General features: G+C 31.6%; 58 protein-coding genes, 1 tRNA gene and 2 pseudogenes (2 of these 61 running past the window's edge). 58 read left to right on the top strand and 3 right to left on the bottom strand.

Annotated features, from left to right (window positions below):
- From rsmH to CPG45_RS00960, 38 genes are all read left to right on the top strand, one after another.
- Positions 1 to 757, top strand: partial view of a 16S rRNA (cytosine(1402)-N(4))-methyltransferase RsmH gene (gene rsmH / locus CPG45_RS01145; protein WP_096230248.1) — the 3' portion only. The gene continues 185 nt to the left of window position 1, outside the view; the window shows 757 of its 942 coding nt (coding positions 186–942); the start codon falls outside the window, past its left edge; the stop codon is at positions 755 to 757.
- Between the two features lie 14 nt (positions 758 to 771).
- Positions 772 to 1,203 carry a septum formation initiator family protein gene (locus tag CPG45_RS01140; protein WP_096230247.1) on the top strand — a complete coding sequence of 144 codons (432 nt, stop codon included), beginning with the start codon at positions 772 to 774 and terminating at the stop codon, positions 1,201 to 1,203.
- The gene (locus CPG45_RS01135; RefSeq protein WP_502695812.1) at positions 1,182 to 3,290 is read left to right on the top strand and encodes a stage V sporulation protein D; all 2,109 of its coding nucleotides are present in this window, start codon (positions 1,182 to 1,184) and stop codon (positions 3,288 to 3,290) included. Before CPG45_RS01140 ends, CPG45_RS01135 begins: the two co-directional genes overlap by 22 nt.
- 87 nt (positions 3,291 to 3,377) lie before the next feature.
- Entirely contained in the window at positions 3,378 to 4,832 is a 1,455-nt protein-coding gene (locus CPG45_RS01130; RefSeq protein ID WP_096230245.1) for a UDP-N-acetylmuramoyl-L-alanyl-D-glutamate--2,6-diaminopimelate ligase, read from the top strand.
- Positions 4,829 to 6,202 carry a UDP-N-acetylmuramoyl-tripeptide--D-alanyl-D-alanine ligase gene (locus CPG45_RS01125; RefSeq protein WP_172856449.1) on the top strand — a complete coding sequence of 458 codons (1,374 nt, stop codon included), beginning with the start codon at positions 4,829 to 4,831 and terminating at the stop codon, positions 6,200 to 6,202. Before CPG45_RS01130 ends, CPG45_RS01125 begins: the two co-directional genes overlap by 4 nt.
- On the top strand, positions 6,202 to 7,152 hold the full coding sequence (mraY, locus tag CPG45_RS01120) for a phospho-N-acetylmuramoyl-pentapeptide-transferase (RefSeq protein ID WP_096230244.1): 951 nt from the start codon (positions 6,202 to 6,204) through the stop codon (positions 7,150 to 7,152). The genes CPG45_RS01125 and mraY overlap by 1 nt, the downstream gene beginning before the upstream one ends.
- 27 nt (positions 7,153 to 7,179) lie before the next feature.
- Positions 7,180 to 8,544, top strand: a complete 1,365-nt coding sequence (gene murD, locus CPG45_RS01115) for a UDP-N-acetylmuramoyl-L-alanine--D-glutamate ligase (protein WP_096230243.1) — start codon at positions 7,180 to 7,182, stop codon at positions 8,542 to 8,544.
- 6 nt (positions 8,545 to 8,550) lie between these two features.
- Complete coding sequence (spoVE, locus tag CPG45_RS01110; RefSeq protein ID WP_096230242.1) at positions 8,551 to 9,657, top strand: stage V sporulation protein E; 1,107 nt, start codon at positions 8,551 to 8,553, stop codon at positions 9,655 to 9,657.
- A gap of 5 nt (positions 9,658 to 9,662) precedes the next feature.
- Positions 9,663 to 10,757 carry an undecaprenyldiphospho-muramoylpentapeptide beta-N-acetylglucosaminyltransferase gene (gene murG, locus CPG45_RS01105; protein WP_096230241.1) on the top strand — a complete coding sequence of 365 codons (1,095 nt, stop codon included), beginning with the start codon at positions 9,663 to 9,665 and terminating at the stop codon, positions 10,755 to 10,757.
- Positions 10,758 to 10,828: 71 nt separating this feature from the next.
- Positions 10,829 to 12,079 (top strand): UDP-N-acetylglucosamine 1-carboxyvinyltransferase, encoded by a 1,251-nt coding sequence (murA, locus tag CPG45_RS01100; protein WP_096230240.1) that lies wholly within the window; start codon positions 10,829 to 10,831, stop codon positions 12,077 to 12,079.
- Positions 12,080 to 12,137: 58 nt separating this feature from the next.
- Entirely contained in the window at positions 12,138 to 12,857 is a 720-nt protein-coding gene (locus CPG45_RS01095; protein ID WP_096230239.1) for a cell division protein FtsQ/DivIB, read from the top strand.
- A 17-nt stretch (positions 12,858 to 12,874) separates the two neighbouring features.
- The gene (locus CPG45_RS01090; RefSeq protein ID WP_096230238.1) at positions 12,875 to 13,597 is read left to right on the top strand and encodes a DUF881 domain-containing protein; all 723 of its coding nucleotides are present in this window, start codon (positions 12,875 to 12,877) and stop codon (positions 13,595 to 13,597) included.
- The gene (locus CPG45_RS01085; RefSeq protein ID WP_096230237.1) at positions 13,597 to 13,944 is read left to right on the top strand and encodes a small basic family protein; all 348 of its coding nucleotides are present in this window, start codon (positions 13,597 to 13,599) and stop codon (positions 13,942 to 13,944) included. Before CPG45_RS01090 ends, CPG45_RS01085 begins: the two co-directional genes overlap by 1 nt.
- Before the next feature lie 22 nt (positions 13,945 to 13,966).
- A complete protein-coding gene (ftsA, locus tag CPG45_RS01080) occupies positions 13,967 to 15,199 on the top strand; it encodes a cell division protein FtsA (protein WP_096230236.1) in 1,233 nt (410 codons plus the stop codon).
- A gap of 12 nt (positions 15,200 to 15,211) precedes the next feature.
- Positions 15,212 to 16,303 carry a cell division protein FtsZ gene (gene ftsZ, locus CPG45_RS01075; protein WP_096230235.1) on the top strand — a complete coding sequence of 364 codons (1,092 nt, stop codon included), beginning with the start codon at positions 15,212 to 15,214 and terminating at the stop codon, positions 16,301 to 16,303.
- A gap of 233 nt (positions 16,304 to 16,536) precedes the next feature.
- Entirely contained in the window at positions 16,537 to 17,394 is an 858-nt protein-coding gene (gene spoIIGA, locus CPG45_RS01070; protein ID WP_231968916.1) for a sigma-E processing peptidase SpoIIGA, read from the top strand.
- Between the two features lie 14 nt (positions 17,395 to 17,408).
- Entirely contained in the window at positions 17,409 to 18,134 is a 726-nt protein-coding gene (gene sigE / locus CPG45_RS01065; RefSeq protein ID WP_096230234.1) for an RNA polymerase sporulation sigma factor SigE, read from the top strand.
- A gap of 65 nt (positions 18,135 to 18,199) precedes the next feature.
- On the top strand, positions 18,200 to 18,970 hold the full coding sequence (gene sigG, locus CPG45_RS01060) for an RNA polymerase sporulation sigma factor SigG (protein ID WP_096230233.1): 771 nt from the start codon (positions 18,200 to 18,202) through the stop codon (positions 18,968 to 18,970).
- Positions 18,971 to 19,184: 214 nt separating this feature from the next.
- Entirely contained in the window at positions 19,185 to 19,436 is a 252-nt protein-coding gene (locus CPG45_RS01055) for a YlmC/YmxH family sporulation protein (protein WP_096230232.1), read from the top strand.
- A gap of 57 nt (positions 19,437 to 19,493) precedes the next feature.
- The gene (nrdR, locus tag CPG45_RS01050) at positions 19,494 to 19,958 is read left to right on the top strand and encodes a transcriptional regulator NrdR (protein ID WP_096230231.1); all 465 of its coding nucleotides are present in this window, start codon (positions 19,494 to 19,496) and stop codon (positions 19,956 to 19,958) included.
- A 44-nt stretch (positions 19,959 to 20,002) separates the two neighbouring features.
- A complete protein-coding gene (locus CPG45_RS01045; RefSeq protein ID WP_096230230.1) occupies positions 20,003 to 20,710 on the top strand; it encodes a response regulator in 708 nt (235 codons plus the stop codon).
- A complete protein-coding gene (gene pnpS / locus CPG45_RS01040; protein WP_096230229.1) occupies positions 20,703 to 22,058 on the top strand; it encodes a two-component system histidine kinase PnpS in 1,356 nt (451 codons plus the stop codon). The genes CPG45_RS01045 and pnpS overlap by 8 nt, the downstream gene beginning before the upstream one ends.
- A 107-nt stretch (positions 22,059 to 22,165) precedes the next feature.
- Complete coding sequence (locus CPG45_RS01035) at positions 22,166 to 23,083, top strand: phosphate ABC transporter substrate-binding protein (RefSeq protein WP_096230228.1); 918 nt, start codon at positions 22,166 to 22,168, stop codon at positions 23,081 to 23,083.
- Between the two features lie 70 nt (positions 23,084 to 23,153).
- A complete protein-coding gene (locus CPG45_RS01030; RefSeq protein ID WP_096230227.1) occupies positions 23,154 to 24,833 on the top strand; it encodes a methyl-accepting chemotaxis protein in 1,680 nt (559 codons plus the stop codon).
- 117 nt (positions 24,834 to 24,950) lie between these two features.
- On the top strand, positions 24,951 to 25,856 hold the full coding sequence (gene pstC, locus CPG45_RS01025; protein WP_096230226.1) for a phosphate ABC transporter permease subunit PstC: 906 nt from the start codon (positions 24,951 to 24,953) through the stop codon (positions 25,854 to 25,856).
- Positions 25,853 to 26,740 carry a phosphate ABC transporter permease PstA gene (gene pstA, locus CPG45_RS01020; protein WP_096230225.1) on the top strand — a complete coding sequence of 296 codons (888 nt, stop codon included), beginning with the start codon at positions 25,853 to 25,855 and terminating at the stop codon, positions 26,738 to 26,740. The genes pstC and pstA overlap by 4 nt, the downstream gene beginning before the upstream one ends.
- Before the next feature lie 42 nt (positions 26,741 to 26,782).
- On the top strand, positions 26,783 to 27,532 hold the full coding sequence (gene pstB / locus CPG45_RS01015) for a phosphate ABC transporter ATP-binding protein PstB (protein WP_096230224.1): 750 nt from the start codon (positions 26,783 to 26,785) through the stop codon (positions 27,530 to 27,532).
- Positions 27,533 to 27,544: 12 nt separating this feature from the next.
- The gene (gene phoU / locus CPG45_RS01010; protein WP_096230223.1) at positions 27,545 to 28,201 is read left to right on the top strand and encodes a phosphate signaling complex protein PhoU; all 657 of its coding nucleotides are present in this window, start codon (positions 27,545 to 27,547) and stop codon (positions 28,199 to 28,201) included.
- A 90-nt stretch (positions 28,202 to 28,291) separates the two neighbouring features.
- A complete protein-coding gene (locus CPG45_RS01005) occupies positions 28,292 to 29,008 on the top strand; it encodes a DUF1614 domain-containing protein (RefSeq protein WP_096230222.1) in 717 nt (238 codons plus the stop codon).
- Positions 28,986 to 30,119 (top strand): stage II sporulation protein P, encoded by a 1,134-nt coding sequence (gene spoIIP / locus CPG45_RS01000; RefSeq protein ID WP_172856447.1) that lies wholly within the window; start codon positions 28,986 to 28,988, stop codon positions 30,117 to 30,119. The genes CPG45_RS01005 and spoIIP overlap by 23 nt, the downstream gene beginning before the upstream one ends.
- A gap of 85 nt (positions 30,120 to 30,204) precedes the next feature.
- Positions 30,205 to 30,672, top strand: a complete 468-nt coding sequence (locus CPG45_RS00995; protein WP_096230221.1) for a DUF3189 family protein — start codon at positions 30,205 to 30,207, stop codon at positions 30,670 to 30,672.
- A 79-nt stretch (positions 30,673 to 30,751) separates the two neighbouring features.
- Positions 30,752 to 31,216, top strand: a complete 465-nt coding sequence (locus CPG45_RS00990) for a DUF3189 family protein (protein WP_096230220.1) — start codon at positions 30,752 to 30,754, stop codon at positions 31,214 to 31,216.
- Between the two features lie 51 nt (positions 31,217 to 31,267).
- Complete coding sequence (locus CPG45_RS00985; protein WP_096230219.1) at positions 31,268 to 32,572, top strand: DUF512 domain-containing protein; 1,305 nt, start codon at positions 31,268 to 31,270, stop codon at positions 32,570 to 32,572.
- Positions 32,573 to 32,576: 4 nt separating this feature from the next.
- The gene (gene der, locus CPG45_RS00980; protein WP_096230218.1) at positions 32,577 to 33,896 is read left to right on the top strand and encodes a ribosome biogenesis GTPase Der; all 1,320 of its coding nucleotides are present in this window, start codon (positions 32,577 to 32,579) and stop codon (positions 33,894 to 33,896) included.
- 16 nt (positions 33,897 to 33,912) lie between these two features.
- Positions 33,913 to 34,509 carry a glycerol-3-phosphate 1-O-acyltransferase PlsY gene (plsY, locus tag CPG45_RS00975; RefSeq protein WP_502695811.1) on the top strand — a complete coding sequence of 199 codons (597 nt, stop codon included), beginning with the start codon at positions 33,913 to 33,915 and terminating at the stop codon, positions 34,507 to 34,509.
- A gap of 14 nt (positions 34,510 to 34,523) precedes the next feature.
- Positions 34,524 to 35,516: an NAD(P)H-dependent glycerol-3-phosphate dehydrogenase gene (locus tag CPG45_RS00970; RefSeq protein ID WP_096230216.1), complete on the top strand. Its 993-nt coding sequence runs from the start codon at positions 34,524 to 34,526 to the stop codon at positions 35,514 to 35,516.
- Positions 35,517 to 35,622: 106 nt separating this feature from the next.
- The gene (gene spoIVA, locus CPG45_RS00965) at positions 35,623 to 37,101 is read left to right on the top strand and encodes a stage IV sporulation protein A (RefSeq protein ID WP_096230215.1); all 1,479 of its coding nucleotides are present in this window, start codon (positions 35,623 to 35,625) and stop codon (positions 37,099 to 37,101) included.
- 49 nt (positions 37,102 to 37,150) lie between these two features.
- Positions 37,151 to 37,226: transfer RNA gene (locus tag CPG45_RS00960), tRNA-Pro, on the top strand.
- A 422-nt stretch (positions 37,227 to 37,648) separates the two neighbouring features.
- On the opposite strand, the gene CPG45_RS00955 is transcribed toward CPG45_RS00960, so the two are convergent.
- Entirely contained in the window at positions 37,649 to 39,133 is a 1,485-nt protein-coding gene (locus tag CPG45_RS00955; protein WP_096230214.1) for an ISLre2 family transposase, read from the bottom strand.
- Positions 39,134 to 39,270: 137 nt separating this feature from the next.
- Between CPG45_RS00955 and tnpA (CPG45_RS00950) the strand changes: the two are divergent.
- The 10 genes and pseudogenes from tnpA (CPG45_RS00950) to CPG45_RS00910 form a co-directional block, all read left to right on the top strand.
- A pseudogene (gene tnpA / locus CPG45_RS00950) lies at positions 39,271 to 39,615 on the top strand (IS200/IS605 family transposase); the annotation flags it as partial.
- Positions 39,616 to 39,906: 291 nt separating this feature from the next.
- Positions 39,907 to 40,464: an ECF-type riboflavin transporter substrate-binding protein gene (locus CPG45_RS00945; protein WP_096230213.1), complete on the top strand. Its 558-nt coding sequence runs from the start codon at positions 39,907 to 39,909 to the stop codon at positions 40,462 to 40,464.
- A gap of 38 nt (positions 40,465 to 40,502) precedes the next feature.
- The gene (locus CPG45_RS18410) at positions 40,503 to 41,474 is read left to right on the top strand and encodes an ATP-binding cassette domain-containing protein (protein ID WP_197702826.1); all 972 of its coding nucleotides are present in this window, start codon (positions 40,503 to 40,505) and stop codon (positions 41,472 to 41,474) included.
- Between the two features lie 32 nt (positions 41,475 to 41,506).
- Positions 41,507 to 42,235 (top strand): energy-coupling factor ABC transporter ATP-binding protein, encoded by a 729-nt coding sequence (locus CPG45_RS18405; RefSeq protein WP_197702825.1) that lies wholly within the window; start codon positions 41,507 to 41,509, stop codon positions 42,233 to 42,235.
- Positions 42,225 to 43,058, top strand: coding sequence for an energy-coupling factor transporter transmembrane component T family protein (locus tag CPG45_RS00935; RefSeq protein ID WP_096230212.1), 834 nt, complete (start codon positions 42,225 to 42,227; stop codon positions 43,056 to 43,058). The genes CPG45_RS18405 and CPG45_RS00935 overlap by 11 nt, the downstream gene beginning before the upstream one ends.
- A 33-nt stretch (positions 43,059 to 43,091) precedes the next feature.
- On the top strand, positions 43,092 to 43,934 hold the full coding sequence (locus CPG45_RS00930) for an SAM hydrolase/SAM-dependent halogenase family protein (RefSeq protein ID WP_096230211.1): 843 nt from the start codon (positions 43,092 to 43,094) through the stop codon (positions 43,932 to 43,934).
- Positions 43,935 to 44,249: 315 nt separating this feature from the next.
- Positions 44,250 to 44,665: pseudogene (tnpA, locus tag CPG45_RS00925) on the top strand (IS200/IS605 family transposase).
- A gap of 623 nt (positions 44,666 to 45,288) precedes the next feature.
- On the top strand, positions 45,289 to 45,606 hold the full coding sequence (locus CPG45_RS00920; RefSeq protein WP_096230210.1) for a PadR family transcriptional regulator: 318 nt from the start codon (positions 45,289 to 45,291) through the stop codon (positions 45,604 to 45,606).
- A gap of 5 nt (positions 45,607 to 45,611) precedes the next feature.
- The gene (locus tag CPG45_RS00915) at positions 45,612 to 46,199 is read left to right on the top strand and encodes a DUF2812 domain-containing protein (RefSeq protein ID WP_096230209.1); all 588 of its coding nucleotides are present in this window, start codon (positions 45,612 to 45,614) and stop codon (positions 46,197 to 46,199) included.
- 2 nt (positions 46,200 to 46,201) lie between these two features.
- Entirely contained in the window at positions 46,202 to 46,633 is a 432-nt protein-coding gene (locus CPG45_RS00910) for a hypothetical protein (protein WP_096230208.1), read from the top strand.
- A 591-nt stretch (positions 46,634 to 47,224) separates the two neighbouring features.
- On the opposite strand, the gene CPG45_RS00905 is transcribed toward CPG45_RS00910, so the two are convergent.
- Positions 47,225 to 48,937, bottom strand: coding sequence for an IS1634 family transposase (locus CPG45_RS00905; RefSeq protein WP_096230207.1), 1,713 nt, complete (start codon positions 48,935 to 48,937; stop codon positions 47,225 to 47,227).
- Positions 48,938 to 49,065: 128 nt separating this feature from the next.
- Entirely contained in the window at positions 49,066 to 50,139 is a 1,074-nt protein-coding gene (locus CPG45_RS00900; protein ID WP_502695810.1) for an amidase domain-containing protein, read from the bottom strand.
- Between the two features lie 399 nt (positions 50,140 to 50,538).
- On the opposite strand from CPG45_RS00900, the gene CPG45_RS18060 reads away from it, so the two are divergent.
- From CPG45_RS18060 to modA, 10 genes are all read left to right on the top strand, one after another.
- Entirely contained in the window at positions 50,539 to 50,739 is a 201-nt protein-coding gene (locus CPG45_RS18060) for a putative holin-like toxin (RefSeq protein WP_096230205.1), read from the top strand.
- A 94-nt stretch (positions 50,740 to 50,833) separates the two neighbouring features.
- Entirely contained in the window at positions 50,834 to 51,514 is a 681-nt protein-coding gene (locus tag CPG45_RS00890; RefSeq protein ID WP_096230204.1) for a response regulator transcription factor, read from the top strand.
- Between the two features lie 126 nt (positions 51,515 to 51,640).
- Positions 51,641 to 52,786: an amidase domain-containing protein gene (locus CPG45_RS00885; protein WP_096230203.1), complete on the top strand. Its 1,146-nt coding sequence runs from the start codon at positions 51,641 to 51,643 to the stop codon at positions 52,784 to 52,786.
- Positions 52,787 to 52,895: 109 nt separating this feature from the next.
- Positions 52,896 to 53,387 (top strand): hypothetical protein, encoded by a 492-nt coding sequence (locus CPG45_RS00880; RefSeq protein ID WP_096230202.1) that lies wholly within the window; start codon positions 52,896 to 52,898, stop codon positions 53,385 to 53,387.
- Positions 53,388 to 53,397: 10 nt separating this feature from the next.
- Positions 53,398 to 55,071, top strand: a complete 1,674-nt coding sequence (locus CPG45_RS00875) for a HAMP domain-containing sensor histidine kinase (RefSeq protein ID WP_096230201.1) — start codon at positions 53,398 to 53,400, stop codon at positions 55,069 to 55,071.
- A gap of 113 nt (positions 55,072 to 55,184) precedes the next feature.
- Complete coding sequence (locus tag CPG45_RS18400; protein ID WP_502695796.1) at positions 55,185 to 55,862, top strand: transposase; 678 nt, start codon at positions 55,185 to 55,187, stop codon at positions 55,860 to 55,862.
- Entirely contained in the window at positions 55,859 to 56,263 is a 405-nt protein-coding gene (locus tag CPG45_RS18395; protein ID WP_502695809.1) for a transposase, read from the top strand. The genes CPG45_RS18400 and CPG45_RS18395 overlap by 4 nt, the downstream gene beginning before the upstream one ends.
- 243 nt (positions 56,264 to 56,506) lie before the next feature.
- On the top strand, positions 56,507 to 56,836 hold the full coding sequence (locus CPG45_RS17250; protein WP_231968915.1) for a radical SAM protein: 330 nt from the start codon (positions 56,507 to 56,509) through the stop codon (positions 56,834 to 56,836).
- A gap of 21 nt (positions 56,837 to 56,857) precedes the next feature.
- Positions 56,858 to 56,995, top strand: a complete 138-nt coding sequence (locus CPG45_RS17245; protein WP_231968913.1) for a hypothetical protein — start codon at positions 56,858 to 56,860, stop codon at positions 56,993 to 56,995.
- 113 nt (positions 56,996 to 57,108) lie between these two features.
- A protein-coding gene (gene modA, locus CPG45_RS00855) for a molybdate ABC transporter substrate-binding protein (protein ID WP_096230200.1) crosses the window boundary here: on the top strand, positions 57,109 to 57,671 show its 5' portion. 226 nt of this gene lie beyond the right edge of the window; only the first 563 of its 789 coding nucleotides appear in the window; the start codon lies at positions 57,109 to 57,111; its stop codon lies beyond the right edge, outside the window.

Below are 57,671 nucleotides of genomic sequence, written 5' to 3'. Positions count from 1 at the left end.
AGAAAAACTTAAGGAATTTAACAATGTTGTATACGTACATGATAATTACAAAAATATTAAAGATATTTTAAAGAAGTTTAATATTGCCAATGTCGATGGTATCTTACTTGACCTCGGCGTTTCGTCATATCAGCTTGACAAAGCAAAACGTGGTTTTTCTTATATGCATGATGCCCCACTTGATATGAGAATGGATAAGGAAAGTCAGCTTACTGCAGATTATATTGTTAATAAATATTCTGAAGATGATATAGCAAGAATATTAAATGATTATGGTGAGGAAAAATGGGCTAAAAGAATTGCAAAGTTTATAGTTGATGAAAGGGAAAAAAGTCCTATAAAAACAACATTTCAACTTGTTGACATAATTAAAAATGCAATACCTGCTTCAGCAAGAAGGAAAGGACCACATCCTGCTAAACGAACATTTCAGGCTATAAGAATTGAAGTGAATGACGAGTTAAAGGGACTTGATAATGCAATATCTGACATGATAGACGTGTTAAAACCTGAGGGCAGAATTGCAATAATTACATTTCATTCCTTAGAGGATAGGATTGTCAAGAATACATACAGGAAACTCGAAAATCCATGTACATGTCCACCACAAATGCCATGTACATGTGGTAAGAAGCCGGTAATAAAAATTATTACAAAAAGACCCATTACACCTGAAAAAAATGAAATTGAGATAAATCCAAGAGCAAGAAGTGCTAAGTTAAGAATAGCTGAAAAACTACATAGTTCTAAAGTATAAGGAGGAAGAATAAATTGGTATTGGAGAATAACAATTATGGTTATGATTATAAACCATATTATGAAGAAGAAAAATCTAAAAAACCAAAAAGAAACAAAAAGTTAAAAAATCTCATGCTAATTTTTTTTATAGGTTCTCTAAGTATTACCTTATTGTTTAGATATGCATTAATATATCAAAAGTCTGTTGCTTTAAGCAAGATGGAGTCAAAAGTCAGTGAAATTGAAAATCAAAACCAGCAGTTAAAAGTTAAAATTGCATCACTATCAGATTTACAGAAGATTGAAGATGTAGCGAAAAATAAATTGGGTATGGTTGAACCTGAAAAGGGACAAATTGTTTATATCAATGTAGGTAAAACTAATAAAACTATGGTAAATAAAACAAATGATAATGGTAAAAATAAAAACTTTTTTGCGAGGATATTAGGACTGCTGGTGAGATAGGAGGGATTTATATATCACCAAGCATTTCAACTAAAAAAAGGATATTGTTTTTATTGTTTTTTACCATAATCATAATTTTAGTACTTATAATAAGACTATTCTGGATTCAGATAGTAAAAAGTGAGGCATATCAAAAATTAGCTATTCCACAATGGACACTTGATGTTACTGTGTCGCCCAAAAGAGGCTTAATATTAGACAGAAATGGAAAAGCACTTGCCGAAAGCGCCAGCTCAAATAAAATTAGTATAATTCCAAAAGAATTGAAGTCTAATCAAAGAGATGAAGTTGTAACAAAACTTGCAGAAATACTGAAATTAAAGAAAGAAGACATATTAAAAAAGCTAAATAATAATAGTGTTCAAGAGGTTTTGATAGCAAGAAGAGTAGATGATGATACGGCAAATGAGATTAGGAAATTAAATATTTCAAGCATAATAGTTTCCGGTGATACAAAAAGATATTATCCTGAAAAAAATTTAGCCTCCCATATACTTGGTTTCACGGGTGTAGATAATCAAGGACTTGATGGTGTTGAGTCAGTATTTGACAGTTATTTAAGGGGTATTCCCGGAAGGATATCATCTCCAGTTGATGCTATTGGTAGGAAAATGAGTGATGGGGCTGAAGAATATGTTGCTCCTATTGATGGTTATAACGTAGTATTGACGATTGATTCTAATATACAGCATTTTACAGAAAAAGCACTTGATGAAGGCTATGCTCATACTAGGCCAACTAAAGGTGCAGTAGCATTGGTAATGAATCCTAAGACAGGTGAAATATTGGCAATGGCTTCAAGGCCAGATTATGATCCGAATAATCCATTTGCAGGTCCAAATGATCAATGGTTTAAATATTGGAGGAATAAAGCTATATCTGATTCGTATGAGCCTGGATCTGTTTTTAAGACAGTAACTGCTTCAACAGCATTAGAAGAAGGTGTTGTAAGTCCGAATGATCATTTTTATGATCCAGGATATATTATGGTTGCAGGACAAAGGATTAATTGTTGGGCAACACACGGCAGTGAAACTTTTGTACAAGGCGTACAAAATTCTTGCAATGTAGTTTTTGCAACTGTTTCGCAGAGACTTGGTGTTGATAAATTATATAAATATATTCATGCTTTTGGGTTTGGCGAAAGAACGGGTATAATTTTACCAGGTGAAGCATCAGGACTTGTAATGAAAGAAAAAAATGTTGGACCTGTTGAACTTGCTACAAATGCATTTGGCCAGGGTATAGCTGTTACACCATTACAAATGGTAAGGGCTGTTTCTGCAATTGCAAATGGCGGAAAGTTGATGGAACCGCGTATAGTAAAATCTATTGTTGACGCAAATGGAAATACAGTTAAAGAATTCAAACCTAAGGTTATAAGGCAGGTTATATCTGAAAAGACATCAGCAACAATGAGAGAGATACTACGAAGCGTTGTTGCCGAAGGAACAGGAAAAGCTGGATATATTGAAGGATACGATGTAGGTGGCAAGACGGGTACAACGGAAAAATATACACCGGGTAAATATGTAGCATCATATATAGGATTTGTACCAACTGATGATCCTCAGGTAATTGTATTAGTAGTAATTGATGAACCAAATGCAGAAACACATTTTGGAAGTGCATTAGCTGGGCCTGTTGTAAAAAGTATATTATATGATACATTGACATATTTAGATATTAAACCTAAGGGAATAGAAATGAAATCACAAGTTAAAGTACCAAATGTGAGAAATATGAATCTTATGGATGCACAAAATACCTTATTAAATGAGAAACTGCAATTTGCGATAGAAGGTATGGGAAATACTGTAGTGGACCAAATGCCAAAACCGGGCGCAATGGTGGAAGAAAACACTACGGTTGTATTATATCTTAATGAATATAATAATATCCAAGAAGTAAAAGTACCTGACCTAAAAGGAAAGACTATTACTGAAGCGACAGAACTACTAAATTCATTGGGACTAAAGATTAAAATTAATGGTACTGGTGTTGCTGCAAGCCAGAAACCAGAAAAGGGTGAACAAGTTGGTAAAGGTACAACTGTCGAAGTTGATTTTAGGCCACTGGAAAATTAATTCAAGCACAATATGCAGTTTTTTATATATGCAAACTGCATTATTGTGCTATACTATTAATGTATATAATGAAATAGGAGGCCTATTATGAGACTTGCAGATGTGATGAAAGATATAGACTACAATATTGTAAAAGGTGATATAAATGTTGAAATAAAAGGAATATGCTATGATTCGAGAAACAGTAAAGATGGCTCCATGTTTGTAGCAATTAAAGGATTTAAAGTAGATGGTACAAATTTTATAAATGATGCTATAAAACTTGGAGCTAATGTAATAGTCTTAGATCAAGATATTACTGTCAGTGATGATGTAACGGTTGTTAAAGTCAATGATAGTAGGAAAGCTTTAGCTAAAATAGCTGCTAACTATTATGGAAACCCATCTAAACAACTCTTTTTGATAGGGGTAACTGGCACAAATGGAAAGACATCTGTTACATATATGATAAAATCTATACTGGAGAGTCAAAACAATAAAGTGGGATTGATCGGAACAATTCATAATATGATTGGCGATAAGGTTTTTCAATCAGAACATACTACACCAGAATCACTTGATTTACAAAGGTACTTAAGGCTTATGGTAGATGAAGGTGTTAAATACGTAGTTATGGAGGTTTCTTCACACTCTTTAGCGTTAGACAGAGTTGATGAGTGTGACTTTGATATAGCTGTCTTTACAAATTTAACACAAGACCATTTGGATTTTCATAAGACGATGGAGAATTATGCGAATGCCAAAGCCAAGCTTTTTAGGATGGCAAAGACAGCATGTATAATAAATATTGATGATGATTATTCATCATTAATGATTGAGAACTCAAACGCGAAAGTTGTTACATATGGTATCAAAGACTATGCTTACATTATTGCAAAAGATATAAAGAATAGCTTAAAAGGTGCCAAATATAAAGTGCAAATAGAGGACAAAAGGGAAGATATAGTGCTCAAGATACCAGGTTTATTCAGTGTATATAATTCATTAGCTGCTATATCCGTAGCATTTATCCTTGGAATTCCTCTTCAATCGGTTAAAATGTCATTGAGCAAGATACAAGTAAAAGGAAGATTTGAAGTTCTTGACATAGATAAACCATATTATGTTGTTATTGATTATGCGCATACACCAGATGGCATTGAAAATTTAATGAAAGTTTTCGATGAGTATGAAGTAGGTAAGAAAATACTGTTATTTGGCTGCGGTGGTGATAGAGATAAGGGCAAAAGACCTATCATGGGTGAAATTGCAGGAGAGTATGCGGATTATGCTATTATTACATCAGATAATCCGCGAACGGAAGATCCAATGACAATAATAAATGAAATTGAAGAGGGAATTAAAAAGACAAATTGTCCATATACAATTATAGAAAATAGAAAAGAGGCTATAAGATACGCACTTTCTATTGCTAAGGAAAATGATGTTGTAATATTGGCCGGCAAGGGACACGAAACATATCAAATATTGAAAGATAAGGTAATTCATTTTGATGAAAGGGAAATAGTAAGAGATATATTAAATGGAGATGGAAAGAATTGATAGATTTAAAAATAGAAGAAATAATTAAAGCCGTAAATGGTGAATTATTATCTGGAGATTTAAACACAACAATAAATGGAATAAGTACTGATTCTAGGACAATAAAAGAAGGTGAACTTTTCATACCATTAAAGGGTGAAAAATTTAATGGGGAGGAATTTTTAGAAAAAGCACTTCAAAAGGGATCTGCTGCTTTAACTGAGTCAGTTGAAAATAAAGGCAAATATGATAAACCAATAATACTCGTAAGAGATACAAAAGATTCTTTACATAAATTAGCAACATTTTATAGAAAAAAGTTTAAGATTCCGTTTATAGCTATAACAGGAAGCAGTGGGAAGACTACTACAAAGGATATGATATACGCTGTTTTATCAAAGAAGTATAATGTGCTAAAAACGGAAGGTAATTATAATAATGAAATAGGGTTACCATTGACAATATTTAGACTTAAAAAAGAGCATAGTATAGCAGTTGTTGAGATGGGAATGAGCGGATTTGGCGAAATAAGGAAACTAAAAAATATAGCGATGCCTGATATTGCTGTCTATACTAATATAGGTGTAGCACATATAGAAAAATTAGGATCAAGGGAGAATATATTGAAAGCTAAATCTGAACTTGTCGAAGACTTTAAATGTGGAAATACAATAGTTCTAAACGCTGATGATGATATGCTAATAAAGCTATTAAATAAAAATGGTGTTGAATATTACACATATGGAATAAATAATGGAGATTACAAGGCATATGGCATAGTAAGCATGGAAAATGGTGTTAAATATAAAGCCTTAATTGATAATGATGAAATGGACATTGAACTTTGCATTCCGGGTCGGCATAATGTATATAATTCATTAGCGGCTATTTGTATAGGAATTAAATTTGGTGTCAATAAAGAAGATATAGAGGAGGCATTAAGAGATTTTAGACCAGGAGCAATGAGGCTTAATATCACTGATGTTAAAAATATTAAGATCATTAACGATGCATATAATGCAAACCCCGGGTCAATGAGAGCGGCTATTTCGGTGTTAAAATATTTTAATAATAGAAGAAAAATAGCTGTACTTGGTAACATGCTTGAGCTTGGCGAATATTCTAATATTGGCCATGAGGAAATAGGAGAATATGTAAAAGAGTCAAATATTGACATTCTAATTACCATTGGCGATCTTGCGAGAAAAATAGCTGAAGGTGCACTTAAAAAGGGAATGTCATCTATTAATGTATTTGTATGTAATGATAACAAGGAAGCAATAGATAAATTAAAAAATATTATGAAGAAAAATGATGTATATCTTATAAAAGGTTCAAGGGGTATGAAGATGGAAGAGATCGTTAAATTTTTACAGGAGAGTGCTATTTAATGATGCAAAAGATGATATTTGCTACAATAGTATCATTTCTAGTATGTATTTTATTAGGACCATTGATAATTCCATGGCTTAAAAAACTAAAATTAGGTCAAAATGTTAGGAATGATGGCCCCAAAACACATCTAAAAAAAGCTGGGACTCCGACAATGGGCGGTATTATATTTATTTTATCACTGATTATAACAGATATGATATTTTCAAAATGGGATAAATATATGGCATTAGTCCTTTTCATTACTATCGGGTATGGACTTATTGGCTTTTTGGATGACTTTTTAAAAGTCTATTATAAGAGGTCATTGGGACTTACGGCAAGACAAAAGCTATTGGGTCAATTTATCCTCGCAATAATATTAGCATATTTTGCAAAAAATTTTATTGGAACAGAAGTAATTATCCCATTTATTAAAAGAGAAATAAATATAGGATATTATTATATTCCTTTTATAATGTTTGTTGTTGTCGGTACTGTCAATAGTGTCAATCTAACTGATGGTCTTGACGGTCTTGCAACAGGGGTTTCTTTCATGGTTACTGCGTTTTTTGCATTAATAGCATTATTTATGTTCAATACATCATTGACAATTTTCGGTGCTGCACTGACTGGAGCACTTTTGGGATTTTTAAAATTTAATAGGTATCCTGCTGAAGTTTTTATGGGTGATACGGGATCACTTGCAATTGGAGGCGCTATAGCGGCATTAGCAACACTTACTAAACTACCGGTTATATTACCGCTTGTAGGTATAATATATGTAGCTGAAGCATTGTCTGTGATTATTCAGGTTATTTCATTTAAACTCACAGGGAAAAGGGTTTTTAAGATGAGCCCGTTGCATCACCATTTTGAACTTTCTGGGTGGCCCGAGACAAAGGTAGTAACAGTATTTTGGTTAGTAACATTTGCAGCAGTTTTTATATCATTTTATGGTATAAGCTAACTTGAAATTATATTAGGAGGATTAATAATGGATTTAAAAGGGAAAAAGATAATAGTAGCGGGTCTTGGATTAAGCGGAAAAGCATTATGCAAGGTTTTGACGGAATTTGGTGCATTTGTATACGCATATGATTCAAAATCCGAAAATGAACTTAGGGATATATTAAATGAACTTAAAGATTATAACATAAATTATTATTTTAAAGAAGTATCTGATGAATTGCTAAAAGATGCTGAATTAGCGATAGTAAGCCCAGGTATACCAGTTGATTCTGATATTGTCACAGAATCTATAAATAGAGGTATAGAAGTTATAGGTGAGGTTGAATTTGCATATAGGATATCAAAAGCACCTATTTACGCGATAACTGGTACAAATGGAAAAACGACGACAACATCTCTATTAGAAGAGATATTTAAAAATGCTGGTAAGACTACTTATGCTGCAGGCAATATCGGATACCCTTTGGTTGAGGCGGCATTAAGAGCTGGAACTGAAGATTATATTGTTGCGGAGATAAGCAGTTTTCAATTAGAGACAATAAAGGAATTTAAGCCCAAAATAAGTGCTATTATAAATATAACACCGGATCATTTGAACAGGCATAAAACACTTAGCAATTATATAAATATTAAAGGACGAATATTTAAAAATCAAGATTCACATGATTATACTGTACTTAATTATGATGATAAAAATATAGCTTCGTTGTTTAAAATTGCCAAATGTAATGTATTTCCATTTAGCAGGACTAGGGTTTTAGAGCATGGTGCATATTGTGCGAATGGTAAGATTGTTATAAGTTTCAAAGGAAATAAATATCCAGTAATTAATACAGATGATATTTATATACCTGGAGGGCATAATGTTGAAAATGCAATTGTCGCATCTTCAATGGCCTTTCTCGCAGGTGTTGATATTTCAATTATTGAAAACACATTAAAAACATTTAAAGGCGTAGAACACAGAATAGAATATGTGACAAATATAAATGGTGTTAAATATTATAATGATTCTAAAGGTACAAACCCTGATGCGGCAATTAAAGCAATTGAAGCTATGAAAGGACCTATAGTTCTAATTGCAGGTGGTTATGATAAAGGTGTAAGCTTTGATGAATTTACTAAGTACTTTAATGGCCACGTTCGTAAATTATTGCTTCTTGGTGCGACAAAAGAGAAGATATATGAATCAGCTATTAAAAATGGCTTTTCAAAAGATGACATAATAAGGGTCAATAATTTAGAAGAAGCAGTTGATGAAGCATATGAGATAGCAAAACCCGGTGATAACGTACTTTTGTCACCTGCATGTGCAAGCTGGGATATGTTTAACAATTTTGAGGAAAGAGGTAAACTCTTTAAAGATAAAGTAAATTCTTTAAGGGGGTAGTACATAGTGAATAGGAAATATCCCGTTGATTACAATATATTAATTTCTGTTTTAATCTTAGCTTCAATAGGTGTGATAATGGTATTTAGTGCAAGTTCTGCAAATGCTTATTATGAATACCATGATTCATTCTATTTTTTGAAAAGGCAGCTAATATGGGTGATACTAGGTTTTCTTGCTATGACTTTCATGATGAATTTTGATTATACTAAGTTAAAAAAATTAACTGGTTTTTTGCTAATTTTATCGATAGTGCTTCTTATAGTTGTTTTATTACCAGGTATTGGCAGTACAAGATATAATGCTACTAGATGGATTGAAATAGGTGGACTCACAATACAGCCATCCGAGTTTGCAAAATACACTATCATACTCTTTTTTGCAAAATATTTTGACAAGAATCCGGACTATGCTAAAAGCTTCAAAAAGGGTGTCTTACCTGTATTAACTCTTGCAGGGATTTTCTTTGTACTAATAATGAAACAGCCAAATTTTAGTACAGCTGGTACGATATTTATAATATCTATAATATTATTATTTGTAGCAGGTGCAAGATTATCCTTTATGATGACATTATTTGGACTTGGAGGTTCGGCTGCATTAATTATAATATCAACCGTTAAATACATAAGACAGAGAGTATTTACATTTTTAAACCCATGGGAAGACATAAGGCAGCATGGTTATCAGATTGTTCAATCATTGTATGCACTTGGTTCGGGTGGTTTATTTGGAGTAGGTCTCGGACGAAGTAGACAAAAATTTATGTATTTGCCTATGCCGCAGAATGATTTTATTTTTTCTATAATCGGCGAGGAACTTGGATTAATAGGTACTGCTACTATTTTACTATTATTTCTATATTTAATAATTAGAGGCTTGAGGGTAGCTGCAAAAGCACCGGATGTATTTGGATGTTTGACTGCTACAGGAATTATAGGACTTATTGGTGTACAGACACTTATAAATGTTGCTGTTGTAACATCATCTATGCCTGCTACAGGTGTTCCATTACCATTTATTAGTTATGGTGGAACATCTACAATTATAATGATGGCAGCAATGGGGATATTATTAAATATTTCACGCTACGCAAACATGGACAGGAGTTGATTTAATTGAAATACTTAATGACAGGTGGTGGTACGGGTGGACATATATATCCTGCTATCGCAATAGCAAATGAAATAAGAAGAAACGAGAATGATGCAGATATATTATTTGTAGGTACAGAAAAAGGCTTAGAAAAGGAGCTTGTACCTAAATCAGGTTATGTGCTTAGGACTATAAGAGTAAAGGGGTTTAAGAGAAAAATATCTTTGGATACAATAAAAACCGTAAAAATAGCCTTTGATGGTTTGTTTGATGCAAGGAGAATAATAAACGAATTTAAACCAGATATAGTCATAGGAACTGGAGGATATGTATGTGGGCCCGTAGTAATGATGGCAGTTTTAAAACATATCCCTACATTAATACATGAACAAAATGCCTTTCCGGGTATAACAAATAGAATTCTCTCAAGATTTGTAAATATAGTTGCAACTGCATTTGAAGATTCTAAAAAATATTTTCATAATAAAGATAAAGTGTATGTTACGGGTAATCCCGTGAGATTAGAAATTTTAAATGTCAATAAAGATCAAGCTTTAAAAAAACTCGGATTAGTTCAAGACAAAAAGGTGATTGTATCTGTTGGTGGGAGTAGGGGAGCTGCCAAGATTAATGAATGTATGGTAGATTTACTTAAATACATAAATGACGATGTACAAATATTAATAATTACGGGAAAAAATCAATATGATACTGTAATAAAAATGATGAAAGATTACGATATAGGAATAAAGGATAATATTAAGATAATTCCATATTGTTATAATATGGAGGATATTTATGCTGTTGCTGATATTATGATATGCAGATCAGGCGCTATAACGCTTGCAGAATTAACGGCAACCAAAACTGCATCGATCTTAATACCGTCACCAAATGTAACACATAATCATCAGGAATACAATGCAAGGGTATTGGAGAAAAACGGGGCGGCGTTAATAATACTTGAAAAAGATTTAAGTGGGAAAATTTTATATGATAAAATTAATTCAATATTAAAAAACCCCGTTTTGCTTGAAAAGATGAAAGTAAGCGCTAAAAAAATGTCTAAGGTTAATGCGGCAAATGATATATATAAACTCATAAATAAGCTTAAATGACTATATGTAACCTCCTGTTTTTATATTGCATAATATAAAGTGTACAGCTTAACAGGAGGTGATAGAATGGGATGAAATATAGAATTAATGGAGGAAATAAGTTAAATGGAGAAATACGGATAGGCGGTGCTAAAAATTCTGTATTGCCAATACTTGCAGCTACATTATTAAACAAAGGAACAAGTGTTTTACATGATTGCCCAAAATTAAAGGATGTATTTTCTATGATTGAAATCTTAAAGCACTTAGGCTGTGCTGTAGAGTTTAGTGGTTCTGACATAATTGTTGATTCTAGTGGTGTTATAGATTACCACATACCTGATAAGCTTATGAGGACAATGAGATCATCGATATTTTTAATGGGTGCGCTTGTATCTAGGAACAATATAGCGCAGATAAGCTTTCCAGGTGGATGTGATATAGGGCATAGACCAATAGATTTACACCTTAAAAGTCTTAGAAAACTTGGCATAAATATAAAAGAGTCGTTTGGCTATATACACTGTAAATGTACTAAAATAAAAGGATGTGAAATACACCTTGATATTCCAAGCGTTGGAGCAACAGAAAATATCATGCTAGCAGTATCTATGGCAGATGGAACAACTATTATAGGTAATGCTGCAAAAGAACCGGAAATAGAGGACCTTCAAAATTTTTTAAATTCAATGGGTGCTCAAATAACAGGTGCCGGTACAAATACAATAATAATAAAAGGTGTTAAAGAACTTCATGATACAGAATATACAATAATACCAGATAGGATTGTTGCTGGAACATATCTCATAGCATCAGCAATTACAAAAGGAGATGTGGTTCTCACAAATGTTGTAAAAAAACATATTGAATCACTTATTTCAAAGATGAGTGAAAGTGGATTTAAAATAGTTACTGGAAATGATTTTATTAGAATAGAACCATGCGTAAGGCCAAGGGCAGTTGATATGATAATAACTTTACCATATCCAGGCTTCCCGACAGATTTACAAGCTCAGATGGTATCGCTTCTTTCTACAGCTGATGGTACCTCAATAGTAACAGAGACCATATTTGATAATAGATTTAAGTATACTGAGGAACTTGTTCGTATGGGAGCGGATATAAAAGTAGATGGACGCATTGCGGTTATAAAAGGTGTAGAAAATTTGACAGGTACATCGGTTGTAGCAAGAGACTTAAGAGGAGGTGCTGCACTAGTTTTGGCGGGTCTTGGTGCAATTGGAACTACAATAGTTGAGGATATTGAACATATTGATAGGGGATATGATAAATTTGATGAGAACCTAAAAAATCTTGGGGCAGATATCGAAAGAATTATGTAAAACAGCGTAGGCTGTTTTACATTTGAGTATAATTTGTACAAGCAGTGAGGTGATAAAAATGCCTGAAGAAAAAACGGTTAATATGAAAAAGAGATTTGGAGTAGCAATTTTTATAATATTACTGTTATCATTTATATTATATTTAATATTATTTCAGTTGCCTATATTTAAATTAGAAAATATAGATGTTGTTGGTAATAAATATCTGACATCTAGTGATATCGTCAGTTTGTCAGGTCTTACTAAAGGTATTAGTATATTTAAAGTAAATAAGTCTAATGTAGTAAATCTTATAAAAAAGAATCCATATATAAAGGAAGTAAATGTTAGCGTTGTGTATCCTTCTAAAGTTGTAGTTAAAATCGATGAGAGGAAAATTGTGGCACAGATATATAACAATAATAAATATATATTTGTCGATACTGAAGGTGTAGCAGTGGATACAGGAGGGTACAATAAAAATCTGCCTATTATAAATGGTTTAAATTTAACAAAATATGAGATAGGTAAAAAAATCAATGAAATATATGAAAATAATGACATGGCAAAACTTTTAATGTTAATATATAATAAAAATATGTATAAAAGTATTGTTGTAAATAAGGAAAATATAATACTAGAAACCAAAACTGGAATTAACATTGTATTAGATAATGTTGATAACCTTGATTATTCTCTTAAGTTCTCAGAACTTATATTAAAAGATTTAGAAAAGAAAGGATATTATAGTGGTAAAGTACAAATTGAAAGAAATGGCAATCCGATTTATACACCATAGGAAATGGAGGAAATGTTGTGAAAAATAATGTAATTATATCTATAGCTTTTGTATGTTTGGTGCTTGGAATAATGTTTTCTACTCAATTTAGAACTGTAAAAAATGGTGGGAATGTGAATATTCAAAGAGCTGAAGAACTCACGAATAAATTAAATGAAGTCCAAAAAGAAAGAGACGGATTAAAAAAACAAATCAACGAACTTGAGTCAAAGGTTTCAAAATATGAAGAATCGGCATCTAAAACTAGTGCTGTTACAAAGTCACTAAAGGATGAACTTGATAAATATAAAGAATTAGCAGGCCTTTCAGATGTTGAAGGTCCCGGCGTAATAGTAACAATAAATGATAGTGATAAACAGCTTCAGCCGGGTCAGGATCAGAATGCTTTTCTTGTCCATGATGAAGACCTATTAAAAGTCGTGAATGAATTAAGAGCAGCTGGTGCTGAGGCGATATCTTTAAACGATCAAAGACTTATATCTACGTCGGAAATTAGGTGCGTTGGCCCAACAGTTAACGTCAATTCTGTTAGATATGCAGCACCATATGTTATTAGGGCTATTGGTAACCCCGAAACGCTTGATGCAGCTTTAAAACTCAAAGGCGGTGTAGTTGATACATTGTCAAATTGGGGTATACAAATAAGTATCAAAAGGTCTGATAAAGTGCTTGTTAAAAAATACGATGGCGTTATATCATTTAAATATGCTAAGCCTTATACTGAGGGAGGAAATAAATAATGGTTTTGATAATATTTTTAAGCTTACTTTTAGGATTAGCGGTTGGCTTCTTTTTACCAATCAATTTGCCTCCTACTTATACTTCTTATTTATCAGTTGCCATCTTAGCTGCACTAGATTCTGTCTTTGGCGGAATACGTGCCGGCCTTGAACATAAATTTAATAATGCTATATTTATTTCAGGATTTTTTGGAAATGCGATACTTGCAGCTGTCCTTGCATATATTGGTGACGTACTTGGTGTTCCTATTTATTTAGCGGCAATATTTGCATTTGGTGGTAGGCTTTTTACCAATTTTGCTTATATTAGGAGATATATTTTAGATAATTTAACAAAAAAGCAATAATCTCCGAGGGGAGGAGAATTAATTGAGTGATATCATAACAGGAATTGATATTGGCACATCAAAAGTATGTACTATTATTGGTCAGTGTGACAAAAATGGAGAGCTTAGAATAATAGGAATAGGTTTTTATCCATGCAATGGAATGAAAAAAGGTGTTGTAGTAGATATTGAAACAACTGCATTTTCTATAAAAAAATCCATTGAGCAGGCAGAGAGGATGGCTAATCAAAAGGTCACATCGGTTTATATTAAGATACCAGGAGGACTTACAGACATATACAGAAATAAAGGAATTGTGGCGGTAACAAGAGATGACAAAGAAATAACAAAGCAAGACGTTGAAAGGGTTTTACAAGCAGCTAAAATAATGGCAATCCCCTCTGATAAACAAATAATTGAGTTAATCCCTGTTGAATACATAGTTGACGGTTATGGTGAAATAAGGGATCCAGTTGGCATGGCAGGTATAAGACTTGAAGTTGATGCTGCTATTGTAACAGGAAGCCTCACGGCAGTACAGAATATGGAAAAGTGTATTAAAAAGGCCGGAATTGATGTATCAGGAATAATAGTAGAGCCTTTGGCGACTGCTGAAGCCGTAATGACCAGGGATGAAAGGGAATTAGGTGCGGCACTTATAGACATTGGGGCTGGAATAACTGATATTTCTGTTTTTAATTCAGGGAATCTTGTATATTCTGCATTGATACCGGTTGGTGGTAACCATATAACTAATGATTTATCAATTGGATTAAAGATTTCTTATGAAGAAGCCGAGAATATAAAGAAGAAGTATGGTTCTGTAATAAAATTGAATGACGAAAATGACGAAGTAATTAAGATATCCAATATAGCAAATCGCAGTTCCCAAGATATAAGATTAAATGATATAATAGATATTATAGAAGCAAGAGTGAGTGAAATTTTGACTATTTCATATGAGCAATTAAAAAAATCTGAGACGTTTGACTTAATTTCGACTAATATAGTAATAACAGGAGGAGGAATAGCATTTATTAAAGGAAGTATCGACTTAGCGAAAAATATATTTGACAAAAATGTTAGATTAGGTGTACCAGATGTTATTGGTGTATCGACTCCGGTATATTCTGCAGGTGTAGGTATCGTAAGATATGTTTATGCAAATCGTAAATACCTGTATGGTAAACAAAATGAACAGTCGAAAGAAAAAAACAAGAAAAAAAACGGGATATTTTTAAGAATAAAAGAGTTATTTAATGATTTTTGGGTATAAGGAGGGTTTCACATGATAGGAATAGAAACTGATATGGAGCAATTTGCAAATATCAAGGTAATCGGCGTAGGTGGTGGTGGAGGAAACGCTGTCAATAGAATGATTGATGCGGGGCTTAAAGGTGTTGAATTTGTTGCAATTAATACAGATAAACAAGCATTATATATGTCAAAAGCAGAAACCAAAATACAAATAGGTGATAAATTAACTAAGGGATTGGGTGCAGGGGCGAATCCTGAAATTGGCAAGAAAGCGGCAGAAGAGACCAAGGATGAAATTGAAAAGATTATAAGTGGTGCAGACATGGTTTTTATTACGGCTGGTATGGGAGGCGGAACTGGTACTGGTGCCGCACCTGTTGTTGCGGAGATTACAAAAGAACTTGGAATCTTGACTGTTGGTGTTGTTACAAAACCTTTTACATTTGAAGGTAGAAAAAGAATGGCACATGCTGAAATGGGAATCAGTGATTTAAAAAAACATGTTGATGCACTCGTAACTATCCCTAATGATAGACTTTTACAAGTAGCTGAAAAGAAAACATCAATGCTGGATGCATTTAAAATAGCTGATGATGTGTTAAGGCAAGGTGTACAAGGTATATCGGATTTAATTGCTGTTCCTGGTCTTGTAAATGTCGATTTCGCTGATGTGAAGACTATCATGATGGAAACAGGTCTTGCACATATGGGTATTGGTATTGCATCAGGTGAAAATAAGGCAACAGAAGCGGCAAAACAGGCTGTACAAAGTCCTCTCTTAGAGACATCAATAGAAGGAGCAAGAGGAATTCTCTTAAATATTGCTGGTGGATCTAATCTAAGTATATTTGAAGTAAATGAGGCCGCAAATTACATATATGAAACAGCAGATCCTGATGCTAATATTATTTTTGGTGCTGTTATTGATGAAAGTTTAGAAGACCAAATAAGAATAACAGTAATTGCTACTGGGTTTGAGAAAAAAGATGTTGAAAGTAAAAAAACTAAGATTGGTAGAAGTGATAAGCAACAAAACGAAATAAAAGAAATGAGTGAAAACATAAAAATAGACAATGACGACCTTGATATTCCGACTTTTTTAAGGAGAGGTAAAAAACAATAAAAAACGTAATAAACATAAAAAACACACCTTTTTTGATAATTTAATATGAGGTGTGTTTTTTTATGTTTAAATAATTACAATAAGCACCAAAAAAATATATAAACCAATAAAAAAATTATGTGATAAGCTATAGATAAATACCATAATATAACATTTTTATTGATAATTTTTTATTATAATATGAATAAAGATTTATCATATGAATATATTTTAGTTAGGTGGATCATTATGCATTGGGGCTGGTCAAGTTGTATGTTGATGTTATATTTTTAGAAAATTTGATTATAAACTATATTATTTTATATTTAACAAAGAGATTTTCAAAAGCAAAGACACGAAATTTAAATTTATTTTTTGGGTCATTCATAGGTGCTTTATATGTTGTTATGATTTTTTTATCTTTACCTGATATATTTTATTCATTTTCATTTAAAATAATTATATCAATTTTGATAATAATTATTACATTTGGAATTAAAAAATTATATGAATTTATAAAACTTCTAAGTATTTTTTATATGATTTCATTTATAATAGGAGGTGTGGCATTTGCTTTAATATATCTTGTTAATTTCAATTTTAAGCAAATAATTATTGGATCTATAATTATATCTATTCTTTTAATTTATATAAATTGGGGTTATATAGTAAAGAAAAACATCAACAGTAATCTTATTCATGTTCTACACATAAATATAAAAGATTTAAAAAAAGATATAAAGGCTGTACTTGATACAGGTAATACATTATATGACCCTTTATCAAATTTTCCCGTTGTTATTGTGGAATATAATGCAATAAAAGATATATTACCAGAAGGAATCAAAAATTTATATAAAGAAGGTAATCTAAATGATGTATTTAAAATACCAGAGGTCATAAAAGAGGATGAATGGTTAGAGAGATTTAGGGTAGTTCCATTTAAATCAGTAGGAAATGATAACGGAATGCTTGTCGGTTTTATGCCAGATAATGTAATTATAGATGATAATGAAAAAACATTAAAAGACGTTATTATAGGTATCTATTTAAAAAGGCTCAATAAAACAGGGGAGTATGAGGCACTGATAGGGCCAGAACTACTTGTATAGTGGAGGAGTTTAAAATGAAGCTCAAAACAAAATTAAAAATTTCTATGCAATTAATTATCATCAAGATTCTTGAAAAACTTAATCTTAGAGAATCAATATTTTATGTTGGCGGTAGTGAGGCATTGCCACCACCGCTATCTAGCGAAGAAGAGCTATATCTTATATCAAAAATGGAAGATGGTGATAATGTCGCAAAGTCAATGCTTATAGAAAGAAATTTAAGGCTTGTTGTATATATTGCAAAGAAATTTGAAAATACTGGTGTTGGAATAGAAGACCTAATATCTATTGGAACAATTGGACTTATTAAAGCTATTAATACTTTTAATCCACATAAGAAGATTAAACTTGCAACATATGCATCAAGATGCATTGAAAATGAAATATTAATGTATTTAAGAAGAAATAATAAAACTCGCATGGAAATATCATTTGATGAACCTTTAAATATTGATTGGGATGGAAATGAACTTTTGCTTTCAGATATACTTGGCACTGACAATGAATTGGTGTATAAAATGATAGAAGATGAGGTTGACAAACAATTACTTTCATCAGCAATAAAAAAGCTATCTGATAGAGAGAAAAGAATAATAGGCTTGAGGTTCGGTCTTGGTGGTGGCTCAGAGAAGACACAAAAGGAAGTAGCAGATATGCTTGGCATATCTCAATCCTATATTTCAAGGCTTGAAAAAAGAATTTTAAAGAGATTAAAAAAAGAAATAAATAGACTTGTATAAAATTGAATAAAATTTATCCCGCAGGTAATACTTTAAAATAAGCAATACATTTGGAGGAAAGGCGTATGAACAACAAAGTAGAAATCTGCGGTGTTAATACATCAAAACTGCCAGTTTTAAAAGGTGCTAAACAAAAAGAGCTTTTAATAAAAATGAAAAATGGCGATAAAAATGCAAGAGAAGAATTTATCAATGGAAATTTGAGACTTGTATTAAGCGTGATTCAGAGATTCAATAATCGCGGTGAATATGTAGATGATTTGTTTCAGGTAGGCTGTATTGGCTTAATAAAAGCTATAGATAATTTCGATCTCAATCAAAATGTGAAGTTTTCAACATATGCGGTTCCAATGATTATAGGTGAAATAAGACGTTATTTAAGAGATAATAATTCCATAAGAGTAAGTAGATCATTAAGAGATGTTGCATATAAAGCACTACAAGTTAGAGATAAATTGATAAACGAAAAATCAAAGGAGCCAACGGTTGGTGATATAGCAAAGGAATTAAATATACCAAGAGAAGAAGTAGTTTTTGCACTTGATGCAATCCAAGATCCGGTTTCATTATTTGAGCCAATATATCACGATGGCGGTGATGCGATATATGTCATGGATCAGATTGGGGACGATAAAAACGTTGATGAGGTATGGCTCGAACAGATTGCATTAAAAGAAGCAATTAGAAAGTTAAATGATAGAGAAAAAATGATTCTAACAATGAGGTTTTTTGAAGGAAAAACACAAATGGAAGTAGCGAAAGAAATAGGAATTTCTCAAGCTCAAGTATCAAGACTTGAAAAATCGGCATTAACACATATGAGAAAATTTATATAACTTGCCATCAATGGCAAGTTATTTTTTATATAAAGAGTTGTACTCAACACATACATTGATGTATTGAAGTGGGTGAATTATTAGGCTATATATTACATATATTATTATCCATATGGAAACATGTATTTCAATTGTTTTATTCTCACAAGGATGTAATCTAAACAAATTTTTTTCATATATTATAATATAAAAAAGGTTTAAGGGGGATTTTATAATGTTTAAAACATCAGAATTAATGGATAAGGATATTATAGATATAAATACAGGTAAAAAGCTTGGCAATATGATAGACATTGAGGTTAACCTTGGCGAAGGGAAAATAGAAGGTTTTATTTTGCCAGGTGAAGGAAAAGGATTTAGACTCTTCAGTAAAGATATAGAAATATTTATACCATGGAAAGCAGTCAAAAAAATAGGTTCAGATGTTATTTTAGTAAATGTAGATGAAAATGTAACACATGTTTGACTATTTATATTAAGTTTATTATAATTTTATTAGTAAATGATATGTGGAGGTTGTAAAATGAAATGCCCCTTTTGCGGCTTTTTGGATTCAAAGGTAATTGACTCACGTCCTACTGATGATTCAACATCAATAAGACGGCGAAGGGAATGTATAAAGTGTGGAAAGAGATTTACAACATATGAAAAAGTTGAACAAGTGCCGATACTTGTCATAAAGAAGGATTTAAGTAGAGAAACCTATGATAGAGATAAAGTTTTAAAGGGGATGATTAAAGCCTGTGAAAAAAGGCCTGTTCCAATTAAAAAGTTAGAAGAAATTGCTGACGAAATAGAAAGAGAAATTTATAATTCATATGAAAAGGAAATCACATCGACAGAAATTGGCGAAATGGTTATGGAAAAATTAAAAAATGTTGATGAAGTTGCATACGTGAGATTTGCTTCTGTTTATAGACAATTTAAAGACATAAATACCTTTATGGACGAACTAAAAAAGTTGTTAAACGATAATGAGAAAAAATAAATATTTAAAATGTGTACATGCTCTATGATATGGGAGGTGCAATAATGTCACAAACAATACTCGTTATTGAAGATGAAGCACATATACTCGAACTCTTAAGGTATAATCTTGAGGCGCAAGGATATAATGTAATTTTAACCGATAATGGAAAAGATGGGATTGAAAAATGTGTAGAAAATACTCCAGACCTTGTGCTTTTGGATTTGATGTTGCCGGATATAGACGGCCTCGATGTTTGTAAAAATATTAAAAGAAATGAACAGCTCAAAAATATACCTATAATAATGTTAACTGCTAAAAGTGAAGAATTTGATAAAGTACTTGGATTGGAACTTGGTGCAGATGATTACATTACAAAACCCTTTAGTATAAGGGAATTATTGGCAAGAATTAAAGTTGTCTTAAGAAGATCTAAAAATGACAAAGATGTTGACGAAATAATAAAATTTGGAGATATATTGATAGATACAGAGAAGCATATCGTATATAAAAGCGGTGAAATCCTTGACCTCACTTTAAAAGAATTTGAGCTTCTAAAATTATTATCACAAAATATCGGGAAAGTGCTTACAAGGGATTATTTACTCGATAAAGTGTGGGGATATGAATACGCAGGCGAGACCAGAACCGTTGATGTTCATATAAGACACCTAAGAAAAAAGATAGAAGATGATGATAAATCACCAATCTACATTGAAACTGTTAGGGGAATCGGGTATAAACTAAGAGATAAAGGTGAAAGCAATGCTTAAAAAACTTTACTACAGCTATTTTCTATTAAGTTTTCTAGGTGTTCTAATATCTTCAGTATTTTTCATCGGGTATGTATCAAACTTGAGATTTTTATTGGCAATACTCCATGGCTTATTGATAAGTAATATCTTCGGATATAGATTTGTTAAAAGCATAGTAAGTCCAATAAATGAAATTACAGATGTTGCAAAAGAAATAACTAAGGGTAATTATGAACATAGGATAGAAATAAAATCCATTGATGAAATCGGGCAACTATCGTCAGCAATAAATATAATGTCAGAAAGGCTTAGGGAAACGATAGATGAACTTTACGATAGAAATGCTAAACTTGAAGCAATATTAAAAAGTATAATAAATGGTGTCATAGCTTTTGACGATAATGAAAAAATACTTTTAATAAATGATTCAGCAAGAGCAATTTTAGATATTAAGGAAAATGATATTATAGGAAAACACATCCTCGATGTAGTGAGAAACACAAAATTTCACGATATATTAGAAAATATCATAAAGAATAAAGAATACACCATCAAAAATCTTGAACTAAACACATATAACAAATCTCTTAAAATATATTCAAGTCCTATTATTCATCAGGTTACCCAGAAAAAACTAGGCTTTGTTGTAATAATAAATGATATCACTGAGGTTAGAAAACTTGAAAAAATAAGAAGTGATTTTGTTGCAAATGTTTCACATGAACTTAGAACCCCTTTGACATCTATAAGAGGTTTTGTAGAAACACTGAGGGAAGGCGCAATTGATAATGTACAAGCTCGTGATAAATTTCTTGAAATAATAGAATTTGAAACAGAAAGGTTAACTAGACTAATAAACGATATATTGACACTTTCGGAAATAGAGAATTTAAAAGAAGGATTTGCAACAGAGAATATTATAATTGATAAAGAGATTGAAGAAATATTTTATATCATGGAGAAATCTGCAAATGATAAAAAGATAAAGCTTATAAAAGACTTAAACTGCGATGGGTTAAAAATTAATACAAATAGAGACAGGCTTAGGCAGATGATAATAAATCTTATCGACAATGGGATAAAATATACTCAAGAAGGTGGCTATGTCAAAGTTTCGACTATAGATTCATACGATGAAATAATAATAACTGTTGAAGACAGTGGAATAGGTATTTCTAAAGAGAATATTCCAAGACTATTTGAAAGATTTTATAGAATTGATAAAGGAAGGTCGAGAAAACTTGGCGGAACAGGACTTGGCCTTGCGATAGTAAAACATATAGTAGAATCTATGAAGGGGAATATTACAGTTGAAAGTGAAGTCGGCAGAGGGACAAAATTTACCATTAATCTTCCCAAAAGCTAAAATTATCTATGTATTTAACATGATTTTAACATTCTCTTAATAGTCCCTTTACAATAGATTGTTAAAATATACTTGTACAGAAAAGAAAATATTTTGGAGGTGCTTTTATGTTAAAAAGCAGAACAGTAAAACTTTTATTAGCGGTATTGATGATTGTCAGCGTATTCGCTTTTTCTGCATGTGGTTCAAAATCAAATAATGCAGATAACAGTACAGCAACAAATCAATCATCAGATACAAACAATTCAAGCAGTCAGGATGTTTCAGGTACTGCAACGGCCGTTGGTTCAACAGCATTACAGCCATTAGTTGAACAAGCAGCAACATTATTTAATCAAAAATATCCTAAAGCAACTATTAATGTACAAGGCGGTGGAAGTGGTACGGGTTTAACACAAGTATCACAAGGTGCAGCCGATATAGGAAATTCAGATATATTTGCAGAAGAAAAATCAGGCATTGATGCTAAAGCATTGGTAGACCATCAGGTAGCAGTTGTAGGATTTGCAGTTGTTGCAAATAAAGATGTAACTGTTGATAGTCTAACACAACAGCAACTAGTTGATATATTCACAGGTAAAATAAAGAATTGGAAAGACGTTGGAGGTCAAGACGAACCAATAGTAGTTATAAATAGACCAACAAGCTCAGGTACTAGAGCTACATTTAAGAAAATAGTATTAGGCGGTAAAGATGAAGTACAAGGTATAGCACTAACAGAAGATGCATCAGGTACAGTTAGAAAGACAGTTGCTGAAAAGAAAGGTGCAATAAGCTATCTTGCATTCTCATATGTAGATGACTCAGTAAAAGCATTAAAATATAACGGTGTTGAACCTACAAAAGAAAATGTAATATCAGGTAAGTATCCTATCGCATCATATGAACATATGTATACAAAAGGTGAACCAACTGGTGTGGTAAAAGCATTCTTAGATTTCATGATGTCAGATGAAGTTCAAAAAGGACCAGCAGCTAAACTCGGATTTATCAACATAAATGAAATGCAAGTGAAACTTAAATAAAAAATACAAAAGAATAATTTTTACTAAGAGCTGGTATTTATACCGGCTCTTATATTTAGGAGAGAAACATATGAGGAAGCTAATTATATCCAATTTAAAAATTAAAACAAAAGTATTACTTCTTTTTTCTATTCTTATATTAATATCAATAACAATTGTAGGCTATACTACATATACAATTACTAAAAATTATATAGTTAATGATATTGAACACAGCTTATTAAGTTCTACAAAAATAATGATAAATCAGATATCACTTCTTGTAGGAGCATATAATTCAAGAGAATTTGGCTCAAAATTGCAATATGTTGTTGAAAGCGAAAAAGCAGATTATGATATTAGAGGTCTTGAACCTCAGATTTATATATTTGATAAACAATTTTATTCGATAAAATGGCAGGATGGAAGTCTTGCTAAGGAAAAAAACAATAAAATTGATAATTCCTTAATAGCAAAAATGTTTACAAGAAATAATGGTTTAATTCATACTAAATTAAACAATAAAAATGTTTTAATTAGTTATAAATATATTATAGAAAAGGATTGGCTTTATGTTATTATAGTTAGTGAAGATGCTTATTTAAAACCTGTTGCCCGAATTAGATATGTAACTATATTTACAGGTATTTTATCATTAATTCTCGCATTTTTGTTGTCTATGATAGGTACTAAAGGAATAACAGAACCACTTATAAGACTACAAAAAATATTGAGTAATATATCAACAGGTGACTTAAGGACAATATCTGATATAAAAGCGGGCAGCCCGGAAATAATTGACATTTCAAATAGCGTAAATAATATGGTTACAAACCTAAGAGATATTATTATAAAAATTAATAGAATAATTAACGGTTTAAATACTTATAGTGAAGATTTTAAAAATGTTTCCGCAATTTCAATAGCTAAAACAAAAGAGATATTTGCTCATATAAAAGAGATATCAACTGGGTCTGAGAAACAAAAAGTTACAATTGATGAAACAACAAACAATATACTTAAAATAAAATCTGTAGCCAATTCAATGATATCAAATATAGAGAAAACCGTAAGTTCGGCAAAAGTCATGAACGATACTGCACTTACAGGATTACAGGCGATAGAAAATGTGACTGAAAATATGAAGGCAATTAATTTAAGCGTTGAAGACACATATAATTTATTTAAAAGACTAGTCTATAATTCAAAAAAAATAAATGACATTGTTGATCTTATTAAAAATATATCTAAACAAACACATCTACTGTCTTTGAATGCCGCTATTGAAGCTGCAAGAGCTGATGAATATGGAAAGGGCTTTAGTGTTGTAGCTGATGAAATAAGAAAGTTATCAAATGATTCTGAGAATGCGATTGGACAAGCATCAGGCCTATTATCAGAGATATTGAATGAAATAAATGGTGCTAATATAAGAATAGAAAAAGAAAAGGATGCTGTAACAAGGGGCTTATTAATAAGTGAAAAAGCAGAAGACAATTTTAAAGATATTTATAAGAACATAAAAATTACAAAAGAAAATATATTCGAATTAGAAGACCAAATAAAAAAAGTTATAGGACATATTGACAAAATAATGTCTGAAGCATTAATAGTAAAGGAAATATCAACAAGTTTTAACCAAAGCACAAGTGATGTTGAAAAAAATGTCGATGAAGAATATGAAACGATTATTAACCTTGAAAGAACTACAAAAGATTTGATAGAGTATGCCGAATTACTAAATGAGGTTGTAAAAAAGTTTGAAGTATGAAATTAAAATAATTTAACATAAATTTAACATAAATTTAACATTAACTTAATGAACATTATATTTTAAATTGTTATCATAATTAGAGTGTTGTTAAAACTTAATAGTGGGGGATATCATATGTCAGGAAATTTTGATAAAAGGCGGAAATTATTTAATAATATCGGGATGTTGTATGCTTTTATATGTGCTTTTTTATTAGTTGTTATTACAATATCTATATTTTATTTTGTAGCATCGAAAGGTTTATCGACATTTTTTATTGACAAGAAGTCTATAAAAGAATTTCTATTTGGTACTTTATGGAAACCTGATAGAGCAAATGACCAAGGAGGACCTGCGATAGGTTCATTGCAATTTATACTCGGTTCAGTTTTTGTATCAGTTTTTGCTATTTTAATAAGCACACCATTAAGTATTTCATCTGCAATATTTATGGTAGAGATAGCTAAAAAATTTGGTAAAAGCTTTTTGCAACCTGCTATGGAAATATTTGTTGGAATTCCATCTGTTGTTTACGGTTGGATTGGATTATCTGTTTTAGTACCATTTATAAGTAAACATTTTGGCGGACTTGGATTTAGTTTATTAGCTGGTATCCTTGTATTAACTATTATGGTTCTTCCAACTATAACAAGCGTTAGTTCGGATGCAATAAAAGCTTTACCGTGGGATATAAGAGAAGCATCATATGCACTTGGCGCAACAAGATGGCAGACTATAAGAAAAGTAGTTTTACCTGCTGCAAGATCAGGTATTTTGACTGCTGTTGTATTAGGGCTTGCCCGTGCTTTTGGTGAAGCTTTAGCAGTTCAAATGGTTATAGGAAATAGACCAGCACTTCCTTTATCATTCCTTCAGCCAATGTCGACAATAACGTCTATAATAACTATGGATATGGCAAATACCGTTACTGGTTCTACCTGGAATAATGCATTATGGTCTTTAGCATTGCTATTACTATTAATATCATTAGGCTTTATAATTATAATAAGACTTGTGGGCAGGAGGAGTATGTATAAATGAAATCAAGAGTTTATGATAAAATTGCTACAATATATTTTTATTTAATAGCAATAATTTTAATTTTATTTCTTTTAGCATTAATTGGTTACATTCTGTATCAAGGCAGAAGCGAATTAAATCTTCATTTTATATTAACACCGCCAAAATTCATGGAAAAAGGTGGAGGTATAGCACCACAGATATTTAATTCACTTTTGCTTTTAATAGTAACATTAATTATTTCTGTTCCTATTGGTATTGGAGCGGGTATATATATGTCAGAGTATGCGAGACCAGGAAAGATTACTGAAATAATTAGATTATCGACAGAGACACTTTCTTCACTGCCTTCAATAGTTGTTGGTCTTTTTGGATTACTTATTTTTGTGAACATGCTGCACTGGGGGTATTCATTAATTTCAGGTGCATTGGCACTTACGGTTTTGAATTTGCCTGTAATGGCTAGAGTAAGCGAAGATGCTATAAGGAGTGTTTCAAGATCATTGAAAGAAGCAAGTTTTGCACTTGGTTCTACAAAATGGCAAACAATAACAAAAGTGCTGATGCCATCGGCTTTACCAGGCCTTATAACAGGTGTCATTTTAACATCTGGAAGAATATTTGGCGAGGCTGCTGCATTACTTTATACAGCTGGAATGAGTACACCTGTTTTAAATTTTAATGTTATAAATCCTGTTAATCCGGCATCACCATTTTATCCGTTTAGGCCTGCAGAGACCCTTGCAGTTTATATATGGAAGGTTAATAGTGAAGGTCTTGCACCAGACGCAAGGCAGATTGCTGATGGATCTGCAGCTATTCTCCTTATCATAGTACTGGTTTTCAATCTTTTATCGCGTTGGTTAGGAAATGCTTTATACAATAGGATGACAGGTGGAAAATAATGTGGTATAATTTTTTATATATAGAAAGGGGAAACCTAGTTCATGAAAAAGATCGAAGTTAAAGGTCTTGATTTGTTTTATGGTGAAATGCAGGCACTTAAAAATATAAACATAGATATTGAAGAAAATAGTGTTATGGCTCTTATCGGTCCATCTGGATGTGGAAAATCAACATTTATAAGAACTTTAAATAGAATGAATGACCTTATAGATGGTGTAACAATAAAGGGCACTGTAATGCTTGATAATCAAGATATATATAAAGATGTAGATGTTATAGAATTAAGGAAACGCGTAGGTATGGTATTTCAAAAACCAAATCCGTTTCCGATGACAGTTTATGACAATATAGCTTATGGACCACGTATTCATGGACAAAAAAATAAAAAAATATTAAATGAAATAGTTGAAAAAAGTTTAAAAGATGCTGCATTATGGGATGAAGTTAAGGATAGACTAAATAATTCTGCACTTGGTTTATCTGGTGGTCAGCAGCAGAGATTGTGTATAGCAAGAACACTTGCAATTGAACCAGAAGTAATTTTAATGGATGAACCTACATCCGCACTTGATCCTATTTCGACTATGAAAATAGAAGAACTAATTGATCAATTAAAGAATAAATATACTATAGTTATAGTAACGCATAATATGCAGCAAGCAGGAAGAGTTTCTGATTTTACATCATTTTTTTTAAATGGTGAGATTGTAGAAACAGGAAGAACAGAAGATATATTCTATAATCCTAGGGATAAAAGAACAGAGGATTATATAACTGGAAGATTCGGTTAAGGAGGTGTGAATATGAACAGGACACATTTTGAAAAAGAGTTAGAAGATTTACATTATGACATACTCAAAATGGGCGGTCTTGTGGAAGAAGCTATTGGGAATTCTATTTTATCATTGACAAATCATGACACGGAATTAGCACAAAATGTAATTGATAAAGATGATATAATTGATGAAAAAGAAGTCGAGATTGACAATAGATGCTCAAGAATTATTGTAACACAACAACCATTAGCAAAAGACTTAAGAATTGTATTGACTGGTTTAAAAATCGATACAGACTTGGAAAGAATGGCTGATCATGCAGTAGATATTGCAAAGACTACACTTAGAATAGCTGATCAAACATATATTAAACCTCTTATAGATATACCGAGAATGAGTGATGTTGTAAGAGAAATGGTTAAGCTTTCACTTGATTCATATGTTAATCAAGATGTAGAATTAGCAAAAACCATAAAACAGAAAGATGACATCGTTGATGGATTGTATAAGCAAATATTTAGAGAATTAATGACATATATGATAGAAGATCCAAAGAATATAAATCAGGCCGCACAATTTTTGTTTGTTGCGCGTTATCTTGAGAGAATTGCAGACCATGCAACAAATATTTGTGAATGGGTTATTTATCTAGATAATGGACAGCATATTGATTTAAATGAATGAATAGTAAATTTAAAAAACACCTTTATAGGTGTTTTTTTTGTATACTTTTTAAAAAAACTGCAAAAGCTATTTCTCGAAGAGGTGATAGATATGCCGCTGAGTTATATAATTTTATCAATAACTGGCTTATTTATATTATTTGGATTTGCACATAGAGTCCTTGACAGAATGAAGATGACAGATACATGGGCATTGATTATAATTATAGGAATGATTGTAGGTACATTTCTGCCTTCGATACCGCTCGGAAGAAACGTTTCTATAAATATAGGTGGTGCTATAATACCAGCAGCTGTCGCAATTTACTTATTCATTAAAGCTGAAAGTAGTCGCGAAAGATTCAATGGGATAATAGCATCTATATTGGCTGGAGCAGCTGTGTTTCTAGCAGGAAGGCTTTTGCCGAGCGAACCAGAAGCAATGTTTATTGAACCAAATTATATTTATGGGATAGTCAGTGGATTAATTGCATATCTATTTGGAAGGTCAAGGAGATGTGCTTTTATTGCAGGTGTTATGGGGGTAATTTTGAGTGATATTGTGCAAGGCGTAATAAATATAGCTACTGCAAGGCCTGGGACAGTATCAATTGGTGGCGCAGGAGCAGTTGATACTGTAGTTATTTCAATGATAATTGCTGTACTTTTGTCAGAGGTCCTTGGCGAAACAAGAGAAAAATTACAGGGTGGAACAGCAAAAAAGGATACGGAACCACATCTGACAAGCAGCTTATTAAATGAAGAAGATGTAAAAAACATAAAAGAAAAATCCCGCAAAAAGGATAGTGATAAAGATGAAGAACAATAAAATACTTATAATAGCTCTACTTTTTATATTATTAACATTAATACCAATAAAATATAATTATGCGGATGATTGGAGCGGGAAAAAAGGCGGTTACTATACTGTATATGAAAATAACACAGATAAGATATTATTTCGAATATCTTGGGATTTGAATGTGAATGACCAATATCTTTCACATGATAATAAAATGTATAAAATCATAAAAGTTGATAAGAAGAACGATAAAGCTTATGCAAAATATATTGAAACGATAAAGTTACCTAATATTGATATAGATAAAGTATCACAAGTAATGGCCCAGAAAACAGGTGAAAGGCGAATTGCAATGTACTCAACGCATAGCGATGAGTCATATATACCAACAGATGGTTCATCAAGTATATACGGTCATGGTGGTATATATCATGTTGATTCATCTTTAAGCAAAGCATTAGAGGGTAAAGGAATTAAAACTATAGTAGATAGAACTTTATACTTACCACATGATGCAATGGCATACAGGAGGTCAAGGGTTGGAGCAATAAAGTTACTTAAAAATGATAGACCTGATGTATTACTTGATGTCCACAGGGACGCAGCACCATATCAAGATTATATAAGAAAAATAGCTGGAACAAATGCTACAGGTGTAAGGTTAGTGCTTGGTAGGACAAATGCAAATATGAAAGTAAACCAAGACTTGGCATTTAGAATAAAAGCAATAGCAGATAAGCAATACCCTAACCTTGTTAAAGATATTTTTTATGGTAGTGGTGATTACAATCAGGATTTAACGCCAAATTCATTACTGCTAGAATTTGGTACAGATACGCATACGAGACAAAGGGCGGAAGAATCTGCTAAATTTATGGCTGATGTTCTTACAAAAGCTGTATACGGGTCTGATGAGAAAAAACAAGTTGGTTATTTAACAAATACACAAAAATCTACACCATCACAAAATAGAGCCTCTGGAAGAGGAATATGGATTCTTATAGGCATCGCTGTATTTTCCATTGCAGGATTTATGTTTTTAAGTACTGGCGGAAGAGAGCTGATTTATAAGTTTAAAAACGGTACAAAAAAGGAATTTACCAGTTTTTTGGGCCGTTTTAAGAAAGATAAAAAGTAAATTATATTGATACAGAAAACCAATATTTAGGTATACTGTAGGGCTTGATTTAACAAGCCTATTAATTTATGAGGTGAATTGAAATTTGAAGATTATTTATTATAGCTATTATGGGTGCTATTCATCTGTAATAGCCGCATACATACATACGGAATTGATAAAAGATTATATTAAATGGGATGAATTTTTAAGCATTCCAGAGATTTTAAAAATAGATTATGGAGAAATGAAATATATCGGCATAGATGAAAATTACAGCGAAATTTATACAATGGGTATGAAAAACTTTAGCGATAATATTAAGAAAACCCTTGAAGGAATAAGAAAAGTTTTTAACCTTGAATATGAAAAATTAATCTTTATAGATACAAATAAATTGGAGCCAAGATATCTTAAACTTTTTTTGACATTGGAACGAACATCTATATTAAAAAATGTTATTGATTATTTGCTATATATTTTATTAAATAAAAGGTTTTATAAAATAAAAGATTTTGTTGTTTTAAATAAGAAAAATTTAATAAGTCAAACCACCTTTTATGATAAGAAATAAATAAACTTATTATTTAGTGTTTTATATAGACAATTACAAATTATATGAAATAAAAATATAAATTATTTAAGAGGGAATTATGATTGTAGCGTACATATGTTATGGTAGTGCACATTCTTCTATAGTAGCAGCATCTATTCATGTAGGTTTGCTTCAAAATGATAGGATTCCATCATATGAAGAAATTATATCTTTACCACATTATGATACAACAGATGGGAATCAGATCGGAATACCCTTTTATATGGGAATTGATGAATTTGACAATGATGTATATGCAATAGGTGCTAAAAACGGAAGAAAAATAATGATTAGGGCGGTTTATAGCTTTCTTAGAGAATCAGGTATAGATAAAGACGAAATAATGTTTGTAGATGCATTACCTGCGATAGGGATAATGACAAAAATTGGAGGTATGACATCTCGAAAATTTAGAATAGTTTCCGTTGGTAGGCCATTTACAGTTTATGGGATTTTAAGAAAATATAAAAATTTCATAGACCTCGTAAATAATGTAAAATCAAAGTTAAAAGAGCTTGACTAAGTTCTCCTATTAATTCATAATATTAGTGGATATTTTATAGGAGGAAAATAAATGGCTGAACACATAATAAAGGATGTTAAAAAAAATAGTATTGCTAAAGAGCTTGGTATAAAAAAAGGCGATATTTTGATATCTGTTAACGGTAATGAAATAACTGATTTGATTGATTATAAATATCAGATTTCTGGTGACTTTATCAATATTTTAATAAGGAAAGATAATGGTGAAGAATACCTTTATGATATAGAAAAGAATTACGATGAAGATTTGGGACTTATATTTGAAACAGGTATAATAGATAAGTTAAAGCGTTGTAGAAATAAATGCGTATTTTGTTTTATTGATCAATTGCCCGACAAAGTTAGAAATTCTTTGGTTTTTAAGGATGATGATTATCGTCTTTCATTTTTACAAGGTAATTTTGTAACATTGACAAATTTAAATGATGAGGATTTTTTAAGAATTATCAAATATAGGATGTCACCTATTTATATATCAGTACATGCGACAGATGATGAAGTCAGAAAAAAAATAATGCAAAATCCTCATGCTTCAGGAATATTTGATAAGCTTAAAAAGTTAACTGAGAATGGAATTGAAGTACACTGTCAGATAGTATTATGTCCTGGTCTTAATGATGGAGAAATATTAGATAAGACAATAAGCGATCTGTCAAAATTATACCCTGGAGTAAAGTCTGCTGCAGCAGTGCCAGTAGGTCTTACAGACCATAGAGAAGGTCTTTATAAATTGAAACCATATGATGCGATTAGTGCCGATAGTATAGTTAAGCAAGTTAGTAAATGGCAGAATAAGTTAAAGAAAGAATTAGGATCATCCTTTATCTTTCTTGCGGATGAATTTTATGTATTAGCAAATAAGGCAATACCTGATTATAGCCATTATGAAGGATTTCCACAGATTGAGAATGGTGTAGGGCTAATGGCTAAGTTTAAAAAGCAGTTTGACGATTATTTTAAAAAAATTAATAATATAAGTAAAAATAATAATAATTATTGTGTTGTAACAGGTGTTTCTGCATATAAATTTATTAGAGAATTTGCAAATAGGTTAAATGACATAGGAATAAATATAAATGTGATACCTATAATTAATGATTTTTTTGGTCATAAAATAACAGTCGCTGGTCTTATCACTGGTCGTGATATAATAAATCAAATAAAAGAAAAAATAAATGATGAAATATTAGTTATCCCGGATTGCATGTTAAGAGAAGGTACAAATGTTTTTCTTGATGATACAACAGTTGAGGACCTTGAAGATGAACTAAAAACTAAAGTTATTGTATCTCCAGTAGATGGTGAAGAGTTTATACGAAAGATAATTGGAAGGTGATGGTATGGTATATCCAATGGTTGGAATTGTAGGTAGGCCAAACGTAGGAAAATCAACTCTATTTAATAAAATATCAGGTCAGAGGATTTCGATAGTAGAAGATAAACCTGGTGTTACGAGAGATAGAATATATGTAAATACCGAATGGCTTGGAAAGAAGTTTGTTTTAGTTGATACAGGCGGATTAGAACCGAACTCTGATGATGAATTTTTTTCAAAAATACGCATGCAGGTAGAAACAGCTTTAAAAACTGTTGATTTAATACTGTTTGTAATAGATGCAAAAGCAGGTTTAAATCCAACGGATGAGGACATTGCAAATATGCTGCGCAGATCTCGAAAAAAAGTTATACTTGTTTTAAATAAAGTAGACAATTTTAAAGAAATGCCAAATTCATATTATGATTCAATGCGTTTGGGATTTGGAGAACCTATAGCTATTTCCGCGTCAAATGGACTTGGCATAGGAGACCTTCTTGACAAAGTAATAAAAAACATACCCGAATACATTGAAGATTATGATGAAGATACAATTAAGATATCATTTATAGGTAGACCTAATGTGGGTAAATCATCTCTTGTAAATAAGATTGTTGGTGAAGAAAGGGTCATTGTAAGCGACATTCCTGGAACAACAAGGGATGCGATAGATACTTATTTTGAAAAAGATGATAAAAAATATGTTATTATAGACACGGCGGGTATGAGAAAAAAGGGTAAGATAACCGATCAAATTGAGCGCTATAGTGTTATTAGAGCATTAGCAGCGATAGATAAATCTGATATATGTATACTTGTAATTGATGCAACAGAAGGTCCTACAGAACAAGATACAAAAATAGTTGGATACGCTTATGAAAACAAAAAAGCCTTGATAATTGCCGTTAATAAATGGGATTTGATAGAAAAAAGCAATGAAACAGTAAATGAATATACAAAGCTTATAAAAGAAAAGTTTTCATTTATTGATTTTGTTCCTATAATTTTTATTTCTGCCAAAACAGGGCAAAGATTAAACAAGTTATTTGAGGAAATAAATGACATATGGGAAGAATATAATAAAAGAATCGCAACAGGAATTTTAAATGATGTTATTAATGAGGCTTTACTTATTAATCCGCCACCGGCAGATAAGGGAAGACCATTGAAAGTGTATTATATCACACAATATGGTATAAAACCACCGTCATTTGCCGTATTTGTTAATGATCCTGAGATAATGCATTTTTCATATATGAGGTTTTTAGAAAATACCATAAGAGAAAATTTTGGCTTTAGAGGTGTACCTATAAAAATGGAAGTTAGAAAAAAAGGTGAGAAATGAAGGAGGTGACAAAATGTTGAAAATATTTGTTGCTCTTTTATTAGCATATTTAATCGGCTGTATAAATAATGCGTATATATTTACAAAATACATTAAAAAAACAGATATAAGAAAATTTGGTAGCGGAAATGCAGGAGCTACAAATGTCCTTAGGGTTTTAGGCATAAAAGCAGCTTTGCCGGTTTTTGCTTTTGATGTTTTAAAAGGTGTCATAGCAGGATTACTTGGTAGATTAATAGCAGGTGATATCGGTGGACTCGTAGCCGGAATTGCTGTTGTTTGTGGTCATAACTGGCCCATATTTTTAGGATTTAGAGGTGGAAAGGGCATCGCAACAAGCCTTGGTGTTATAATTGTCATTAATCCTATTATCGCTTTGTATTCTTTATTAATTGGCGTTATTATAATTACTATAAGCAAGTACGTATCACTTGGTTCAATGCTAGGATCGCTCTCATTTCTAGTATTAAATATTATATATTTTAAATCAGTTAATATGTTAATCTTTGCAATAATCCTGACAATACTTGCTATATTTCAACATAGATCGAATATAAAACGATTACTAAATGGTACGGAATCGAAATTAGGACAAAAAACGAAAGTTAAATAAAAGGGTGAATAAAAGTGGATATAGCAATTTTAGGTGCAGGAAGCTGGGGAACGGCAATGGCTATACATTTAAACTCAATGGGGCATAATATATGTTTATGGACAAAAAATCCTAATCAATTGGAAGAGATAAAAAAAACACGGTACAATAAAAAATACCTTGATGTAATGGTCCCGGAAGAAATTGAAATAACTAATGATATAGGTTATGCTTTAAAGAATAAAAAAATAATAATTTTAGCTGTTCCTTCCCATGCTGTCAGAAATGTAGTAGAAGATATAAAAAATATCATTCAGGATGATGCAATAATCGTAAATTTAGCAAAAGGTATTGAAACAACCAGTTTAAAACGAATGTCTGAAGTTATCAATGAAATGATAGATAATCATGTTGTTGTGCTCTCTGGACCAAGCCATGCCGAAGAAGTCTGTAGGCATATACCAACTGCATGCGTTTTATCGTCAATAGATATAAAAGCATGTGAATATATTCAAGATGTTATGATGGACGAAAATTTTAGATTGTATATAAACAAAGATTTAATTGGCGTTGAATTAGGCGGCTCATTGAAGAATATTATTGCTCTTGGAGCCGGAATATCTGATGGACTTGGATTTGGCGATAATACAAAAGCAGCACTTATGACAAGAGGTCTCGCTGAAATTACAAGGCTTGGTGTTGCCTTAGGTTCAGATCCTTTGACATTTTTAGGGCTTACAGGTATGGGAGACCTTATTGTAACATGTACTAGTATGTTTTCGAGGAATAGAAGAGCTGGTATTAAAATCGGACAAGGGAAATCATTAAGCGATACTCTAGATGAAATTGGAATGGTTGTTGAAGGAATTAATACTACAAAATCAGCTTATAAATTGTCGAAAATTCACAATATTGAAATGCCTATTACAAATGAGATATATTCAATATTATTTGAAGGAAAAGACCCACGTAAAGCCGTTCATTCTTTGATGACTCGCAACAAAAAACATGAGATGGAAGATATATAATTTTTGTCCTTATTTTTATTCATATTTGCTCATTTCTCTCATATATATGTAGTGTTAAAGCATATAAAATCTAACATTTTGATTACACGAAAAGGAGGGAAATGATGTGGAAAATTACGATATTTATAAGGATATAGCTGAAAGAACAGAAGGAGACATTTATATAGGTGTAGTCGGACCTGTACGTACAGGGAAATCTACTTTTATAAAAAGATTTATGGATATCTTAGTATTACCAAATATCGATAATGTTAATCTAAGAGAAAGAGTACAGGATGAGCTTCCACAAAGTGCGGCAGGTAAAACTATCATGACGACAGAACCAAAATTTGTTCCGGAAAAGGCCATTGAGATAGCAATAAATGAAAACACGAAGTTTAGTGTACGACTTGTAGATTGCGTAGGTTATATGGTTAAAGGTGCAATGGGTTATCTTGAAGGTGAAAAACCGAGAATGGTGACTACACCGTGGTATGATTATGAAATACCTTTTGAAGAGGCAGCCGAGATAGGTACAAAGAAAGTTATAAATGACCATTCCACAATTGGGCTTGTAGTAACAACAGATGGAAGTATAACAGATATACCGAGGGAAAATTATCTAGAAGCCGAAGAAAGGGTTGTGAAAGAATTAAAAGATATACAAAAACCTTTTATAATCCTTTTAAATACGACACATCCAGAGGACCCCGAGACAATTAAAATAAGGAAAGATTTAGAAGAAAAATATGATGTGCCTGTTGTAGTTATAAATGTTTTGAAGATGGAAATCGATGATATTAAGAATATACTTGAAAAAGTATTGTTTGAATTTCCTATCACCGAATTGAACATTGACCTTCCAAGGTGGGTAGATGTATTGGAGAATGACCACTGGTTAAAGCAGAGCATAATGGAGTCCATAAAGCAAAGTATAAATGAATTATTTAGATTACGTGACGTAAAAAGAACGGCTGATGGAATTAAATCAAATGAAAATATGGCAGACGTTGTAGTGAAAAAAATAAATCCTGGGCAAGGAATAGCTGACATTGAAGTCAAGACGAAAGAAGGACTATTCTTTAAGATTTTAAGTGATGAATGCGGATTACAGATTCGCGGCGATAGAGATTTAATGCAGATGATGAAAGAGCTTGCATATGCAAAATCAGAATATGATAAGTTAAAGGATGCTTTAGAAGATGCTAAAAAGACAGGGGTTGGTGTAGTCCCTGCAAGCATCGATAATATGGAATTCGAAAAGCCTGAGATAGTTCGCCAAGGTGGTAGCTTCGCAGTAAGACTTAGAGCATCAGCTCCATCCCTCCACATCTTTAGGACTGACGTAACGACTGAAGTATCTCCGATTGTTGGAACTGAAAAGCAGAGTGAAGACTTTGTAAAATATATAACAGATCAGTTTGAAAATGACCCTGATAAGATATGGGAATCCAACATTTTCGGGAAATCCTTAAGTGATTTAGTGAAAGAAGGGATGCAGAGCAAATTAGGCAAAATACCTGAAAATGTCAGCTTAAAGTTGAGAGATACATTAGAACGTATTGTTAATGACGGGGGGGGAGGCATTATCTGCATCATATTGTAATACTTGATTTTTTAAGTAAGATGGTTTATAATATATTAACGTAAAATGTCTGGGTGTAGCGCAGCTGGTAGCGCGCCAGAATGGGGTTCTGGAGGTCGCTGGTTCAAATCCAGTCACTCAGACCATTTAAATAGCCAGTAACCGCAAGTATTTGCGGTTTTTTTATTATGGGCTTTAGCCTGTTGAGTTCGCATAGCGATTGAAACAAAAACCACCCGCTATGCCGGTGCGAGACAGAAGTTATACAAAAAATCACCTTTCCTCCATAATAGAGTTGTTCAAGCTACTATATAACAAAAGGAAAGGTGATTTAATGGCTAATAAATGAGATGAAATGGTACGCACAAATTAGATGTGCAAGTACTACATTGTGTTCACTTTTAGTATAGACGAAAAATAATTTATAATCAATACAAAGAAAGTATAAGTTTGTGTCAAGTAGTTGTTGGCAAATTTTTTTCTTCAAATTTTATCCGCATAATGTTTAATGTATTGTGAATTTTCGTGCAATTGTTATTACTCCATTCTTATCTTCATATTGCGCCTTTTATATGACTTTTAATTCACTTAAACATTTGTATCTGAGTATTTCTCTTATTGCTTTTCGACTGTTTGTCATTGCACAACCTTCAAACGGCATACCGCCTCTTTGTATGCGATATGTTTTTGCTTTTTTCTGCTTTTTGTTTACATCCGCTGCTGATAGTTTTATTTCTTCTTTTATCTCTGTTAATTTTTCTTTTGATATTATAACATTGAAGTATGTTTCTACTACACTATAAAGTTTTCCACTTGTCTTTAAGGCTAATATCTTTGCTAAATTGTTTGCACCTTTTTCTGTCCAACTCATTTTTCCTGCATTCATTCTGCTTGCTAATGTGTCAAATATATTGTTTTCCATTGTTCCTAAATGTTTGTATTCTATTCCTTCTGGGGCTTCTGGTATTTTTATTTCTTCTCTCTTTTGGTATGGTTTTATCCCTTCTTTATTGGCTACTAAATAGTTATATAGTTTTTCTAATTTCTTCATTTGCTTTTCATCATCTTTTTGCTCTATCATTAATTTTGCTATGTATTCTAGGCTTTCTTCTGCTTTTCCTTCATCTAGCATTTTCATTAATTTGCGGGCATCTTTTTTGTTCTCTACATTCCTTATTACTGCTTGGCTTTTATGAAATGGATCTAATTGAAAATATACTCCTTCTTCTCCCAAGCTTTCTTTAATCCAACTTGCTCCATCCCCATTTATTATCTTTATTTCTATTTCGTCTATGTTGTATTCTTTTGCTATCGTTGCATCTACTAATTCTTTAAATTCTTTGCTGCTTGCAAATCCTGCACATGCTATTTTATTATGTGTTATATATTCATTACTTCCTGGGCTTCTTTTTACCCATCCGTCGTATGCTACTGCTAATTTTATTTCTTTCTTCCCTCTGCTTTTTTTGCCTTTTGGTCTATCTTTGCCTTGCATAGATAACCATAATCCATCCATTTCTTGAAATAACATTTTTGTTTCTTTTTCTCCTCTTAATTTGTTTTCTTTGAATAGTTTTATATCTTGTTTTTCTAATTCCGCTATTTTCTCTCCAATCTTTTGTATTATATTCCATGCAGTTGTATGGCTTATGCTTTGATTTGTTAATGATTCTATATTTTTCGCTGCTTCTCTATATGATATTTCTGTTACATTTTCTACAACTTTTTCAATAAGATTTGTTGATATATGCCCTATTGTATCCATTTTTAAATACTCATCTAAAAGATAAACATATTCCTTTTTACCTTCACTATTTATATGTCCATAAATTCTTTTATCAAATTCAACAGTGCCCATAATTGTCTTTACGTTTGTATGCTTTTTACCTTTACACCTATATTCTTTTTTGTCCCTTTTTTCTAGTAGCATATCATCTATTTTCATAAGGATTTGAGCCATTATTTTACAAGCTTCTTCGCAGACTAATTTGTAAATTTCTACTTCTAAATCCTTGAAATTTATTTCATTTTCGTTTAAACTTATTTCTAGCATGTAATCACCTCTATAACGCTTTTTTGTTTTTTCTATTTAAACATTATAGCGGATGATTCATGTGAATGGAAGGTATCTTTTGGATGCCTTCCTTTTTCTATTTTTTACCGCCTACTAAAATTATACACTAAGAAAGTATTAGGGATATATTAAAACAATTATGCCAATATAAAGGAGTGGAAATCATAGAAGGGCATCTAATGTCGGATCATGTACACATGCTGGTAAGCATACCACCAAAAATTAGTGTGTCGAGCTTTATGGGATATTTAAAAGGGAAAAGTGCATTGATGATATTTGACAAACATGCAAATCTAAAGTATAAATTTGGGAATAGGCATTTTTGGGCAGAAGGATATTATGTAAGCACAGTAGGACTTAATGAGGTAACGATAAAAAAATACATCCAAGAGCAAGAAAAGCAAGATATCATGTTGGACAAATTGAGTGTAAAAGAATATGAGAACCTCTTTAAGGGGTAGCCCGTAGTACGTTTGGCCCTTTAGGGGCGAGCAAAAGTGACAAATGCATAGTGGCTTGAACAAAGTGAAAGCCAGCGCCTTTAGACGCTGGCTAGTAACAGAGGCTTATAGCCTCAGACCAAACCACCCGTTAGACGGGTGGTTATGATTTTTTGGTGTCGCATTTAATTTTACAATTAACCTCTTGACACGGAACCTCAAATTTATCTTTATTGACATGTAATGTTGTTATATATATAATATCTTTAAATGAATTTCAATTTTTTAAATATTATATTAAGGAGGATGAAAATGGAAAAGTATTTTAAAGTTACTACTAGGACAATAGTAGCTACAGGTTTAGGGGCAGCAATTTTTATGTTACTATTTATGTATGTTAAAATCCCATCTCCTATACCACAGACAAGTTTTCAAACAGCGTATGGTTTTGATGCATTTTTTGCAGTTTTATTTGGACCTATTGCGGGAGGACTCATTGCTTTTATTGGACATGCCTTAAGTGATGCATTGCAGTATGGTTCTCCTTGGTGGAGTTGGGTAATAGCAAGTGGTGTTGTTGGATTTATTTATGGTTTTGGATATAAGAATACTAACGTAGAAGAGGGAGAGTTTAAGACAAAAGATATTATAAAGTTTAATGTAATTCAAGTTATCGGGAATGTAATATCATGGTTAATAATTGCTCCAGCTCTTGATATTATAGTTTATGCTGAACCAGTTAATCGTGTTGTAGTTCAGGGAATTTTTGCTGCAATTATGAATTCAATAAGTGCAGGTGTTATAGGTACATTATTATTAATTGCATATGCAGCCACAAGGCCAAAAAAAGGTAGTATAGGGAGAAGTTAATTTGTTTATATTTTCATAACAAAATTTGGAGGAGTTCTATGTATATAAGTGAGCCAATAATCGAATTTAATAATTTTACATTTAAATATTATACTCAATCTGAACCTACTTTATTTAATATAAATTTAAAAATATATCCTGGTGAGAAGGTTCTTATATTAGGCCCAAGTGGTAGCGGGAAAAGTACTTTAGCTCATTGCTTAAATGGTTTAATTCCATTTGCTTATAAAGGTGATATAGAAGGAAGTTTAAAAGTTAAAGGATTTGATACACGGGACATGGATATATTTAAACTATCAAAATATGTTGGTACAGTATTACAGGATACAGATTCGCAATTTATAGGTTTAACGGTGGGGGAAGATATCGCATTTGCTTTAGAAAATCAAAATGTTCCACAAGATATAATGAGAAAAAGAGTAGAAGAAGTTGCAAGAATGGTAGGAATGGAAAATTTCTTGAAGTTTTCCCCTTTTGAACTTTCTGGAGGACAAAAGCAAAGAACTACATTAGCTGGGGTTTTAGTGGATGATGTTGATATTCTACTATTTGATGAACCATTGGCAAATTTAGATCCAGCAACAGGCAAAAAAGCTATTGAAATTATAGATGAAATTCATCAAAACACGAATAAAACTATTATTATAATAGAACATAGGATTGAGGATGTATTACACAGGCCAATTGATAGAATTATCGTTATACATGAAGGAAGAATTATAGCTGAACTTGATCCTCATCAACTTATGGGAAGTTCCATACTTAGTAATGTAGGAATAAGAGAACCTTTGTATATTTCTGCTTTGAAATATTCAAGTGTAAAAGTTTCAGAAGATATGTTACCTGGTTATATTTGGAGTTTAAAATTAAATTCTTCAGAAAAGAAAAAAGTTTATGATTGGTATTATTTAAATATAGATAAAAGTGGAAATAAAGATTTAGGCAAAGAAGTATATCCTTTGCTGAAAGTTAAAAATCTCAGTTTTTCTTATGAAAAAAAAAAGCATTAAAAAATATTAATCTTGAAATTTATAAAGGAGAAATGATTTCTATTGTTGGGAAAAATGGAGCAGGCAAGTCGACTTTTGCAAAAGTTTTATGTGGTTTTATAAAAGAAGATAGTGGTAGTATTTATTATAATGGCGAAAATATTGCTAACAAAACGATAAAAGAAAGAGCCGAGATTATTGGATTTGTAATGCAAAATCCTAATCAAATGATAACAAAAAATATCGTATTTGATGAAATAGCTCTCGGTCTTAAATTAAGAGGAATAAGCAATAACGAAATTGAAGAAAGAGTAAAGAGGATTGCTAGTATTTGTGGTTTATCACCTTTTCTTAATTGGCCTGTTTCCGCTCTAAGTTATGGACAGAAAAAAAGAGTTACTATTGCTTCTATCCTTGTATTAAATCCCCAAATTATAATATTAGATGAACCTACAGCTGGACAAGATTATAAACACTACTCAGAAATTATGGATTTTTTGCTGGAAATTAATTTATTAGGTACAACAATTATTCTAATAACTCATGATATGCATTTGATGTTAGAATACACTGATAGGACTATAGTTTTATCAGATGGTGAAATAATTGCAGATGATAAACCATCAGTGATTTTAACCGATAAAGAGGTCATAAGGAAAGCAAATTTAAAGGAAACGTCCTTATATACTTTGTCACAGATGATTGGAATTGAAGATGAAACTAAATTTGTACAAAATTTTATTAATTATGAAAGGTCGGTGAGAAGTGTAAATGCAAAGTAAACTATTTTTATATAACATAGAGGATACTTTTATACACAGACTTTCCGGCCTTACTAAATTGGTAAGTTTCTTATTCTTAACATCAGCAGTAATGTTTTCATATGACATAAGAGTGGTTTTAGCAATTCTTATTTTTTCTGTTGCTCTTTTAAAAATTGCGAAAATAAAATTTGAACAAATTAAAATAATGATAATTTATGTTCTTATTTTTCTAATATTTAATGAAATAATAACATTTTTGTTTTCTCCCGAAGAAGGGGTAAAAATCTATGGAACAAGGCATGTAATATTGCAAATTTATGGTAGGTATAATTTAACTTTGGAGCAATTGTTATATCAAACAACGAAATTTTTTAAATATATCTCAGTAATTCCATTAGGTATAATATTTATATTAACAACTAATCCAAGTGAACTTGCTTCTTCATTGAACAAAGTCGGTGTAAATTATAAATTATCTTTTGCAGTAGCACTTACATTAAGATATTTTCCTGATGTCCAGAGGGACTACATGGATATTAGTTTAGCTCAACAAGCAAGAGGTATAGACCTATCTTATAAAGCTAAATTTAAGGATCGATTTAAAAATGCGTTATTTATTATAATTCCTTTAATTTTTTCAACATTAGATAGGATAGAACATATAAGCAATGCAATGGACTTAAGGGGTTTTGGTAAATATAAAACTCGTATTTGGTATACAACGAAAAAAATGGGGATAGATGATTATTTTGCTATATTTGTTTCACTTCTTATTTTTGTTATTGCAGTTTTAATTTCTATATTTGTAAATCATAGTAGATTTTATAATCCTTTTATTTAAGAATACTTTTTATTTTAGGGGTGGTAAATAGTAATGTACAAGCTCTTAGTTTTTCAAAGTGATTTTGGTATGGCTGATGGTGCTGTTGCTGCAATGTTAGGAGTAGCATTAGGTGTTCATAAAGACCTTAAAATATCTCATATTACTCATGATATAACACCATATAATATATGGGAAGCTTCATATAGATTATTTCAAACAGTTCCATTTTGGCCTGAAGGAACAGTTTTTGTTTCGATAGTTGATCCAGGGGTTGGGACATCGAGGAAGTCTATTGTTGCTTTTACTAAAGATGGACACTATATTGTTACTCCAGATAATGGGACTCTAACACATTTAAAAAAGTTTGCGGGTATTACAAAGGTAAGGGAAATAGATATTAGCATTTATAGACGTCCTAATTCTGAAGAATCGCATACCTTTCATGGAAGAGATATATATGCATATATAGGTGCAAAATTGGCTTCGGGGCAGATAGATTTTATTGATGTTGGTCCAGAAGTACCTTTAGAAAGTATAGTTGAATTAGAAACAAGAGAAACAGTTAAAACTCAAAATAGTATAAAAGGTAATATAGATATATTAGATGTCCGATTTGGAAATGTTTGGACTAATATAACTAAAGATGAATTTTTATCATTAGGATTTAAATATGGTGAAAGAGTTGAAGTAATAATAAAAAATGGTTCAACAATTGTTTATAATAACAGGATCCCTTTTGGGAAATCTTTCATGGACGTTTATATAAGTGAACAAATTATATATGTAAATTCTTTGTTAAGGATGGCGATTGCTATAAATCAAGGCAATTTTGCCAAAGCTTATAATATAGGATTTGGATTACATTGGACTGTTAAATTTATAAAGTCTGTTTAAAAAAACAATAGTTTATAGAAAAATTAAGTTATTGACCTAATGGTAGTATTATTGTACAATAAAGTAAACAGTGTGTAACCGCAAGGGCATTAGCTGGTAAGGTAGGATATTACCTTACCAGCTTTTAATTATGGGCTTTAGCCTGTTGAGTTCGCATAGCGATTGAAACAAAAACCACCCGCTATGTGGGTGCGAGACAGAAGTTATACAAAAAATCACCTTTCCTTCATAATAGAGTTGTTCAAGCTACTATATAACAAAAGGAAAGGTGATTTAATGGCTAATAAATGAGATGAAATGGTACGCACAAATTAGATGTGCAAGTACCACATTGTGTTCACTTTTAGTATAGACGAAAAATAATATATAATCAATACAAAGAAAGTATTAGGGATATATTAAAAGAACTATGTCAATATAAATGAGTGGAAATTATAGAAAGACATCTAATGCCGGATCATGTACACATGCTGGTAAGAATACCATCAAAAATTAGTGTGTCTAGTTTTATGGAATACTTAAAAGGGAAAAGTGCATTGATGATATTTGGCAGACATGCAAATTTAAAGTATAAATTTGGGAATAGGCATTTTTGGGCGGAAGGATATTATGTAAGCACTGTAGGACTTAATGAGGCAACGATAAAAAAATACATCCAAGAGCAAGAAAAGCAAGATATCATGTTGGACAAATTGAGTGTAAAAGAATATGAGAACCCCTTTAAGGGGTAGCCCGTAGTACGTTTGGCCCTTTAGGGGCGAGCAAAAGTGACAAATGCATAGTGGCTTGAACAAAGTAAAAGCCAGCGCCTTTAGACGCTGGCCAGTATCAGAGGCTTATAGCCTCAGAGCAACCACCCGTTATACGGGTGATCATGATTTAAAATAGAACTAAATTGGTTGACAAATTCGAATAAAAAATTATTAAGGTCAAATGAAAAGGTAACTTCCACTTTGCAGGATTAACTTCAACAGGAATAGATATTCAGATAAAAGTTTGAGATAAAAATCATTTAAGTTTTATTTGTAAGATTAATTTCTACTGTTCAATGGGATAGGGGGTGGAAATTACTTTTTCAATTAACCAAAAAAATTATTAACATCAGAATCTGCTTAAAATATAATAAAAATATAGCAATGATAACGAGGCCCATCGTTCCGAGCTTACCGCCGAACGTGAAAATACGTACCGGGAGTTTACCCGGATAAGGGATGAAGTGCAGGAACGGTGGTTCCATATTGCAATTTTAAAATATCGTTAAAAGCTATTGAATTTTATTACGGTTACTGATATAATAATATTACGGTTACTGATATAATAATTATAGTAAGCGAACTAACTTGGAGGTGTAAGATTGAGAGATAACGTGAAAGGCGGTGCGCTAACAGAAGTGACTTTTTACATTTTGCTTTCCCTGTATACACCAAGGCATGGATATGCTATTATGCAGTTTATTGAAGAAAAAACAGCAGGACGGCTTTCTTTAGGAGCAGGAACACTCTATGGAGCATTGAATGCTTTGCAAAAAAAGGGATGGATTGCTTTTCACGGGGATAATGAGGGAAGAAAGAAAGAGTATTTCATCACAAAAGCAGGCAAGGAAATTGCAGAGAAAGAACTGGTAAGACTGCAAGAACTTATTCAGGTCGCAACTGAAATCATTGGGGGGTAAACTTTATGAGTAAAAAGTATTATCGCTTTTATGATGGTTTATTATCAGCGCAGGAAAATTGGCTGAACAAAATGGCGAAAAAAGGTTATCGCTTAGTCCGCACTGGTAAACTACTTTATGAATTCGAAGAATGCGCGCCGGGACAATTTGAATATCGGATTGAGTTCATAGGTCATAAATCAAAAGAGGACGTAACAGATTATTGCAATTTCTTAGAGGATTTGGGTTATAAAGTGTTTTTCAAAAACATCAATTTGAATTATTCAATTGGGAAATTACGTTATCGCCCATGGGCTGAAAAAGGTGGGCGCATAGCAACAAATTCAACAACGTTTGACCGTGAATTGCTTATTGTTGAGAAAAAAAACGATGGTAGGGAATTTGAATTGCATACTTCCTATGAGGATAAGTTGAAATACTGCAAATCTTTGAGAAACGCTTGGCTTTGGTTTCTTTTATTGTTTGTAATTTTGGGTTGTGTGCAACGTTCCATCGTTTGGGGCATTGGCGGGTTGCTCGTCCTTATTCCAATCACCGCGTATCAATCTGAAATTATTAAAATCAGACACAATGCTAAGATAAGGGAGTGGTGACTATGCAAAACAAAAATAAATCATTTAATGGCAAAAAGCTTATTATTACATTAGTTGCTGTTATTGCTCTTGCGGCGATTATGCAATTTACCGGACTTGCTTCATTTGGTTCATATGTGAAAGTTCTCTTTTTTGAGAACAAGGGTGAAAGCAACTGGGGTGCCCACTACTATATGCTCACTGGAAATCTAAGCAAAATTTTGCACTTAGGAGATGAGGAATGCTACTTAGATATAAATGTTAAAACTGATGCAGGAAATATCAGTTTGCTAATAAAAGGTGCAGATGGAACAACGTATTTTCACAAAGAAAATATACAAACGTCTTCATATAGTGTTACCGCAACTGGTACTGTAAGGGCAACTGTAATTGCAGAAGGGCATCGGGGTAGTTTTTCGATAGAAAAGCATAATGCCAAATCTACCAATCCCTAATTATTGGTAACATAACTTGCTGAATTAATGCCAGATACGTAGTGGCAAATAATTATCAAATAATTATGTATAGCTGCTTTCTACGTTGTGCTTTTTCACAAGTTATGCTAGCAAAATGTAACAGCCGGTTAAAAGACTGTCTAAATACTGACAATCTGCGCTCAGCAGGTATTAAGAAAGCTAAAACCTTTGCTTTATTAAATTGTATTACACTTGTTGCAGGTACTATTGCCGTTAATGTTAATGTATCATTACCAAAGGTAGCTTATTAAATTTTCAAAGTTCATAAGTTATCCACAGGCATTGATATGCTTAGCTTTGCTATTGCCTTTTTTAGCTTCAAAAATTAAAGTTTAATTGTGCAATTTCCTCATGTACGTATTTTGTCTTATGTGTGTTAAATTAATTTTTTTAAAAAGTTATGATGTAAGATGTAAAATGATATAGAATAATACTTTGTTGAAAATTTAAGTTATTTATCGTAAAATAACCTGACTTTTGCAGTAAAAAAGGATAAAAAATGCCCATAAGTCCTTTAAAATAAAGGCTTCTGGGCTTTTTGTTTTTGTCAATAAGTTGTAGCGGAAAATGTCATTTTTTTACTTCCCCTAAAATTTTTTTAATTTCTCCTAAGCGCATATATTTCCGCCCAAAATCAATATCTAGTTCTTTACCTATATCTTCGAGAACATCATTATTAAAATCAAAAAGATAATAGTTCTCCTGAATGTAACTGCAGGATGCTTTAGCTAGACTTTCAAGTATAGCTGAAGCGGAATATTTGCCCTTCAGCCTGTATTCAAGTATTCTTACGATTACAAGTGCTATAAAGCATATCAGAAAATGAGCGTCAATATGCTCCTTCAACGATAAATACACCGGCCTGCTTTCAATATCGCTTTTAGTTACTTTGAAAGCTTCTTCTATTTTCCATAAACCACGATACATTTCAATAACTTTATCATCAGATTCCTTGTATTCACTGGTAACTATTGCATAATATCCATCAAACTTCTCTTCTTCTTTTAGTTTTTCCTCATCAAATGCTAGATGCTGACGAGCACTTTCCAATATTTCACCAGTTTCCTCATCAAAAATAAGATTTTTTACATATTTAGCAGCACCATAAGATGTTGATTTATTGTATTTTGCCGGATTTTTAATCAAATCTTTAGCTTTTTCTATTGCAGAAGCTCTCTCATATTTTGCCTTTAAAGCATATTCTTCACTATAGAAAACAACCTGCTTCTCATCAACTATCTTTTTCATCTTTCTCCCTTTAGTGGTAGTTACTAATATTTCTCTTGGATAAAGTCTGGATTTTATTTTGAAGTTGTTTCCTTTGTAAGTATATCCATTTTCATCAAGAACATATTTTTTAAATTCCTTATCTGCACAGCGAACAGAGTAGCTGAATACATATCCATTACCAGTAGATAAAGTATACCAGATATTATCACCAGTAATAATACCTTTATCAGCAACAACAATAATTCTTCCCAAAGAATAATCATGTTGTATCCTTCTTAGCATAGGCATAAGTGTAGTTTTGTCTGGAGCATTCCCTGGAAAAAGTTTATATGTAATGGGGATGCCATTGGTATCCATAAATAATCCCATCTGCACAATCGGATCCGGTCTGTGTTCTTTAGAAACTCCTTTTTTACGCAATTCATCCTGCTCATCAATTTCAAAATAATAGTTAGTAACATCATAGTAAACCAAATCTGTATTACGGTCATACAGGGACTTAACGCGCTCATGAATCCAAAGTTGTAAAGCATCACTATGCTTGTTGAAAAAAGTAAGACATCTATAAACATCATCCAAAGAAAAATCAAATTTCTCAAAGAATATATCTTTATTTTCATAAGTCTTTTTCTTTGAAGCAGGATAAAGCAAGCGTGAGAATACCAGAAGCTTCATAATGGCATTAGCATCAAATTCTTCTTTTGAGTGACGTTGTCTGTTTCTTAAAAATTTATCTATTTCAATCTCATGATAAACTTTACTAAAAGCAGCATAGCCAAAGTTTTTACGGTTATCCGTATTAGCTAAAAGTTTTTCATCTGGGAAAAAACTAAGCGTAATTGGAGCCTTTTTCATAGCCTTTTGTTTGTTCAATTCTTTAACCTGCTGTTCAAAAAATGCAATGGGGTCATCGTATTGTTTTTGAAGTTCATCAAGATATCCAAGAGATTTAATTGTAACGGTCCTAGTATGTCCTCTTTCTTTATCACGATAACCATCTGCAATAGAAAGATAAATTCTTCCAGAACTATGCTTACTTTTCTTTAAATACACCTTAAACTCCCCCAATAAAATTCAATATGACTATATTATACCATAATCCATAATAATCCGCAACCAAAATATGACAAAATTTTAAAATAAATTTACCCGAAATCATCAGTAAAATTAATGGTTTCGGGTTACGTTACATAAAAATTTGCTGCAAAACTAGGGTGTGTGTTTACAACAGGAATTCCATAAGAATCAAAGCATGTTACGACTCCAAAATGCACAATTTCTCCTTTTTCCTCATAGCAGATGAGATCGCCTTTTTGCAGTTCTCGTATTGCACCGGCTGGATGTGTATCAGATGGCTTTACCATATTAGTGTATGTGCCTTGTGCAATAAGCCTTCCTTTCCCATTGTATATAAGATAGTTGAATAATGCGGGAGCTTGTGCCCATGCTGTGCTTGAATCACGACCGTTGAAATTCCACACGTAATCCATTTTAAGTCCGCCGCCCTCATGCAGCACTTGTGAAGCAAAATTTGTGCAGTCACCGCCGACACCATTGTAATCTCTGTACTTTTTATTGTATTCATAATTGTTTCCGCTGCCCCAAGCAGCACCGGCATATGTATCAGCGTATCTTACAGCACCTTCGCGATCGTAATTTCCTTTTTTCTTATTTTGGCTTTCACCTGCCGGAGTTGAATTTGCAGGCGATATCTCCGGGGCGATACCGTCGGCTGGGCTGATATCTATGAATGCGGAATATTCATCTAGAGGATCGTAATACCAATCGCGGCGAATGACCCATTTGCCATCAATTTTTACCAGTTGTATTGAATGGCGGATACCTAGTCCCATGTAGTTAATTATGCTAGGCTTTACATTATATTCATATCCCATTTTCATCGTTTCCACCAAATACAGCCATATAGATTGTTCACCTACTTTTATGCTTTTAATTCTGTATATTGATTGAGCTTCAGTGAATTTTAGATTTCTTTTTTCTGACCAACCTTTTACATAATTAATTCGCCTCATCTCATGTTCTAATGCCCATTTTCCATATGTATTTGCTGTATCGTAGTATTTCTCTATATCTTTAATGTTTCCACTTAGAAGTACATTGCCGCGGGATTCAAAAAACGCATCTAAAAAAGGCTTTATTTCCTCTTTGTTATCTGCTACTGTAGATAATGTTTTATTGAAAAATAATATTCCCCAAATGCTTATTAATACTAATATTAGCAAGGGAATTGCTATCTTGTAATATTTGTTTAGTGGCAATAAATATCCCTCCCTGTCTAAACATTCATAATAAATAATATGTCTTAATAAAATAAATAATACTATGCAATTATTATTCTTGAATTATATATAATTGTATAATTGGAGAGTCAAAAATACATGATATGATAGAAAAATAAGTTTTAAAAATTTACATAATACATCACCACCTGAGTGCATACTGTGATTTGTTTTTTTCAGATTATTCTTATAGAGGGCAGGATATACATTTCAAGCCAATCTTTAAAGAGAAAATATTTTATTACTTATGTTACGGAAAAGGGGATTTATATAAAAATAGTATGCTTACAATTGGCTTAAGTGGTATAATAATACATAAGGTAATCAGAAACAGGATGTGGTTGCCGCCTTCTTATGTCTAAAGAAAGGATGTGGTGTGATATAGGTACATATCAAACAATCCAGATTATGATAGCTTTCGGTATGTTTATCATATCACTAATCTTCTTAGTTGTTAACATGACAAGGTATAGCAAAAATAGAAAAAATAGTCACCTGCTTGACCAAAACCCCTCTGTGGCAATCGTACTTTTGCAGTTCGATTGTTATTCTTAATTATATTATAACACATAAGCTGTAAAGGTAGACACGTCTAAAAATAAATTTAATTTATTGTAAAAGCTTATACGCAGAAAATTGGAGTGGTTATATGGCTAAAATTTTGGTTTGTGATGATGAAAAATCTATATTAAATATGCTTAAAATACTTTTAGAAAAAGAAAAATATGAAGTAATATGTGTAGAAAATGGAAAAGAGGTCATTGAAGTATTAAAAAATCAGATACCAGATTTAATAATATTAGATGTCATGTTGCCTGATGAAAGCGGATTCGATATTTTAAAAAAAATTTCCCCTATGTATAAAATTCCTATAATAATGCTTACAGCCAAAAACGACATTATTGATAAAGTACTTGGTTTGGAATTTGGTGCGGATGATTATATAACAAAACCATTTGATACTCGTGAGCTTATTGCTAGAGTAAAAGCTTTGTTGAGAAGAATGGAAGAAGTAAAGGTAAATAAAAATATTTATTCTTTTGGAGAATTAACGGTCAATTTTGATCAGAAAATTGTGAAAAAGAAAGGGAAAATTGTAAATCTTACACCAAAAGAATTTGACCTCCTGAAAGTGTTGATAGAAGCAAAGGGAAGTGTTTTAACAAGAGATGAGCTTCTTGATAAAGTATGGGGATATGACTATTATGGCGATACCAGAACTGTTGATATACACATATTAAGACTAAGAAAAAAGATTGAGGATGATACACAAAGACCAACATATATTCAAACTGTTTTTGGCTTTGGGTATAAATTTGCTATAGAATAAAAACAAATTCAAAAAAATTTATAAAACTGTAGCAAGATTGAAATCGGAATGTTACAAAAATGAAATAATTGGCTTTTATAATGTAGTATATAAAATATATATTAAAAAATATATGGAGGTGTTAGTATGAGGAAGACATCTTTGTTTGTTACCATGCTGATTATATTCAATTTTTTGTTAATGACATCATCAGCAAGGGCTAGCAATTTAACTAGTGCAAATTATATTCTTAACGCAAATACTCAGATTAAGGAATACGTAAATGCTTTAAACAATTCTCTTGTAGATGAGGCAACTCAGAAGAAAATGTATGACTTCTTTGCTGATTCGAATTCTAATCTTGCAAATTATATAGCTAGTCGGCACAGTATATATGCAGAATGGGCTAAAAATAATAATGTTAAGTTTACAAATATTTCAGTTAATATAAATATTGGCAATATGAAGTATGATAATGGAAAGATATTTGCTAATTTATATACAATAACTACTGTTACATATGAATATTTAAGTGGAAAAGGCGCTGGAATACCTAATACTTTCAAATTTAGTGAGGCACATGATTTAGTTTTAGAAAATAAAAATGGTATATATAAAATTATAAAGGACAATTTTTACGATTCACTAAGACCAGATTTATCTGAAGACCACGTAAATATGAAAGTATTTGATTATAATATAGATAATAATGATAATAATACTGACAGTAATGCTTTAATGAATCAAAATTCTATAATACCAGACAGCTATAAAACAGTATATTACCAGACAGCTGCAGCTGCAGCATATGCAGATAAATGGACAGATAATAGTGGTAGCAGAGGTACAATACACAATCCTAATTATAATTATTATACTAATAATGATTGTGCTAATTTCGTTTCACAATGTATGGGGGATAGTAGTGCTGGAAATCTTCCAACAGATGGGACATGGTATCCATACTCATTAGCTTGGATAAATGCAAATTCATTATATAATTATATTGTTAATAATAGAGGATGGCTAAGAGCATATAGTACATCTACTTCTTATTTGAGTAGTTATGCTAAACAAATGAAAGTTGGAGACTTAGTGTTTTATAGATGGTCTACATCTGGAACTACAAAAGATCATGTGGCTATCGTTGTTGGCTTTGATTCTGCAGGAAATCCATTAGTTGATGCTCATACAAGTAATAGATGGCATTATCCTTGGAGCTTGTATTCATCTAATACTACTTTTTGGTTAGTTGGAGTCAATGCATCTGTAACAGTTCCGCAAAATCAATGATAAAGTAATTAAACTTAAATTTATTAGAGTTGGAATATAGACGAGATTTAATGTTAATATTAATATAAATCTCGTCTATATTAAAAATTAATTTGATTGGGGTGTTGATGTGAAACCTATAAAACTATTATCAATTCTATTTATTTGTTTTATATGTATAATTGTTTTAACTGCATGTAACAAAATAGATAATGGAAATATCAAGCAAATTAAAACAGATAAAGATGCTTCTATAAATATGACGGTTGAAGACGAAAATGCAACTAAAGTCATTTATGAATTTTATAAACTTGTTGTAGAAAAGAAGCCTAATGAATATGTAAATTTGTATACAGAACAGATGAGAAATTTATTGAAAGAACAAAATGTAAAAGATGATACAAAGTATATAAAAAGTGCAGATATAAAAGAAATAGAGTTTTTAAAAGATATGCCTCAAGAAAAAGGAACGCAAGAATACAAAGTAAAAATCGATCTTCAATATGAAAATGTGCCTGAAGATTTAAAATCCGTAGCAATTTCTGGAGAAAGGATATTATTTATCACATTAAAGTTTGAAGATGGTGGATGGAAAATTGCATCAATTGGAACGGGACCATAGGTGATAAATAATGAAAATTAGGACAAAAATATTAATATGTTATATAAGTGCATTTACTGTTACAATCATATTAATAGGTTATTTTATGTTTAACATAATAACTAATTACATTGTTAAAAATACAGTTAATAATCTAATTGATAGTTTAAATAGAGAAATATACCTGGCAGAAGATAATATAACTGATCCTGAAATATTGCTTAGGGAATATGCTGATAACATTGCTTTGAATTTAAGTGGAAATAATATTTTTGTAAAGCTATATGACAATAAAACTTTAATTAGCCATTTAGAAAATGATCTCGACAATCTAAATAACAGAAGTAAAAATAATAAGATAGATGTAGTTGTTGAAAATGCTTTAAATGGAAGTAAAGTATATAAAGTCGATAGAAATGTATTATATTTAGCGTTACCAATAAAATTTGGGAATGAAATTATTGGAGCAGTTGAGTATATATATCCACTTAAAAATGAATTAATGAATATAAATTTCATTAAAATGATTTTTGAAGTATTTGGATTGGTATCTGTTATAATTATTTTTTTAGTTAGTTTTTATATTTCACGTATTATAACAAAACCTATAAAACGACTTGACAATGCAGCAAAAAATTTTTCGGATGGAAATTTCGAAATAATACCGATTATAACAAAAGATGAAATTGGAAATCTTACGAGGACATTTAATCAAATGGCGGAAATAATATCAAAACAAATTAGAGATATAGCTATTGAAAAAAATAAACTAAATAGTGTTTTATCTGGACTTAGTGAGGGTGTTATTGCTTTCAACGAGAAGAGGGATAGTATTGTATTCAAAAATCAAAAAGTAGATGAATTAATTGGAGAAAATATTCAAAATTATATTTTTGATATTGTAGATAAGACATATAAAGATAAAAGAATTATCGAAGAATTACAAGTAAATGGTAAAATATTAAATATTGAAAGTTTTTTGTGTGATGGATATTGTATAATTGTTATAAAAGATGTAACTTTAGATAAGGAATTAATAGAAAAACAAAAGAAATTTGTTTCAAATATTTCTCACGAATTAAAAACACCTATAACTACTATTATAGGTTTTATACAGATATTAAAAGATGGTAAAAAATATGATCAGAATGTTTTAAATTATCTTGAAAGTGAAGCAAATAAATTAAAAAAGCTTGTTTTAGAAATCCTTGAATTATCAAGGCTTCAATCATATGAATTGAAACTTCAAAAGAAAACTGTGAATTTAAGCCATATGTTATTAAAGATATGCGAAAACATAAATCTAAAAGCTTCAAAATTTGATATATCAATAAAGATAAAAGTTCAAAATGGGATAAACGTGATTGTAGATGAAGATAAGGTTTCTCAGGCAATAATTAATATTCTTGATAATGCAATTAAATATTCAAAACCGCATCAACAAATAGATGTATTATTATACAAAAATTGCAACCAAGATATTGTAATTGAGATTAAAGACCATGGTATAGGAATTCCGGAAAATGAAATATGCCATATATTTGATAGATTTTACAGAGCAAAAAATGCTTTATCTATAGGTGGAAATGGACTTGGCTTGACGATTGTAAAAGAGATTATAGAAAAGCACGGTGGGAAAATTGAAGTTGTGAGCACAATAAATAGCGGCAGTACTTTTAGAATGGTATTGCCTCAAAATTCGTGAAAAAGGGGCTGTTGCACAACTGACTGAATAGGTCATAGTGCATCAGTCTCTTTTTATACGCAAAAAAGTAATTGCAGGTTCCAAAGAACCTGCAATTACTGTATAATTAAGTTATGCAAAAAAGTAAATTATACAATAAGAATTATACACAATTTAATGGATGTTATCAATTAGTTCTTCCATTAAATTGTGAAATGTTAATACCAGAGGATGATTCGGTTCGCCTGCTTAGCCAAATATTGGAGGGATTGAATTACGAAAAGTTGTACAAGGCATATTCTTTCACTGGAAGAAAACCTGCAGTAGAGCCAAAAATCCTGTTTAAGGTATTAACTTATGCTTACATGAATAATATTTATTCCAGCAGAAAGATAGAAAGTGCATGCAAAAGGGATATTAATTTTATGTGGTTGCTTGAAGGAAGCAAAGCACCTGACCACTCTACTATTGCCAGATTCCGCAAGGAATATCTCGCCGATGCGATGGAAGATTTGTTTTATCAGTTGGTACAGCATCTCCATGAAATAGGTGAAGTAAAGTTTGAGCATCTCTTTGTAGACGGTACAAAGATTGAAGCCAATGCTAACCGCTATACATTTGTATGGAAAAAGGCTATTAATAAAAATCAGGCAAAGATGTTTACAAAAATACAATCTTGCATAGAATCAATTAATCTTACGTATATGACTAATTTTACTGTTACTAAAGAAACTTTATTGGATGACATAAAAAAGATAATTGACTATCTTAAAAAGAAAAAAGAAGAAGAGCAGATAGAATTTGACCAATAGGAATCATCTATAGGACTTCAGCAAGTGGTTACCGTTCAGAAATTACTGTATACGAATGTGAAGACTGCAACAATTGTCCATATAAATCAAAATGTACAAAAGCACGAGGCAACCGAAAGATGCATGTATCAAAAACATTTGTAGAGAAGCGACAAATATCTTATGAGAATATCACATCTGAGGAGGGAATTCTCCTGAGAGTTAATCGTTCAATACAGGTAGAAGGTGCTTTTGGAGTTCTAAAAAATGATTACCAATTTAATAGATTTTTAACACGTGGGAAAAACAGTGTAAAAACGGAGTTTATGCTGTTATGTTTTTCCTACGATGTAAACAAACTGCATGCAAAAATACAGAATGAGAGATGTGAAAAGCACCTTCATGGAATAAAAATAGCCTGAGATTTGAAGAAAAAAATTACAGAAAGCCCAAGGCTTATTTAAGTGCGCCTAAAACTCAACAATCATAGAAAATCAGATGAATTACATATATTTTCATGATTGTTTTTTCATTTTTATACAGCCTTTTTACATTAAAATGGGGTATTGCAAACTACTTTAAAGTAGTTTTGCAACAGCCCCTTTTTTTAAGGCATTGGGCTCAATGATCCACTTTACAACGATGAGACATTTTTAACTTTTAAATTGATTTCCTTAGAATTTAAAGATATGATCAAATGCTTAAGCACAAATGGACTGCTTTTAAGCGATAAGCTACCTCTTCTAATAAACTGCGGTGTAAGTACAATCACAGTGACAATAAATGCTATAGATCCTAACATAGGTAAAGAAATATACGATTATGCAATTTATAAAGATAATACGTACAGAGGAATAGATGCAGCAAAATTGCTTATAGAAAAACAGCTAGAAGGCATAGAAGCTGCTTGTGACAACGGCTTACTTGTGAAGGTCAATACTGTCTTGATACCTGGCATAAACGATAAGCACATAGATGATATAGCAAAAAAATAAAGAAACTTGGTGTTGCCAATCATGAACATAATGCCGCTTATTCCACAAGCTGAATTTTCACATTTAAAAGCTCCCAAGTGCAATGAACTTGAAAAAAGTGAGGCTTCAAAATTCAAAAATTATAAGCCAGATGTACCACTGCAGACAGTGCAGAGCTGATGCGGCAGGACTTTTAGGTGATGACATATGAAAATCAAAGCATACGTAAACCCCGGCTTTATAGAAGATGTGCTTAAAGATTATTTGATAAATTCCGTTGGTGGTGATTAACAATGAAAGACCAAAAAATTATTTTGCTAATATTATCTATCTTTTTAATCATTTTAATGGTAACAGGATGCGATATAAATGCCATTGAAAGCAGCAATAAATCCTTGACAGTTTTTGTTGCTGCAAGCTTAAAAGATTCTATGGATACAGTTGTCAAGCAGTTTGAAAAATTAAATCCAGGTGTAAAAATAATCTTAAATTCTGCTGGAAGCCAGACATTGAGGACGCAAATAGAACAAGGAGCATACGCTGACATATTTATTTCTGCTGATGAAAGAAACATGACACCACTTTACAGCGAAAATCTTGTTGAGGCACCTAAAACATTATTATATAACAAGCTTATTGTAATCGCATATAAAGATAGCAGTATAAATAGCTTTATGGATATAAAAAACTCCGGAGTGAAATTAGCTCTTGCAGATGAATCTGTCCCTGCCGGTAAATATGCACTTGATATGCTGTCAAAAATCGATGCTGACTATAAAGGGTTCAAGGAAGCAACACTTAATAATGTCGTCACAAAAGAAGTAACTGTTACAGATGTTGCACAAAAGGTTGCAAT

Origin of the sequence: Thermoanaerobacterium sp. RBIITD, from assembly GCF_900205865.1 — a bacterium.
Taxonomy (GTDB): domain Bacteria; phylum Bacillota; class Thermoanaerobacteria; order Thermoanaerobacterales; family Thermoanaerobacteraceae; genus Thermoanaerobacterium.
The sequence above is the reverse complement of the archived record's forward strand: the minus strand, read 5'-3'. Positions and strand labels throughout refer to the sequence as shown.

Excerpts from the sequence above, each read along its gene's own strand:
- CPG45_RS01130 (WP_096230245.1), top strand. The coding sequence starts at position 3,378 with ATGAGACTTGCAGATGTGATGAAAGATATAGACTACAATATTGTAAAA.
- mraY (WP_096230244.1), top strand. The coding sequence starts at position 6,202 with ATGATGCAAAAGATGATATTTGCTACAATAGTATCATTTCTAGTATGT.
- murD (WP_096230243.1), top strand. The coding sequence starts at position 7,180 with ATGGATTTAAAAGGGAAAAAGATAATAGTAGCGGGTCTTGGATTAAGC.
- murA (WP_096230240.1), top strand. The coding sequence starts at position 10,829 with ATGAAATATAGAATTAATGGAGGAAATAAGTTAAATGGAGAAATACGG.
- CPG45_RS01095 (WP_096230239.1), top strand. The coding sequence starts at position 12,138 with ATGCCTGAAGAAAAAACGGTTAATATGAAAAAGAGATTTGGAGTAGCA.
- CPG45_RS01085 (WP_096230237.1), top strand. The coding sequence starts at position 13,597 with ATGGTTTTGATAATATTTTTAAGCTTACTTTTAGGATTAGCGGTTGGC.
- ftsZ (WP_096230235.1), top strand. The coding sequence starts at position 15,212 with ATGATAGGAATAGAAACTGATATGGAGCAATTTGCAAATATCAAGGTA.
- sigE (WP_096230234.1), top strand. The coding sequence starts at position 17,409 with ATGAAGCTCAAAACAAAATTAAAAATTTCTATGCAATTAATTATCATC.
- sigG (WP_096230233.1), top strand. The coding sequence starts at position 18,200 with ATGAACAACAAAGTAGAAATCTGCGGTGTTAATACATCAAAACTGCCA.
- CPG45_RS01055 (WP_096230232.1), top strand. The coding sequence starts at position 19,185 with ATGTTTAAAACATCAGAATTAATGGATAAGGATATTATAGATATAAAT.
- nrdR (WP_096230231.1), top strand. The coding sequence starts at position 19,494 with ATGAAATGCCCCTTTTGCGGCTTTTTGGATTCAAAGGTAATTGACTCA.
- CPG45_RS01045 (WP_096230230.1), top strand. The coding sequence starts at position 20,003 with ATGTCACAAACAATACTCGTTATTGAAGATGAAGCACATATACTCGAA.
- pnpS (WP_096230229.1), top strand. The coding sequence starts at position 20,703 with ATGCTTAAAAAACTTTACTACAGCTATTTTCTATTAAGTTTTCTAGGT.
- CPG45_RS01035 (WP_096230228.1), top strand. The coding sequence starts at position 22,166 with ATGTTAAAAAGCAGAACAGTAAAACTTTTATTAGCGGTATTGATGATT.
- CPG45_RS01030 (WP_096230227.1), top strand. The coding sequence starts at position 23,154 with ATGAGGAAGCTAATTATATCCAATTTAAAAATTAAAACAAAAGTATTA.
- pstC (WP_096230226.1), top strand. The coding sequence starts at position 24,951 with ATGTCAGGAAATTTTGATAAAAGGCGGAAATTATTTAATAATATCGGG.
- pstA (WP_096230225.1), top strand. The coding sequence starts at position 25,853 with ATGAAATCAAGAGTTTATGATAAAATTGCTACAATATATTTTTATTTA.
- pstB (WP_096230224.1), top strand. The coding sequence starts at position 26,783 with ATGAAAAAGATCGAAGTTAAAGGTCTTGATTTGTTTTATGGTGAAATG.
- phoU (WP_096230223.1), top strand. The coding sequence starts at position 27,545 with ATGAACAGGACACATTTTGAAAAAGAGTTAGAAGATTTACATTATGAC.
- CPG45_RS01005 (WP_096230222.1), top strand. The coding sequence starts at position 28,292 with ATGCCGCTGAGTTATATAATTTTATCAATAACTGGCTTATTTATATTA.
- CPG45_RS00990 (WP_096230220.1), top strand. The coding sequence starts at position 30,752 with ATGATTGTAGCGTACATATGTTATGGTAGTGCACATTCTTCTATAGTA.
- CPG45_RS00985 (WP_096230219.1), top strand. The coding sequence starts at position 31,268 with ATGGCTGAACACATAATAAAGGATGTTAAAAAAAATAGTATTGCTAAA.
- der (WP_096230218.1), top strand. The coding sequence starts at position 32,577 with ATGGTATATCCAATGGTTGGAATTGTAGGTAGGCCAAACGTAGGAAAA.
- CPG45_RS00955 (WP_096230214.1), bottom strand. The coding sequence starts at position 39,133 with ATGCTAGAAATAAGTTTAAACGAAAATGAAATAAATTTCAAGGATTTA.
- CPG45_RS00945 (WP_096230213.1), top strand. The coding sequence starts at position 39,907 with ATGGAAAAGTATTTTAAAGTTACTACTAGGACAATAGTAGCTACAGGT.
- CPG45_RS18410 (WP_197702826.1), top strand. The coding sequence starts at position 40,503 with ATGTATATAAGTGAGCCAATAATCGAATTTAATAATTTTACATTTAAA.
- CPG45_RS18405 (WP_197702825.1), top strand. The coding sequence starts at position 41,507 with ATGATTTCTATTGTTGGGAAAAATGGAGCAGGCAAGTCGACTTTTGCA.
- CPG45_RS00935 (WP_096230212.1), top strand. The coding sequence starts at position 42,225 with ATGCAAAGTAAACTATTTTTATATAACATAGAGGATACTTTTATACAC.
- CPG45_RS00930 (WP_096230211.1), top strand. The coding sequence starts at position 43,092 with ATGTACAAGCTCTTAGTTTTTCAAAGTGATTTTGGTATGGCTGATGGT.
- CPG45_RS00915 (WP_096230209.1), top strand. The coding sequence starts at position 45,612 with ATGAGTAAAAAGTATTATCGCTTTTATGATGGTTTATTATCAGCGCAG.
- CPG45_RS00910 (WP_096230208.1), top strand. The coding sequence starts at position 46,202 with ATGCAAAACAAAAATAAATCATTTAATGGCAAAAAGCTTATTATTACA.
- CPG45_RS18060 (WP_096230205.1), top strand. The coding sequence starts at position 50,539 with ATGTCTAAAGAAAGGATGTGGTGTGATATAGGTACATATCAAACAATC.
- CPG45_RS00890 (WP_096230204.1), top strand. The coding sequence starts at position 50,834 with ATGGCTAAAATTTTGGTTTGTGATGATGAAAAATCTATATTAAATATG.
- CPG45_RS00885 (WP_096230203.1), top strand. The coding sequence starts at position 51,641 with ATGAGGAAGACATCTTTGTTTGTTACCATGCTGATTATATTCAATTTT.
- CPG45_RS00875 (WP_096230201.1), top strand. The coding sequence starts at position 53,398 with ATGAAAATTAGGACAAAAATATTAATATGTTATATAAGTGCATTTACT.
- CPG45_RS18400 (WP_502695796.1), top strand. The coding sequence starts at position 55,185 with ATGCAAAAAAGTAAATTATACAATAAGAATTATACACAATTTAATGGA.
- CPG45_RS17245 (WP_231968913.1), top strand. The coding sequence starts at position 56,858 with ATGAACATAATGCCGCTTATTCCACAAGCTGAATTTTCACATTTAAAA.